At 62.8% G+C, this 56,976-nt stretch carries 51 protein-coding genes and 2 tRNA genes (2 of these 53 running past the window's edge); 29 read left to right on the top strand and 24 right to left on the bottom strand.

What is annotated here, in order from left to right; translation table 11 throughout:
- Nucleotides 1-1,683: the 3' portion of a signal peptide peptidase SppA gene (gene sppA, locus JM946_RS20425; protein WP_203169211.1), read on the top strand. Its footprint begins 156 nt before the window's first position; 1,683 of the gene's 1,839 nt are visible here — the last part of the coding sequence; its start codon lies beyond the left edge, outside the window; it ends in the stop codon at nucleotides 1,681-1,683.
- Between the two features lie 519 nt (nucleotides 1,684-2,202).
- On the opposite strand, the gene tdh is transcribed toward sppA, so the two are convergent.
- Nucleotides 2,203-3,234 carry an L-threonine 3-dehydrogenase gene (tdh, locus tag JM946_RS20420; protein ID WP_203169210.1) on the bottom strand — a complete coding sequence of 344 codons (1,032 nt, stop codon included), beginning with the start codon at nucleotides 3,232-3,234 and terminating at the stop codon, nucleotides 2,203-2,205.
- Between the two features lie 57 nt (nucleotides 3,235-3,291).
- Nucleotides 3,292-4,482: a glycine C-acetyltransferase gene (locus JM946_RS20415; protein ID WP_203169209.1), complete on the bottom strand. Its 1,191-nt coding sequence runs from the start codon at nucleotides 4,480-4,482 to the stop codon at nucleotides 3,292-3,294.
- 246 nt (nucleotides 4,483-4,728) lie between these two features.
- Here JM946_RS20415 and JM946_RS20410 point away from each other — a divergent pair, with 246 nt between their 5' ends.
- Both JM946_RS20410 and JM946_RS20405 read left to right on the top strand, forming a co-directional pair.
- A complete protein-coding gene (locus JM946_RS20410; protein WP_203169208.1) occupies nucleotides 4,729-7,146 on the top strand; it encodes a TonB-dependent receptor in 2,418 nt (805 codons plus the stop codon).
- A 182-nt stretch (nucleotides 7,147-7,328) separates the two neighbouring features.
- A complete protein-coding gene (locus JM946_RS20405) occupies nucleotides 7,329-9,977 on the top strand; it encodes a TonB-dependent receptor (RefSeq protein WP_203169207.1) in 2,649 nt (882 codons plus the stop codon).
- Between the two features lie 48 nt (nucleotides 9,978-10,025).
- Here JM946_RS20405 and glpD read toward each other — a convergent pair whose 3' ends face one another.
- Nucleotides 10,026-11,537: a glycerol-3-phosphate dehydrogenase gene (gene glpD / locus JM946_RS20400; protein ID WP_203169206.1), complete on the bottom strand. Its 1,512-nt coding sequence runs from the start codon at nucleotides 11,535-11,537 to the stop codon at nucleotides 10,026-10,028.
- 135 nt (nucleotides 11,538-11,672) lie between these two features.
- Between glpD and JM946_RS20395 the strand changes: the two genes are divergently transcribed.
- Nucleotides 11,673-12,053, top strand: a complete 381-nt coding sequence (locus JM946_RS20395) for an RNA-binding S4 domain-containing protein (protein ID WP_203169205.1) — start codon at nucleotides 11,673-11,675, stop codon at nucleotides 12,051-12,053.
- A 12-nt stretch (nucleotides 12,054-12,065) separates the two neighbouring features.
- Here the strand turns inward: JM946_RS20395 and JM946_RS20390 are convergent, their stop codons facing one another.
- Complete coding sequence (locus JM946_RS20390) at nucleotides 12,066-13,154, bottom strand: XdhC family protein (RefSeq protein ID WP_203169204.1); 1,089 nt, start codon at nucleotides 13,152-13,154, stop codon at nucleotides 12,066-12,068.
- Between the two features lie 182 nt (nucleotides 13,155-13,336).
- On the opposite strand from JM946_RS20390, the gene JM946_RS20385 reads away from it, so the two are divergent.
- From JM946_RS20385 to JM946_RS20365, 5 genes are all read left to right on the top strand, one after another.
- Nucleotides 13,337-13,777 carry a hypothetical protein gene (locus JM946_RS20385; RefSeq protein WP_203169203.1) on the top strand — a complete coding sequence of 147 codons (441 nt, stop codon included), beginning with the start codon at nucleotides 13,337-13,339 and terminating at the stop codon, nucleotides 13,775-13,777.
- A 141-nt stretch (nucleotides 13,778-13,918) separates the two neighbouring features.
- On the top strand, nucleotides 13,919-15,022 hold the full coding sequence (locus JM946_RS20380; protein ID WP_203169202.1) for a phosphotransferase: 1,104 nt from the start codon (nucleotides 13,919-13,921) through the stop codon (nucleotides 15,020-15,022).
- Nucleotides 15,023-15,045: 23 nt separating this feature from the next.
- Complete coding sequence (locus tag JM946_RS20375) at nucleotides 15,046-16,242, top strand: acyl-CoA dehydrogenase family protein (protein ID WP_203169201.1); 1,197 nt, start codon at nucleotides 15,046-15,048, stop codon at nucleotides 16,240-16,242.
- Between the two features lie 15 nt (nucleotides 16,243-16,257).
- A complete protein-coding gene (locus tag JM946_RS20370; protein ID WP_203169200.1) occupies nucleotides 16,258-17,388 on the top strand; it encodes an acyl-CoA dehydrogenase family protein in 1,131 nt (376 codons plus the stop codon).
- Between the two features lie 186 nt (nucleotides 17,389-17,574).
- Nucleotides 17,575-17,844 (top strand): hypothetical protein, encoded by a 270-nt coding sequence (locus tag JM946_RS20365; protein WP_203169199.1) that lies wholly within the window; start codon nucleotides 17,575-17,577, stop codon nucleotides 17,842-17,844.
- Nucleotides 17,845-17,894: 50 nt separating this feature from the next.
- Here JM946_RS20365 and JM946_RS20360 read toward each other — a convergent pair whose 3' ends face one another.
- Entirely contained in the window at nucleotides 17,895-18,728 is an 834-nt protein-coding gene (locus JM946_RS20360) for an MOSC domain-containing protein (protein WP_218043008.1), read from the bottom strand.
- A gap of 100 nt (nucleotides 18,729-18,828) precedes the next feature.
- On the opposite strand from JM946_RS20360, the gene JM946_RS20355 reads away from it, so the two are divergent.
- A complete protein-coding gene (locus JM946_RS20355; protein ID WP_203169197.1) occupies nucleotides 18,829-19,683 on the top strand; it encodes a queuosine precursor transporter in 855 nt (284 codons plus the stop codon).
- A gap of 9 nt (nucleotides 19,684-19,692) precedes the next feature.
- Here the strand turns inward: JM946_RS20355 and trxA are convergent, their stop codons facing one another.
- A complete protein-coding gene (gene trxA / locus JM946_RS20350) occupies nucleotides 19,693-20,550 on the bottom strand; it encodes a thioredoxin (RefSeq protein ID WP_203169196.1) in 858 nt (285 codons plus the stop codon).
- Between the two features lie 200 nt (nucleotides 20,551-20,750).
- Between trxA and putA the strand changes: the two genes are divergently transcribed.
- Entirely contained in the window at nucleotides 20,751-23,867 is a 3,117-nt protein-coding gene (putA, locus tag JM946_RS20345) for a bifunctional proline dehydrogenase/L-glutamate gamma-semialdehyde dehydrogenase PutA (protein WP_203169195.1), read from the top strand.
- 410 nt (nucleotides 23,868-24,277) lie between these two features.
- Here putA and JM946_RS20340 read toward each other — a convergent pair whose 3' ends face one another.
- From JM946_RS20340 to JM946_RS20295, 10 genes are read right to left on the bottom strand one after another with little or no spacing between them, the layout of a single operon-like run.
- Entirely contained in the window at nucleotides 24,278-24,985 is a 708-nt protein-coding gene (locus JM946_RS20340) for a YkgJ family cysteine cluster protein (RefSeq protein WP_203169194.1), read from the bottom strand.
- Between the two features lie 44 nt (nucleotides 24,986-25,029).
- Nucleotides 25,030-25,533, bottom strand: coding sequence for a SixA phosphatase family protein (locus JM946_RS20335; RefSeq protein ID WP_203169193.1), 504 nt, complete (start codon nucleotides 25,531-25,533; stop codon nucleotides 25,030-25,032).
- 8 nt (nucleotides 25,534-25,541) lie between these two features.
- A complete protein-coding gene (locus tag JM946_RS20330) occupies nucleotides 25,542-25,856 on the bottom strand; it encodes a Rieske (2Fe-2S) protein (RefSeq protein WP_203169192.1) in 315 nt (104 codons plus the stop codon).
- Nucleotides 25,856-26,407, bottom strand: coding sequence for a putative Fe-S cluster assembly protein SufT (gene sufT / locus JM946_RS20325; RefSeq protein ID WP_203169191.1), 552 nt, complete (start codon nucleotides 26,405-26,407; stop codon nucleotides 25,856-25,858). Before sufT ends, JM946_RS20330 begins: the two co-directional genes overlap by 1 nt.
- Nucleotides 26,408-26,419: 12 nt before the next feature.
- Nucleotides 26,420-26,866 (bottom strand): Fe-S cluster assembly sulfur transfer protein SufU, encoded by a 447-nt coding sequence (gene sufU / locus JM946_RS20320; protein ID WP_203169190.1) that lies wholly within the window; start codon nucleotides 26,864-26,866, stop codon nucleotides 26,420-26,422.
- A gap of 16 nt (nucleotides 26,867-26,882) precedes the next feature.
- Nucleotides 26,883-28,136: a cysteine desulfurase gene (locus tag JM946_RS20315; protein WP_203169189.1), complete on the bottom strand. Its 1,254-nt coding sequence runs from the start codon at nucleotides 28,134-28,136 to the stop codon at nucleotides 26,883-26,885.
- Nucleotides 28,133-29,455: a Fe-S cluster assembly protein SufD gene (gene sufD, locus JM946_RS20310; protein WP_203169188.1), complete on the bottom strand. Its 1,323-nt coding sequence runs from the start codon at nucleotides 29,453-29,455 to the stop codon at nucleotides 28,133-28,135. The genes JM946_RS20315 and sufD overlap by 4 nt, the downstream gene beginning before the upstream one ends.
- A complete protein-coding gene (gene sufC / locus JM946_RS20305) occupies nucleotides 29,452-30,204 on the bottom strand; it encodes a Fe-S cluster assembly ATPase SufC (RefSeq protein ID WP_203169187.1) in 753 nt (250 codons plus the stop codon). The genes sufD and sufC overlap by 4 nt, the downstream gene beginning before the upstream one ends.
- Nucleotides 30,205-30,247: 43 nt before the next feature.
- Entirely contained in the window at nucleotides 30,248-31,705 is a 1,458-nt protein-coding gene (sufB, locus tag JM946_RS20300; RefSeq protein ID WP_203169186.1) for a Fe-S cluster assembly protein SufB, read from the bottom strand.
- 20 nt (nucleotides 31,706-31,725) lie between these two features.
- A complete protein-coding gene (locus JM946_RS20295) occupies nucleotides 31,726-32,184 on the bottom strand; it encodes an SUF system Fe-S cluster assembly regulator (RefSeq protein WP_203169185.1) in 459 nt (152 codons plus the stop codon).
- A gap of 287 nt (nucleotides 32,185-32,471) precedes the next feature.
- Between JM946_RS20295 and JM946_RS20290 the strand changes: the two genes are divergently transcribed.
- From JM946_RS20290 to JM946_RS20260, 7 genes are all read left to right on the top strand, one after another.
- A complete protein-coding gene (locus JM946_RS20290; protein WP_203169184.1) occupies nucleotides 32,472-33,491 on the top strand; it encodes a class I fructose-bisphosphate aldolase in 1,020 nt (339 codons plus the stop codon).
- A gap of 56 nt (nucleotides 33,492-33,547) precedes the next feature.
- A complete protein-coding gene (locus tag JM946_RS20285; protein ID WP_203169183.1) occupies nucleotides 33,548-34,399 on the top strand; it encodes an ABC transporter ATP-binding protein in 852 nt (283 codons plus the stop codon).
- On the top strand, nucleotides 34,396-35,163 hold the full coding sequence (mlaE, locus tag JM946_RS20280) for a lipid asymmetry maintenance ABC transporter permease subunit MlaE (protein ID WP_203169182.1): 768 nt from the start codon (nucleotides 34,396-34,398) through the stop codon (nucleotides 35,161-35,163). The genes JM946_RS20285 and mlaE overlap by 4 nt, the downstream gene beginning before the upstream one ends.
- Nucleotides 35,164-35,176: 13 nt before the next feature.
- A complete protein-coding gene (gene mlaD / locus JM946_RS20275; RefSeq protein ID WP_203169181.1) occupies nucleotides 35,177-35,728 on the top strand; it encodes an outer membrane lipid asymmetry maintenance protein MlaD in 552 nt (183 codons plus the stop codon).
- Complete coding sequence (locus tag JM946_RS20270; protein ID WP_203169180.1) at nucleotides 35,725-36,396, top strand: MlaC/ttg2D family ABC transporter substrate-binding protein; 672 nt, start codon at nucleotides 35,725-35,727, stop codon at nucleotides 36,394-36,396. The genes mlaD and JM946_RS20270 overlap by 4 nt, the downstream gene beginning before the upstream one ends.
- A gap of 12 nt (nucleotides 36,397-36,408) precedes the next feature.
- Complete coding sequence (locus JM946_RS20265; protein WP_218043005.1) at nucleotides 36,409-36,759, top strand: STAS domain-containing protein; 351 nt, start codon at nucleotides 36,409-36,411, stop codon at nucleotides 36,757-36,759.
- A 79-nt stretch (nucleotides 36,760-36,838) separates the two neighbouring features.
- Nucleotides 36,839-37,969: a pyridoxal phosphate-dependent aminotransferase gene (locus JM946_RS20260; protein ID WP_203169178.1), complete on the top strand. Its 1,131-nt coding sequence runs from the start codon at nucleotides 36,839-36,841 to the stop codon at nucleotides 37,967-37,969.
- A 4-nt stretch (nucleotides 37,970-37,973) separates the two neighbouring features.
- On the opposite strand, the gene JM946_RS20255 is transcribed toward JM946_RS20260, so the two are convergent.
- Nucleotides 37,974-38,726 (bottom strand): MlaA family lipoprotein, encoded by a 753-nt coding sequence (locus JM946_RS20255; protein ID WP_203169177.1) that lies wholly within the window; start codon nucleotides 38,724-38,726, stop codon nucleotides 37,974-37,976.
- A 106-nt stretch (nucleotides 38,727-38,832) separates the two neighbouring features.
- The gene (locus JM946_RS20250) at nucleotides 38,833-40,338 is read right to left on the bottom strand and encodes a M48 family metalloprotease (protein WP_203169176.1); all 1,506 of its coding nucleotides are present in this window, start codon (nucleotides 40,336-40,338) and stop codon (nucleotides 38,833-38,835) included.
- A gap of 375 nt (nucleotides 40,339-40,713) precedes the next feature.
- Here JM946_RS20250 and JM946_RS20245 point away from each other — a divergent pair, with 375 nt between their 5' ends.
- Nucleotides 40,714-41,118, top strand: coding sequence for a cupin domain-containing protein (locus tag JM946_RS20245; RefSeq protein ID WP_407700586.1), 405 nt, complete (start codon nucleotides 40,714-40,716; stop codon nucleotides 41,116-41,118).
- An 89-nt stretch (nucleotides 41,119-41,207) separates the two neighbouring features.
- Nucleotides 41,208-41,300: transfer RNA gene (locus tag JM946_RS20240), tRNA-Ser, on the top strand.
- Between the two features lie 50 nt (nucleotides 41,301-41,350).
- Here the strand turns inward: JM946_RS20240 and JM946_RS20235 are convergent.
- Nucleotides 41,351-42,229: an aminoglycoside 6-adenylyltransferase gene (locus tag JM946_RS20235; RefSeq protein WP_203169174.1), complete on the bottom strand. Its 879-nt coding sequence runs from the start codon at nucleotides 42,227-42,229 to the stop codon at nucleotides 41,351-41,353.
- 268 nt (nucleotides 42,230-42,497) lie between these two features.
- Between JM946_RS20235 and JM946_RS20230 the strand changes: the two genes are divergently transcribed.
- Both JM946_RS20230 and JM946_RS20225 read left to right on the top strand, forming a co-directional pair.
- Nucleotides 42,498-42,588, top strand: a tRNA-Pro gene (locus JM946_RS20230).
- Nucleotides 42,589-42,790: 202 nt separating this feature from the next.
- On the top strand, nucleotides 42,791-43,237 hold the full coding sequence (locus tag JM946_RS20225; protein WP_203169173.1) for a Rid family hydrolase: 447 nt from the start codon (nucleotides 42,791-42,793) through the stop codon (nucleotides 43,235-43,237).
- On the opposite strand, the gene JM946_RS20220 is transcribed toward JM946_RS20225, so the two are convergent.
- Nucleotides 43,221-43,379 (bottom strand): hypothetical protein, encoded by a 159-nt coding sequence (locus JM946_RS20220; RefSeq protein ID WP_203169172.1) that lies wholly within the window; start codon nucleotides 43,377-43,379, stop codon nucleotides 43,221-43,223. The two genes, JM946_RS20225 and JM946_RS20220, sit on opposite strands and share 17 nt — an antisense overlap.
- A gap of 157 nt (nucleotides 43,380-43,536) precedes the next feature.
- Between JM946_RS20220 and JM946_RS20215 the strand changes: the two genes are divergently transcribed.
- From JM946_RS20215 to JM946_RS20205, 3 genes are all read left to right on the top strand, one after another.
- A complete protein-coding gene (locus JM946_RS20215) occupies nucleotides 43,537-46,419 on the top strand; it encodes an ATP-binding protein (protein ID WP_203169171.1) in 2,883 nt (960 codons plus the stop codon).
- Between the two features lie 120 nt (nucleotides 46,420-46,539).
- Entirely contained in the window at nucleotides 46,540-46,944 is a 405-nt protein-coding gene (locus JM946_RS20210; protein ID WP_203169170.1) for a nuclear transport factor 2 family protein, read from the top strand.
- A gap of 212 nt (nucleotides 46,945-47,156) precedes the next feature.
- A complete protein-coding gene (locus JM946_RS20205; protein ID WP_203169169.1) occupies nucleotides 47,157-47,744 on the top strand; it encodes a helix-turn-helix domain-containing protein in 588 nt (195 codons plus the stop codon).
- Here JM946_RS20205 and JM946_RS20200 read toward each other — a convergent pair whose 3' ends face one another.
- Nucleotides 47,745-48,881 (bottom strand): DSD1 family PLP-dependent enzyme, encoded by a 1,137-nt coding sequence (locus JM946_RS20200; RefSeq protein WP_203169168.1) that lies wholly within the window; start codon nucleotides 48,879-48,881, stop codon nucleotides 47,745-47,747. It abuts the gene before it with no gap.
- A 114-nt stretch (nucleotides 48,882-48,995) separates the two neighbouring features.
- Here JM946_RS20200 and JM946_RS20195 point away from each other — a divergent pair, with 114 nt between their 5' ends.
- Nucleotides 48,996-50,009: an alpha/beta fold hydrolase gene (locus tag JM946_RS20195; protein WP_203169167.1), complete on the top strand. Its 1,014-nt coding sequence runs from the start codon at nucleotides 48,996-48,998 to the stop codon at nucleotides 50,007-50,009.
- Between the two features lie 59 nt (nucleotides 50,010-50,068).
- Here the strand turns inward: JM946_RS20195 and JM946_RS20190 are convergent, their stop codons facing one another.
- Both JM946_RS20190 and JM946_RS20185 read right to left on the bottom strand, forming a co-directional pair.
- Nucleotides 50,069-51,241: a DJ-1/PfpI family protein gene (locus tag JM946_RS20190; RefSeq protein WP_203169166.1), complete on the bottom strand. Its 1,173-nt coding sequence runs from the start codon at nucleotides 51,239-51,241 to the stop codon at nucleotides 50,069-50,071.
- 163 nt (nucleotides 51,242-51,404) lie between these two features.
- Complete coding sequence (locus JM946_RS20185) at nucleotides 51,405-52,754, bottom strand: amidase (RefSeq protein ID WP_203169165.1); 1,350 nt, start codon at nucleotides 52,752-52,754, stop codon at nucleotides 51,405-51,407.
- Nucleotides 52,755-52,883: 129 nt separating this feature from the next.
- Here JM946_RS20185 and mltF point away from each other — a divergent pair, with 129 nt between their 5' ends.
- Complete coding sequence (gene mltF / locus JM946_RS20180; protein ID WP_203169164.1) at nucleotides 52,884-54,347, top strand: membrane-bound lytic murein transglycosylase MltF; 1,464 nt, start codon at nucleotides 52,884-52,886, stop codon at nucleotides 54,345-54,347.
- Here mltF and tagH read toward each other — a convergent pair whose 3' ends face one another.
- Nucleotides 54,348-55,814, bottom strand: coding sequence for a type VI secretion system-associated FHA domain protein TagH (gene tagH, locus JM946_RS20175; RefSeq protein ID WP_203169163.1), 1,467 nt, complete (start codon nucleotides 55,812-55,814; stop codon nucleotides 54,348-54,350). It abuts the gene before it with no gap.
- 143 nt (nucleotides 55,815-55,957) lie between these two features.
- Here tagH and JM946_RS20170 point away from each other — a divergent pair, with 143 nt between their 5' ends.
- Together JM946_RS20170 and purL are read left to right on the top strand one after the other, a co-directional pair.
- On the top strand, nucleotides 55,958-56,287 hold the full coding sequence (locus JM946_RS20170; protein WP_203169162.1) for a DUF1820 family protein: 330 nt from the start codon (nucleotides 55,958-55,960) through the stop codon (nucleotides 56,285-56,287).
- Nucleotides 56,288-56,372: 85 nt separating this feature from the next.
- Nucleotides 56,373-56,976: the 5' end (the start) of a phosphoribosylformylglycinamidine synthase gene (gene purL / locus JM946_RS20165; RefSeq protein ID WP_203169161.1), read on the top strand. It continues 3,311 nt past the right edge of the window; 604 of the gene's 3,915 nt are visible here — the first part of the coding sequence; the start codon lies at nucleotides 56,373-56,375; its stop codon lies off the right edge, out of view.

Below are 56,976 nucleotides of genomic sequence, written 5' to 3'. Positions count from 1 at the left end.
CTGGCCCCGCAAGGCGCGCTGGTCGAACAATTGGCGGGCGATCCCTTCGAGCGCGCGGTCGCCGAGGCCTACGGCACCAATCGGCCGGAGACGCTGCTGCGCGATCTGATCGACGTGGTCGACAAAGCGGCCGAAGACAATCGGATCCAATTGATGGTGCTCGATCTGAGCAGCATGACCGGCGGCGGCATCGCCAAGCTGGAAGAGCTGGCGCAGGCCCTGCAGCGCTTTCGCGCCGCTGGCAAGAAGATCTACGCGTTCGGCGAGAGCTACGACCAGGCGCAGTACTACCTCGCCGCGCACGCCGATGAGATCTATCTCGATCCGCACGGCCTGGTGCTGATCGAAGGCTTCGGTTACTACCGGACCTTCCTGAAGGGCGCGATCGACAAGCTCGAAGTCGACGTGCACGTGTTCCGCGCCGGCAAGTTCAAATCGTTCACCGATCAGTTCAGCCGCAGCGACATGTCCGAGCAGGAAGAGCAGGAAAGCATGGCGTGGCTGAATGCGCTCTGGGGCATCTATCAGTCCGGCGTCAGCAAGGCGCGCGGCCTCGATGACGGCGCCCTCGCGGCTTATTCGAACGAATATGCGGAGATCGCCAAGACGCATCGGGGCGATCTGGCGACCGCGGCCTTGGAAAGAAATCTGGTGACCGAGCTGAAGTCGCGCCGCGAGTTCGAAGAGCAGATCAAAGCGCTGGTCGGCGAAGACGAGGACAACCACACGTTCAAGGGCGTGATGCATTGGGATTATTTCGCCGCGACCCGCTCCTCCGAAGCGCTCGAGATCGACGGCGATCACGTCGGCGTGGTGGTGGCCTCGGGTGAAATCCTCGACGGGCCGCAGCCGCCGGGCACCATCGGTTCGGACTCGACAGTGCGCTTGTTGCGCGAGGCGCTGCACGATGAGGACGTGAAAGCCGTGGTGCTGCGAATCGACAGCCCTGGCGGCAGCATGCTCGCATCGGAAGTCATTCGTCGCGAGATCGACGCGCTACGCGATGCCGGTAAACCCGTGATCGCCTCGATGAGCAGCATGGCGGCCTCGGGCGGTTATTACATCGCCATGGATGCCGACGAGATCTGGGCGAGCCCGGCGACCCTCACCGGCTCGATCGGCGTGTTCGCCGTGTTCCCGACCCTCGAGCGTACGCTGCAGAAGTTCGGCGTCACCATCGACGGCGTGGGCACGACGCCGTACGCCGGCTCGCTGCGGCTCGATCGCACCTTGAACGACGGCGCCAAGGAGATCCTCCAGAACTCCATCGACCACGCCTACAGCGTGTTCGTGAACAACGTGGCCTCGGCGCGCGAAAAATCGTTCGACGATATCGACGCCGTTGCGCAGGGCAGAGTGTGGGCCGGCGTGGATGCTGCTCAGAACGGTCTGGTCGACAAGCTCGGTTCGTACAAGGATGCTTTGAATGCCGCCGCAGAACGCGCGGGCTTGGGCAAGGACTATAAAGTGCACTACATCGAGCCGCCGATGGGCTGGCGTCAGGCTATCGCCATGCGCTCGCAGGCGCTCGCCGCTCGCGTCACGCGCGCGCTGGTGCCGGAACACGAGTTGTTCGCCAACGCCCGCCGCATGCTCGAGCCGTTCGAGATGGAGCTGAAGCGTCTGGCGAAGTTCAACGATCCTCGGCAGGTTTATTACTACTGCCCCTGCTCGGCGCCGTAAATGTCACGGGCAGTCTCCCCAAAAGGGGAGACCGCCGAAGGTTGTGCTCGGCGCCGTAAATGTCACAGGCAGTCTCCCCAAAAGGGGAGATCGCCGAAGGTTGTGCTCGGCGCCGTAAATGTCACGGGCCGTTTCCCCAAAAGGGGAGACGGCCGAAGGTTGTGCTCGGCGCCATAAAATGTCACGGGCAGTCTCCCCAAAAGGGGAGACCGCCGAAGGTTGTGCTCGGTGCCGTAAATGTCACGGGCAGTCTCCCCAAAAGGGGAGATCGCCGAAGGTTGTGCTCGGCGCCGTAAATGTCACAGGCCGTTTCCCCAAAAGGGGAGACCGCCGAAGGTTGTGCTCGGTGCCGTAAATGTCACCGGCCGTTTCCCCAAAAGGGGAGACGGCCGAAGTTGTGCTCCGCGCCGTAAATCACAGGCCGCCTCCCCAGTGCGGAGACTTGCTGAAGGGTGTGCTCGGTGCTGTAAAACTCGCAGCCGGTCTCCCCCAAATGGGAGACCGCCGAATGTCACGTCGTTACGCCGTCTCCCAGTTCATCACCACTTTGCCCGACTGTCCGGCGCCCATGATTTCGAAGGCGCGCTGGTATTCCGTGAACGGCAGGCGATGCGTGATGATGGGGCGGATGTCGAGGCCGCTTTGGAGCAGGGCGGCCATCTTGTACCAGGTCTCGAACATCTGGCGGCCGTAGATGCCTTTGAGGGTCAGGCCCTTCAGGATGACGTCGTTCCAGTCGATGGCGACTTCGGTGGAGGGAATGCCGAGCATCGCGACGCTGCCGCCGTGATGCATGGTTCGTAGCATGTCGCGCAAGGCGGAGGCGTTGCCCGACATCTCCAGGCCGACGTCGAAACCTTCCTGCATGCCCAGTTGTTTTATCGCATCGTCCAGCGACTCGCGTGAAACGTTGAGCGCGAGCGTCGCGCCCATCTTGCGGGCCAGCTCCAGTCGATAGTCGTTCACGTCGGTGATCACCACATTGCGAGCGCCGATGAAGCGCACGATGGCGGCGGCCATGATGCCGATCGGGCCTGCCCCGGTGATCAGCACGTCCTCGCCGACCACGTCGAAGGACAGCGCGGTGTGTACCGCGTTGCCGAGCGGATCCAGAATCGAGGCGATCTCATCATCGATGGCCGGGGGCAGCTTGAATGCGTTGAACGCCGGAATCACCAGGTATTCCGCGAACGAGCCCTGACGATTCACGCCGACCCCGAACGTGTTGCGACACAGGTGACGACGGCCGGCCCGACAGTTGCGGCAGTAACCGCAGGTAATGTGACCTTCGCCCGAGACGCGATCGCCCGGCGCAAAGCCGCTGACTTCGCTGCCGACCTCGACGATCTCGCCGCTGTATTCGTGGCCGACCGCCATGGGCACGGGAATGGTCCGTTGCGCCCATTGATCCCAGTTGTAGATGTGCATATCGGTGCCGCAGATGGCGGTCCGCTTGATGCGGATCATCACATCGTTCGGACCGACCGTCGGCTTGGGAATGTCCTGCAGCTCGATACCGGCGGCAGCACGGGCTTTGACTAATGCACGCATGATTGTTGGTTGAGTTGCGTTGAAGAGAGGGGCACAGGCGCAGCACGAAGGCTGCGATCATCGAATGACGCCGAGTTCCCTGCCGACCGTGACGAATGCGGCCACGGCTTTGTCCAGCTGCTGCGGCGTGTGAGCCGCCGACATTTGCGTGCGAATGCGCGCCTTGCCGTGCGGCACCACTGGGAATGAGAAGCCGATGACATAGACGCCGTGCTCGAGCAGTCGCTGTGCGAAATCCGCGGCGACCTTCGCATCGCCGAGCATGACGGGAATGATGGGATGTTCGCCCGGCACCAGATTGAATCCGGCGGCGCTCATCTGTTGCCGGAAATGCGCGGCGTTATCCCACAGGCGCGAGCGCAGCTTGTCGTCCGCCTCGAGCAGATCGAGCACGCGCAGGCTCGCCGCCGCGATGAACGGTGGAATGCTGTTGGAAAACAGGTAAGGCCGCGAGCGTTGGCGCAGCCAGGTGATGATTTCCTTGCGACCGGAGGTGTAGCCGCCGGCGGCGCCCCCGAGCGCCTTGCCGAGCGTGCCGGTGATGATGTCGACTCGATCCATCACGCCGCGAAGCTCATGCGTGCCGCGCCCACGCTCGCCTACGAAACCGACCGCGTGCGAATCGTCCACCATGACCAGCGCGTCGTAACGATCCGCCAGGTCGCAGATCTCCTTCAAGCGCGCGATCACGCCGTCCATCGAGAACACGCCGTCGGTCGCGATCAGTCGCACGCGGCAATGCGCAGCTTCCTTCAGGCGGGTTTCCAACTCATCGAGATCGTTGTTGGCGTAACGAAAGCGCTGCGCTTTGCACAGCCGGATGCCGTCGATGATGCTGGCATGATTCAAGGCATCGCTGATGACCGCGTCCTGTTCGTCCAGCAGGGTTTCGAACAAGCCGCCGTTGGCGTCGAAGCACGAGGAATAAAGAATGGTGTCCTCGGTGCCCAGAAAACGGCTCAGACGCTCTTCCAGGTCTTTGTGAATCTGATGGGTGCCGCAGATGAAGCGCACCGAAGCCATGCCGTAGCCGTAGCGATCCAGCGCCAGCCGCGCCGCCTCTCGCACCGAAGCATGGTTCGCCAGGCCGAGATAGTTGTTCGCGCAGAGGTTCAGCACTTCTTCGCCGCCCACCACTCGCACCGAGGAGCTCTGCGGCGAGCTCAGCACTCGTTCCGGCTTGAACAGGCCTTGCGTGCGCAGCTGTTCAGTTTCCGCTGTCAGCCGCTGAAAAAAGTCTCGCTTCACAACAAACAACCCCTGTCAGAGCCAAGTGCGCGATTGTGCCACTGTGCGGATGACGGCTGACGGGTCAGCTAGGTTCCGGCGCGTGGAGTACAGCTTTCTAGAATCTTGAGTACAGTTCCATGCTGCGGGATCTCAGCTGTCTATTGCGGGCCGGGGACCAAATTTCTATTCTCGGTATGTCTGCAGAACGACCTTTGATTCCAAGGACTCATCGGACCGCACCGGTTCGAGGTGCGAGGGGGATTCATGAAGGCGACCGGACGAGCGTGGCTGTCCATCGGCAGCCTGTTGAGTTTTTCTGCGACTCCGCTACTGGCTCAGGATTCGGCGACGCTTCTGGAAGAGGTCGTGGTGACCGCGCAGAAGCGCAGCGAGAGCATCCAGGATGTGCCCATCGCGGTGACTGCCATCACCTCGGAAATGAAAGATGTGATGGGCGTGCTCACCGTCGACGATCTCGCCGACTTCACGCCCGGCCTGTCGTACGCGGCCACGCTCGACCGCATGAGCTTGCGTGGCGTGGGAAGACTGACCAACAACTACGGCTCCGATCCTGGCGTCGCCACGTACTCCGACGGCTTCTATACGGCCAGCAATACCGAAGGAAACAAACGGCCCATCATCGTCGATCGCGTCGAAGTGCTGCGCGGCCCGCAGGGCACGCTGTATGGGCGCAACTCGATCGGCGGCGCGCTGAACATCATCTCCAAACGTCCAACCGAGGATTTGCGCGGCGAAGTGCGCGCCACCGCCGGCAACTACGAGACGCGGATCTTCGAAGGCTCGCTATCCGGGCCCATCACCGACTGGTTACGCTTTCGCTCGGCGGGCACCAAGAGCGAGCAGGGGCGAGGCTACTTTCGGGACATTGACAGCGCCGAGACCGAAGGCAACGTCAGCGACGATCTGTATGTGGAGCAGCAGTTGGAATTCAACATCGGCGACAAGCTCGATGGCTGGATTCGCTATGCGCATTCCGAGTGGAATCAGTCGCGCCGCTCCTCGGTCACCGTGACGCCCTACAGCATCGCGCCCACCTATTTTGGAGGCTTGTTTCCAAACTCCACCTTCAACGGGACCCCCACCCAACCGGTGTCGGCGCAGTTCACGGGCGTCAATCCGAGCATCGACAATCACCGGCTGTACAACAACGACACACCGGCCCGCGCCAATCTCGACGGACATCACTCCTATGTCACGGAATTGATCGGTCATCTGGGTTGGGCGGATCTGAAGTACGTCGGTGGCTACGCCGCCTCGACGTACTCGCAAGTGACCGATTACGACACCATCCAGCGTGGTCCGTACTCGACGGTGGCGGGCGGCGTGCCGTTCACCATCTATCCCCAGGTCGAGGCGTTCTACATGGAGGACAAAGAGTATTACAGCAACGAACTGAATCTGATCTCCACCGGCGACGGCCCGCTGCAATGGATCGTCGGGTTGTACCAGTATCACGAGCAAGTGAATCAGCATTCGGGCATCAGGGCCCCATTGCAACGGGAGCTGGCGACGCCTCGCATCGCCACCAGCCGACAAAGCCCGCTGGGACCGGCCAATCCGGATCACAACCTGCAGATCTCGGGCGCGTTCCTCGACGCCGACGCACACGCGGTGTTCGGTCAGATCGACTACAGCTTCTCGCCGACCTGGAAGACCACCGTCGGTCTGCGCTACACCGAGGACAACAAGGACGCGGAGGAATTTCGCACCCGGGTGCTGTTTGGCTTTCCGGGCGTGCCGCATGCGTTCTACGCCACCGGTGAGATCGATCGTCGCGGCCTGTTGAGCGGCAAATGGCACGCAACCACGGGCACCGCGGGGCTGCAATGGACGCCCAGCGATGATTCGCTGGTTTTCGTGAAATACACACGTGGCTACAAGAGCGGCGGCTTCAACGCCGGCGCCTTCGCACCCGATCGCACCGGATACACCGAGCCGGAATACATCAATGCCTACGAGTTCGGCGTGAAGCAGACATTCTTGCGACGGCTGACCGCCAATCTGTCCGTGTTCCGTTACGACTACAAGGATGCACAGTACCCCTCCACCGTGCGTGACCCGGTATCGAACATCAACGAGTCGCGCTTCTTCAATCTCGAGAACGCGGTCTCACAGGGCGTGGAGCTCGAGGCGCTCTGGGCGGTGACCGACGCCTTGCAGATGAACCTGAGCTACAGCTTCCTGGATACCGAGATCCAGGATCGGCGATGTTTCATCGACGGCGACGATACGTTTGCGGTTGCGCCCGATGCGCGGCCTTGCGGCACGCCAGGTCAGCAGACCGGCCAGAGCATCGACGGCGGTCGGCTGCCGAGCTCGCCGGAGAACAAGATCGCATTCAACGCCAACTACACCTGGCAGATGCCGCGCGGGGCGCTGACTTTCTCCGGCACCTGGACATATCGCGACGAGACTTACTTCTCGGTGTTCTCGCGTGATTACAACCTTGCGCCGTCCTATGACGAAACCGATCTGCGCGTGTTGTGGAGCGATGCGCAGGATCGCTACACACTGATCGGTTTCGTGCGCAACGTGTTCGATCAGGAAGGTTATGAAGCGGTGGGCGCCACGCAGACGGCTTGGGGTTCTCGTTCCTTCAGTGTTTCGCCAACGGCGCCGCGCGTGTATGGCGTCGAGGCGCAGTTCCGTTTCGGCGAATAGATCCCGCTGTTTTTCTGCCCAAACAGAGCGGTGTGCCCGGGCTTGTATATTCCGGCCTGCAGGCTTGATCGGGCTTATTGCTGTGGAAGGAGCGAGTTCATACCATCGATGCGACCGCAGAGCGATTGTCGGTTCCACACATAATCAATGTCGGATGCCGCTCGATCCGAACGGGGGTTCTCATGAAGATGCAACAGCAAGGGATGCTGTCCGTCATGGGCAGCCTGTTGTGCGTGAGTGGGATGTCGAACGCACAGGACGCAAGAAACATTCAAGATAATAGAACACTGGAAGAAATCGTGGTCACGGCCGAGAAGCGCGAACAAAACATTCAAGACGTGCCCGTGGCCGTGACCGCCTACACCAGCGCTCGCCGGGATCTGATCGGCGTCAACACCATCGAAGATGTGGCGCGCATCACGCCGAGCCTCAGTTACACCAACAACGATCGACTCTCGATTCGCGGCTTCGGTCGCCTGACCAATAACATCGGCACCGATCCGTCGGTGGCGCTGTACTCGGACGGAATCTTTTCCACCTCGATGGCCGACACGTCGACGCCGTCGTTATTCATCGATCGCACCGAAATCCTGCGCGGTCCGCAGGGCACCTTGTACGGCCGCAACTCCATTGGCGGCACGCTCAACGTGATCGCCAAGCGACCGACCAAGGAATTCAACGGAGAGGTGCGTGGGACTGTCGGCGACTACGGCAGCTGGCGCACGGATGCGTTGCTGCGCGGCCCGATCACCAATTCAGTGCGGTTTTTGATCGGAGGATCGAAGGACCGACGCGAGCAGGGCTTCATCAACAACATCGGCCAGGGGGGCGACACCGCAGACAGCGATCGCTGGTTTGTAGAGGCGCAGATTGAGGCCGACCTGGGCGATCGGGTCGTCGCGCGGCTGCGCTATTCAAAGTTCGAGTGGCAGGACAGCTACGGCGTCGGCAACACGCTGGCCACTGTCATTTCGCCACACAACAACGTCACAGTGACCGGGACGGGAACGGCGGCGCTGTACTACAACCCGGTCTTCGGATATTCCGAGCCCAATCCAAGCATCGCGCACCCTTACACCATCGATACCAACGCACCCGCGGCGGGCACGCTGGAGGATCAGCATCGCATCCACCTGGACGTCACGGCGGACTTCGCTGGCGCCACCTTGAAGTTGTTGTCCGGGTATCAGCAGTACACGTACTTCACTTCCTCCGACAGTGACGGAACGCCGCGCACCGCGTCGTTCAATATTGGAGTGCCGGAAGGCGGTTCTCTGTCCATCGATCTCGATGGGCCGGCGGGGCCGTTACCAAGCCAGAGCGTGCCGCGACCGGCGTTCGATGCGCTGAATGTGACGCCGGATGTGCGCACCTACTATCACGAGCGGCAGCAGTGGCAATCCAACGAGCTGAATCTCACGTCCAGCGGCGACGGCGATTTGCAATGGATCCTCGGTTTGTATCAATACAGCCAGAAGTGGGATCAGCCACAAGGCCTCGCCGTGGTGGGTGACGATGCGATTGTCAACCCGTTTGGGGCGCCACCCAATCCGAGTGGCGCGTTTCTCGCGGTGGATGGGCACCTCGAGACGGATTCCTACGCGGGCTTCGGGCAGATGGATTGGAGCTTCTCCGATGCGTGGACCTTCACGCTGGGCCTGCGCTACACCAAGGATGAGAAAAAGGGCATGGACATGGCGCGTTACGTGGCGCGCAGCAACGGTACGGCGGTCGCCGTCGCCGATGCTCAAGGCGTTCTCGAGAACGCCATCATCGGATTGTTTCCTCCTGGGACGCCGCTCGCCTTCATACAAACGCAGCTCCAGGCTATCGCGCCGATGCTGGTGCCCGCAGTGCTGGCCGAAACCCAGGCGCTTGCCTTGGATGTTACGCAGAGCCAGGTGTGTGGAGCGTCGGCTTGCGCGCCGGATTTGATGCAGAATCCGGGAGGCGGCCTGCGACGCAATCTGGCGGGCGAATGGGATGCGGTGACCGGCACCACTGGCTTGCAGTGGGAGGCCAACGACGACACGAATGTGTATCTGCGTTACAGCCGCGGTTACAAGTCGGGCGGTTGGCTCGGCTCGAACGGGTTGACTCCGAACCCTTACGCCGATCCGGAGTATGTCGACTCTTACGAGCTCGGCGTGAAGACCATCCTGGCCGGTCGGGTGTCGCTGAACACGGCTGTGTTCTACAGCGACTACGATGGCTTCCAGACGCCGTTGACCGTCTCGCTCGGCACCATCACCGCGAGTCGTTTCCTGAATTTACAGGCGCGCGTGCAGGGCGTGGAGCTGGAGGCAAGCTGGTCGCCGACCGATCGATTGCAGTTGCTCGCGAGTTACTCGTATCTCGATACGGAGATCACTCGCGGCTGCTGTTTCGTCGATACGGTCGATTCAAGCGCACGCAGCCCGGGCGCGCAGCCGGTGAGTACGCTGCCGAACGGGGATGTCGCTCAGTCGCTGGTGGGCAACCGGTTGCCGCTGTCGCCCGAACACAAGTGGACGGTGGGTGCGAACTACACCTGGAGTTTTGCGCCGGGCTCGCTCACCGCCAGCGGCATGTATAGCGACATCGGCGCTCAACAGTCGACCATCTGGTCGAATCCGATCTATACCGCGCCGTCGTTCGAGATTGCCGACCTTCGTTTGTTATGGAACGACGCGGACAACCGCTACACCCTGATCGGGTTCGTCAAGAATGCGTTCGATGAGATTGGCTACGGCAGCTCCACCGCCGATCGGCCGAGCCCCGTCGGTCCGCGCCATACGGTGTCGCTCACGTATCCGCGAATGTATGGGATGGAGTTGCAGTATCGGTTCTGAGTGGCCTCAGCGGACCGCGCCCGGCGTCATGCGAGCGCGGTCTCGAGATCATGTGGGTTGCGACTTGAACCACTCGGCCACCCGGCCGCGCTCCTGCTCGCTCAGGTGCAACCCCAGCTTGCTCCGACGCCACAGCACGTCATCGGCGCTGCGCGCCCATTCATTAGCGACCAGGTAGTCGAGCTCGGCTTGCGTGAGCCCACCGCCATAATGTTCGCCGAGGTCCAGCATGGCTTGGGCCTTGCCGAGAATCTTTTCCACTCGAGTGCCATACGCCTGCGCGAGTCGATGCGCCATCGCGGCGGACAGAAAGGGCCAGCGCTTTTGCACGCCATCGGCAAAGGTGGCGAAATCGGCGCGCGGCAGGTCGCCGCCCGGCAGCGCCGCTCGGTCGGTCCACTCGCGATCGTTGCCTCTCAGTTGCAGTTTGCTCAGCGCGCTTTCGGCGAGCCGCCGATAAGTCGTGATCTTGCCGCCGAACACGGATAACAGCGGCGGCGCATCGTTGTCGGTTTCGGTCAGTTCGAGCCGATAGTCGCGCGTCACCTTCGATGCATTCTCGGTTTCATCATCGGACAGCGGCCGCACGCCGGCGTAGCTCCATTTCACGTCGGCCGGCGCGATGTGCTTGCGGAAATAGCTGTTCACCGTGCTGCACAGGTAGAGCACCTCGTCGTTGGAGATGCTCACCTGGGTAGCGTCGCCGTCGAAAGGGACATCGGTGGTGCCCACCAAAGTGAACTGTTGCTGATAGGGGATGGCGAACACGATGCGGCCGTCCGGATTTTGCAGCATGAAGGCATGCTCGCCATCGAACAGTCGCGGCACCACGATGTGACTTCCTTTCACCAGGCGGACCTGCGCGTCCACGTCCATTTCAGGAAAGCTCTGCAACACCCTTTGAACCCATGGGCCAGCGGCGTTGACGATCGCGCGGGCGCGGACTTGCGTGATCTCGCTACTGGGCAGATCCTGGATGCTCGCGAGCCACTGCGAGCCTTCGACTCGCGCAGACACAAAGCGCGTGCGAGTGCGAATCGATGCGCCGCGAAGCGCGGCGTCGAGGGCATTGAGAACGACCAGGCGGCTGTCGTCGACCCAGCAATCCGAATACGCGAAGCCGTGGTCCAGGCCGGCCCGCAGCGGTCCGTAGGCGCCGTTGGCGAGCCGCACGTTGCGAGAGGCGGGTAGGATTTCGCGGCCGCCGATGTGATCGTAAAAGAACAGCCCCAGACGCATCAGCCAGCGCGGCCGCAACTCGGGCACGTGCGGCAGAATGAATTCCATGGGCCGGATGATGTGGGGCGCGATGCGCAACAGCCGCTCGCGCTCGAGCAGTGCTTCGCGCACCAGCCGGAATTCGAAGAACTCGAGGTAGCGCAGCCCGCCGTGGATCAATTTGGTGCTGGCGGAGGAGGTGGCCGAAGCGAGGTCGGCTTGCTCCACCAGCATGACCTTCAGGCCGCGACCGGCCGCGTCGCGAGCGATGCCCGCACCATTGATGCCACCGCCGACGATAAGCAGATCGACGCTCGGCCCATCCGCGCGCGCGGCCGTCATATGCTCACCGTCGACCATGCCTCAACAGCTTCCACCCAAAAGTACGGACAAGGGCACCGAGAATACTCACAGGGCGTTGGGAAATGAAATGGACAGAATGTGCATCGGCGTCGGCGGGGCGCGTAGACTTGGCCCATGAGTGACGAGAGTGCCGGGTTACGCATCGACAAATGGCTGTGGTTCGTGCGGCTGTTCAAGAGCCGCTCGCAGGCGACCGAAGCGGTGGCAGGCGGGCTCGTGCATGTGAACGGCGATCGGGTGAAGCCCTCGCGCGTGGTGCACGTCGATGACCGGCTGCACATCACCAAGGACGAGACGCGTCTGGAAGTGATCGTGCGTGGCATGCCAGTTCGGCGCGGCCCGGCGCCGGAAGCGCGGCTTCACTACACCGAGACGGAAGACAGCATCGCCGCGCGAGAGAAACAGCGCGAGCGCCGGCTCGCCGTGGCTCCGGCGCCCGAAGGCCGCCCGGACAAACATGCTCGACGCGTGTTGCGCGATTTGCGTCGCGGATAAAGGGAGGCGGGCCTACGCCGTCGGCACCACCTTGCTGAACGAGCCGCCTTCGCGACCCGCCATGGCGGCCTGAATCTCCGCTACGATCGCGAGCGCAATCGTTTCTGGCGAGCGCGCACCGATATCCAGTCCGATCGGCCCATACAAGCGACCGCTCAGTCGCGCCGCCTTGTCGCCGATCTCGTGCAATAGACGAATGCGTCGCGGCGCCGGGCCGAGCAGCCCGACGTAAGGTATCGAGCTGTCTGCGAGCGCCGCGAGATACGCCTGATCCGACAGCAGGTGATGGCTCATCACCACCGCAGCGTCGTACTGTCCGGCCTGCAATTCCCGCGGCAACTCGGCCGCCGCTTTGAGCTCGACACGTCGGGCTCGCGGAAAGCGATCGGCGATCGCATACGCCGCACGATGATCGAACACCGTGACCTGCCAGTTCATCAAGCCCGCGATCTCCACCAGCGGCATGGCGTCCGGTCCCCCGCCCAACAACAACAGTCGCGGCGGCAACTCGATGGGCACGATCAGGAAGGTCGCATCGCCTGCTTCGATGACCTGGCTCGAAGGCCCGGCGCCACGCGGGGTCGATACATCCATTGCGGTCGCCACTGACGCCGGCAACAAATGTTTGTTCTGGCTCCAGAACGCGGCTCCCAGCGGAACCTTGGGATTGCGCGACTCAGTGACGAGCGCGAATCGAGCATCGACCTGATCGAACCGGCAGCGCGAGGCGAATTTGAACGGCTGGTAATCGTTGGCGCGATCCAGCCGGCTCAGCAGAATCGTCATGGCGCCTTCGCAACCCAGGCCGATGCCCCAGATCACATCGTCGGAGCTGCGCGTGTCGTAATGAACCGTCGCCGGCTCGCCGGTCTCGAGGACCCGGCGGGCGCGCTCCATCAGGTCCGCCTCCAGGCAGCCGCCGCTCAACAGCCCGGCGACCCGGCCGTCGCCGGCGATCAGCATCTGCGCACCGGCCTTGCGATAGGTCGAGCCGAGGGTTTGCGCCACGGTTGCGAGCACCAATGGCTCGCCGCGGTCCAGGTAGTACCGGAAGAATTCGTCCGCGGCGACGCCGCTGTGGATCAAGCCTGGCTGAGTCATAGATGGATGAGTGCCCTCGCCCCGGATTGTCCCAGCTTCGGCGCGCTGCTGCATGCAAAACCGTGCGCGATACTTGCCTGATTCAGCAATTCAGCGACGGCGGAGGCGAGCGGGCCGCTGCCGGGAACTTTTCGACCCCGGCGCCACCGTAAGATGAGGTACCGGTCACCGAGGGAGGACCCATGCTTCGCAGGATCGTGCTCGGCTCGTTGCTGGCGGTGTGTCTGTTCGGCGCCGGGCCGTCCCAGTCGGCGGCTGCCGCCGGCATCCGCTGCACCATGAAGTTCAGCATGCAGGGCTGGTCGGCGTTCTATAAAACCGCCGAGGGCGACGGCGCCATCACCTGCAGCAACGGCCAGTCGATGAAGGTCAAGCTGTCGGCCAAGGGCGGCGGCCTGACCATCGGCAAGTCGTCCATCGAAAACGGCCGCGGCAAGTTTTCGGCGGTCTCGAGCGTCGACGAGCTGCTGGGCACTTATGTCGCCGCCGAAGCGCATGCCGGCGCGGTGAAATCTTCCGGCGCGCAGGTGATGACCAAAGGCGAGGTGTCTCTGGCATTGAGCGGCACCGGCCGTGGCTTCGATCTCGGCGTGGCGCTGGGCGCGATGACCATCTCTCGTTGATCGCCCGTCCTCAAATTTCACAGAGTGGGACAGCGCGACTGTGATAGGGAGGTCGCTGTCAATTCTGCACTCGCGCGCAGTTCCGGCATGCACCCCGGCCGCATACAATGGCCAGCCGACATCAGGGGGAGACGACGAGCAATGCCCGGGCCCGAGACGCAACCGACTGGATCCTCCGCAGCCTCGAGTTCAGCCTCGGATGTTTCCATCATCGACGTTCTGCCACAGCATCGCATCGACGAAGCGTCGCTGTGGCGTTACCTGCAACAGCACCTGGATGATTTTTCGGGGCCGGCGAGCCTGCGTCAGTTTCAGGGCGGACAGTCCAATCCCACCTATCTGATCCAGACGCCCGGCAAGAAATTCGTATTGCGGAAAAAGCCGCCGGGCAAGCTGCTGCCGTCGGCGCATTTGATCGAGCGCGAATATCGGATTCTGCGGGCGCTGCCCGATACTGAAGTGCCGGTGCCGTGCGCGCGGGTGCTTTGCGAAGACGCCAGCATCATCGGCACACCGTTCTATGTGATGGATCACGTCGACGGTCGCGTCATCACGAATGTGACATTGCCGAATCTCGAGCCGACGGATCGACGTGCGATCTACACCGACTACGCGCGGGTCGCAGCGAAGCTGCATTCGGTGGATTACAAGGCCTGCGGGCTGGGCGACTTCGGCAAGCCGGAAGGTTACGTCGCGCGGCAGCTGGATCGCTGGAGCAAACAATATCTGGCGTCCAAGACCGAAGAGAACGCCGACATGAATGAGCTCATGACCTGGCTTGCGGCCCACTTGCCGGCGAACGACGAGACGGCCATCGTCCACGGCGACTATCGTATCGGCAACACCATTCTGCATCCCACTGAGCCGCGCATCATCGCCGTGCTGGACTGGGAGCTGGCGACGCTCGGCCACCCATTGAGCGATCTGGCGTACGCCTGCATGTTCTATCGGATCGCGCCCAGCGAGATGGGCAGCGGCGGACTGGCGGATGTGGACATTGCCGCGCTGGGCATTCCCGAGGAGCAGGAGTTCCTGCAGCTGTACTGCCAGTTCTCCGGTCGCGAGCGCATCGCCGACTGGCCGTTCTTTTTGTCGTTTGCATATTTCCGCATGGCTGCGATCACACAGGGTGTGTACGCGCGCGCGTTACAAGGCAACGCTGCCGATCGACGCGCGATTCAATATGGAGAGCACGCCAAGGGCTTCGCCGCCGCCGGTCGCGCGATGACGCGACGTGGCAGCTGACGAGCCGCTTTCAGGAGACGAACATGTCCGCACAGCCGAACTCAGAAGAAGCATTGGAAGCGTTCCGCCGCGACACCCGCGCGTGGCTGGAAGCGAATTGTCCGCAGGAGATGCGTGAGCCTGTGGTGGACGAATATGACATCTGCTGGGGCGGCCGGCATTTCAAGTTCAAAAGCGACGCGCAGCGCGTGTGGCTGCAGAAGATGGCGGAGCGTGGCTGGACGGTGCCGGAATGGCCGAAGCAGTATGGCGGCGGAGGTCTGAGCAAGGACGAGGCGCGCGTGCTGCGCGAGGAAATGGCCGCGATGAAGTGCCGATCGCCGCTGACCTCGTTCGGCATTTCCATGCTCGGTCCGGCGCTGCTCAAGTTCGGCAACGAGCAACAAAAGGGCGAGCACCTTCCCAGGATCGCACGCGGCGAGATCCGCTGGTGCCAGGGCTATTCGGAGCCGGGCGCGGGCTCGGATCTCGCCTCGCTCAAGACACGGGCCGACGATCACGGCGATCACTTCGTGGTCAATGGTTCGAAGATCTGGACCAGCTACGGCGACAAGGCAGATTGGATCTTCTGTCTGGTTCGCACCAGCACCACCGGCAAGAAGCAGGAGGGCATCAGCTTCCTGTTGTTCGACATGGAGACGCCGGGCATCAGCACGCGGCCGATTCGGCTGATCTCGGGTTACTCGCCGTTTACGCAGACCTTTTTCGACAATGTGAAAGTGCCCAAGCAGAACCTGCTGGGCGAGCTCAACAAGGGCTGGACCATCGCCAAGTATCTGCTCACCCACGAGCGCAACATGATCGGCGGCATGGGCACGCAACGGGTCACGCCGGTGAGCCAGCTCGCCATCAAACACATCGGGCTGGCGTCGGGGCGTCTCGCCGAACCCGCGCTGCGCACCGATATCGCGCGCTTCGAAATGGATGCGATGGCGTTCGCGCTCACCATGAATCGCGTCACCGACGAGGCCAAGGCAGGCAACGAAACCGGCGCCATGTCTTCGATGCTCAAGTACTACGGCACCGAGCTCAACAAACGTCGCGCCGAGCTGACCATGTCGGTCTCGGGCAGCGAAGGTTTGAAGTTCGGCGATGCAAACAGCGAAGAGCAGCTGGCTGCGATGTGGCTTCGGACCAAGGCCAACTCCATCGAGGGCGGCACGTCCGAGATTCAGCTCAACATCATCGCCAAGAACGTGCTGCGTCTGCCCGGCGCCTGACGCGGAGGATTGCTCATGACTCTGACTCTCACCGAAGATCAACTGATGTTTCGTGACGCCGCGAAGCGCTTTGCCGCCGAGCGGGCGCCGGTTTCGCAACTGCGCAAGCTGCGCGATGAGCTCGATCCGGTCGGTTTCGATCGGGCGCTATGGAAGGAAATGGCCGAGATGGGCTGGGCCGGCGTGCTGGTGCCGGAGGAATACGGCGGGGTGGGTTTTGGCTTCGTGGGCGCCGGGCTGCTTGCGACGGAGATTGGCCGCAATCTGAGCGCGAGCCCCTTGTTGTCGAGCGCAGTGCTCGGAGTGACTGCGCTGTTGCGTGGTGGCACACCGGCGCAAAAAGAAACATTGCTGCCGGCGATCGCGGGCGGTGATCTGCTGGTCGCGTTCGCGACCGATGAGGCCGTGCGCCACGCGCCTTATGACATCTCCACGCGCTGCACGGGGAAGTACAAGCTCAGCGGCCGAAAGTTACATGTGCTCGACGGTCATGTGGCGGATCGCCTGATTGTCACAGCGCGCACTTCGGGTGACACCTGCTCCCGCGATGGCATCAGCTTGTTCCTGGTCGATCCGAAGGCGAGTGGCGTGACCATCACGCGTTCTTCAATGGTCGACAGTCGTAACAGCGCGGTGGTCGAGCTGCGTGATGTGGTGGTGAGCGACGCCGACGTCATCGGCACTTTCGACAAGGGCGCGATTGTGTTGGATGCAGTGCTCGACGCAGGGCGCGCCGTGCTTGCGGCGGAGCTGCTCGGTGTCGCCGAGGAGGCATTCGAGCGCACCTTGAATTATCTGCGTGAGCGCGAGCAGTTCGGCGTCAAGATCGGCTCGTTCCAGGCGCTCCAACATCGCGCAGCACACCTGTTCTGTGAGATAGAGTTGGTGCGCTCGGTCGTGCTGAGGACCCTGCAAGCCCTCGATGCTCAGGAGCCGACCGCGTCTTCGCTGGTGTGCCTGGCCAAAGCCAAGGCCAGCGACGTGGCTCGCATCGCAACCAACGAAGCGGTGCAAATGCATGGCGGCATTGGCATGACCGATGAATTCGACATCGGTTTTTTCATGAAGCGCGCTCGCGCTGCCGCGGAAACCTTCGGCGATCAGTACTATCACACCGATCGATTCGCTCAGTTGGCAGGGTATTAGCATATAACCCCCTTGTAACTCGTACAGTGGAACCCGGGCGGGTTACCACGCATTCGTCACAAAGCGTGCGCGGAGCCACTGTCTGCGTGTGCAGGACCACTGAAGTATCGACCTTGTGATCCGTCGCTCACGGCCGACACGGGCTAACGGGTAGGGTGGCGGGGTCGTGGAGCCGAGCAGAAGATTATGACAATCGAGCGCGAATTCGATCCTGATGCGACCCTGGAAATGCCCCGTCCGGTGCTGATCGATCCTGAACTCGAAGAAGAGGATCCGGAGAAGACACTGGTGCGCGAGGACTGGGAGTCCAAGGTGATCCGTCGCGTCGCGCCGCATGTCGCAGCCGTGCAGAGCACGGTCGCCGAGGACGCAGCCATCGAATCCCGCTTCGGTTGGGAAACCGAAACGCTTCGACTGCTGTCGCGAGTCGTGGCTCGCGAGCAGGGCGAAGAATAAGAAGAATAAACATGAACGCGGGCCAGCCCTGTGAGGCCAGCCCCGCCATTTCAGCTGATGCTGGCTTTACTGGTTCCTGCAGTCACTTCGAACTGCTGACCGACTTTCAATTGCTCGCCCAGCCCGCCGGTCAAGATCAGGTTCTGACCGAACAGCACGCCGCGTAGATTGCGATCGAAGCGAAAGGTCTTCAACGCCTTGAGCGGCTCGTCACCTGTGCGCTCGCCGGTGACCTGATCGGTGGTGGTGATCACGCAGCGATCGCAGGGCTTCACCACTTTGAGTCGCACCGCGCCGGCGACGAACTCATCCACACTGTCTTCTCCGAACGGCGGCAAGCCGTCGACCACGATGTTGGGCCGGAAACGGTTCATGGGCAGCGGCTGCTCCAGACGACGGTTCAATTCACCCAGCGAGCCCTGCGAGTTCAGCAGATACGGATACGCATCCGAGAACTGATTGAGCGCTTCGGCGCCGCCGGTCCACTCCAGGTTACTGGCTCGTTTGTGACGCTTGTCGAAACGCACCAGGCGCGCCGGTTTGCCCAGGTGCTCGGTGAGCCAGGTGGCGGCTTGCTCGCCGGCATCGAAAGCGGCAGCTTTGTCGCGCCAGATGGTGACTTCGACTTCCGGTCCGGTCAGCTCCAGCGGCAGCGCCAGATCGCCGCCGTTGGGCTTGCGCAGGATCAGCTGGTCGGTGGTGAGGGCGGTTTCGATCTGCGCCAGCTGCGGGCGCTCGCGCTGCGTGAGGAAACGATACTCGGGCGTGACCACCAGCCATTCGCGATCGTGGGCAAATCCGGTTTCGGTGATGCGAGCCTGCGTCAGCGCGATGCCGCGGCAGGATTTGACCGGATAGATATTGAGCCCCGTGATCTGAACCATGGCCTGCGAACCGTCAGGAGAAAGGAGTCGAAGCATAACCGGTTCGTTCAAGGACAGCATCGAAACCGGTGGTGCATACTAGGGCGCAAAAGGAACGCCAATGACACCTGTTGACGAGCGCCCCGGCTTGGCCGCCACCGGCCCGAATTCATCGATTGCTGGCCCCAACCCGACATCCGCGGCGGATCATCCCGTCGCCAGCCGCAGTGCCCGGCTGTTCGTCGTGCTGGCGGCTTTTCTGGTGAGCAACGCGCTGATCGCGGAGTTCGTCGGCGTGAAGATTTTCGCGCTGGAGCCGACGCTCGGCGTATCGCCGCTGAACTGGAATCTGTTCGGGCAGAGCGGGTCGCTGTCGTTCACCAGCGGCGTGTTGCTGTGGCCGTTCGTTTTTCTGATGACCGACATCATCAACGAGTATTTCGGCCGGCGCGGCGTGCGCTTCATCTCCTGGCTGACGGTGCTGCTGATCGTTTACGGTTTTCTAGCGGCCTACGCGGCGATCTCGCTGACGCCGGCCGGCTTCTGGGTCGCCGTCAACAACGATCGCGGCGTGCCGGACATGCAGGCGGCGTTCGCCAACATCTTCGGCCAGGGCATGTGGACGATCGCGGGCTCCGTGACTGCGTTCCTGATCGGACAGCTGATCGACGTCGCCGTGTTTCACCGCATTCGTTTGCTGACGGGCGAGCGTTGGATCTGGCTGCGCGCTACCGGGTCGACGGCGGTGTCGCAGCTGGTCGATAGCTTCGTGGTCTTGTATATCGCTTTCGTGCTTGGGCCACAGCAGTGGCCGATGTCGTTGTTCCTTGCCGTGGCAACCGTGAATTATGGATATAAGTTGCTGATGGCGTTCCTGCTCATTCCCTTGATCTATCTGACGCGGCGCCTGATTCGCGGCTATCTCGGTTCCGACGTTTCCGAGCGGTTGCAAGCCGCCGCTCGCGCGTCCGGCTGACGCGGCGAGTCAAAACAGCAGCCGAGCCATTTCCTTGCGTGTGCGCGATACGATGGGATCGGCGTCTCCGATGAGCTCGAAGGCTTGCAGCAGGCTACGCCGAGCGAGGTCGTCTTTGTAGCCGCGGTGGTGGCGCATCATGTCGAGCCAGGTTTGTATCGCCGGTTCGACATCGCCGCCCAACAGCTGATGAACGGCCAGGGCATGTTGGAGATCCAGATCGCTTTCATTGCTGGCCGCCCGCTCACGCAATGCCATCACATCCGGGTTGGCTGCGATGACGTCGCTAAAGGCGAGTAACGCGGCGAGTCGCTTGACTGCGGCGTGGTTTGGCTCCACGCCTTGCAGCCGCGCCAATTCGGTGCGCGCACCTTCCAGGTCGCCGTCCAATGCGCGCAATTCGGCAAGCTCGGTCTGATAGGTGATGTTCTGCGGATCGGTCGCGAGCGCGCCTTCGATCAACGAGCGCGCACCGGAAAAATCGCCGCTGGCCTTCAATGCCTGCGCGCGCTCCAGCGGACCGTCCGAGCTGGCGGGCAGGTGCTTGTCCAGCAGACGTCGGATCTGGGCTTCCGGGATCACGCCGACGAAATGATCGACGGACGTGCGGTCCTTGAACAGCACCACGGTCGGCAGGCTGCGGATGCCGAGCTGTTGGGCCAGCTCCTGCTGTTCGTCGGTATTGACCTTGGCGAGCTGAAAGCGGCCCCCATATTCCTGCGCCAGCCGGTCCAGGATGGGCATCAGTTGTTTGCACGGCCCGCACCAGGGCGCCCAGAAATCCACCAGCACTGGCACGCGCGCCGAGGCTTCGACCACGTCCGTCATGAAGGTATCGGCAGTGACGACGTTTGCTGGCTGACTCACGCAGTTCTCCCCGCTCGAGCGGCGATGCAACCTATCCGTCCCTAGTGGAGTTTCCCAATCGGATTTCAAGCGCTGCTGGTGGCCGGGCTGTCGCAATCTACGTACAGCCCCTATCGCGCTGCGTTGTGTATACCGTCCTTCATTTCGGATCGCAATTACAAAACATCATGTGCGCCGCTCGCTCGCTGACTGATCGGCCGATGGCCGACGCCATCAATCGCCACTATCTCGGCGACGAACAGCCTATCGTTCGCGCTCTGGCGGATGCAGCCCGGGTTTCCGATGCACAGCGCGTCAGGATCGCCCTGCGCGCTCGGGCGCTGGTGGAGGGCGTGCGGAATTTCCAGGCGCGTCGCAGTGGTCTCGATGCGTTCCTGCGCAAGTACGATCTGTCCTCGCAGGAGGGCGTGATCCTGATGTGTCTCGCCGAAGCGTTGTTGCGCATTCCCGACGACGCGACCGCCGATCGCCTGATTGCCGACAAGATCGCTGGCGGTGATTGGGCTGCGCACCTGAGCGACAACGAATCGCTGTTCGTCAATGCCTCCACCTGGGGATTGATGCTCACCGGGCGCATCGTTCGGCCCAGCGATGCGGACATGCACGATCCGCGCGGCGTGCTGGCGCGTATCGCGGGGCGCATCGGCGAGCCGGTGCTGCGGGCGGCGTTTCGTCACGCCATGCGCATCATGGGGCACCAGTTCGTCATGGGGCGCACCATCGATGAAGCGCTGGAGCGCTCGATCAGCGATGAGAATCGACTGTTTCGTCATTCGTTCGACATGCTGGGTGAAGCCGCGCTGACCGATCGGGATGCGCAGCGTTATCTCGAGTCTTATCACCATGCCATTCGCAAGATCGGTGCGCACTCGAGCCGAGGCACAGCGATCGACGCGGCGCCCAGCATTTCAGTGAAGTTGTCGGCGCTGTTTCCGCGATATGAGTTTACGCAGCGGGATCGTGTGCTCGCCGAGCTTGCGCCCAGGCTGCATGAGTTGGCTGTCGCGGCCCGCACCGTGGGAATTCCTCTGACTGTGGATGCAGAAGAGGCCGAGCGACTGGAGTTGTCGCTGGAGCTGATTGAGTACGTCGCGCGCTCCAAGGCGCTGGCGGGGTGGGATGGCTTCGGCCTGGCGGTGCAGGCGTATCAGAAGCGGGCGCTCGATGTGATTCGCTGGTTGAAGGAACTGGCGGCTTCGAGCGGTTGCCGCTTGAACGTGCGACTCGTGAAGGGCGCGTATTGGGACAGCGAGGTCAAGCGTGCACAGGAGCGCGGGCTCGCCGGCTATCCCGTGTTCACGCGCAAGGTCAATACTGATGTTTCTTATATCGCCTGCGCTCGCGAGCTGATCGCAGCGGGCCCGTCCATCTATCCGCAGTTCGCGACTCACAACGCGCAGACGGTGGCGACCATCATCGAGCTGGCCGGCGAAGTCGGCCGAAAGTTCGAGTTTCAGCGCCTGCACGGCATGGGTGAAGAGCTGTACGCGCAGATCGTCGGTGCGGACAAGCTCGGCATTCCGTGTCGCGTGTATGCGCCGGTCGGTTCGCATGAAGACCTGTTGCCTTATCTGGTGCGGCGTTTGCTCGAGAACGGCGCGAACACGTCGTTCGTCAATCGCAGCGTCGATGAGGAGCATGCGGTCGCCGATATCATTCGGGATCCCGTGGTCGAGCTCGATGGTCTGCAACAAATCTCGCACCCGCGTATCCCGCTGCCGAGATATCTGTATGGCTCGTCGCGATTGAATTCATTGGGCGTCAATCTCGCCGATCCGGCGGAACGCGAACCGTTGCTCGCCAAGATGGCGCTGGCGGCGCAGCGGCGTTGGGTGGGAGGCGCGATCGTCAATGGCGACTTGCATGAAGCTCGCGGCCGCGAGGTGCGCAATCCCTCCAATCTCGATCAGATCATTGGCGTAGTCAGCGAAGCGGACGAGACGCTCGTCGAGAAAGCCCTCGCGGCAGCGGTGCCGGCGCAAGTGACCTGGGACGCGACGCCCGCGAGCGAACGCGCCGAGATCCTCGAGTGTGCCGCCGATCTTTATGAAGAGCGCATGGCCGAGTTGATTGCGTACTGCGTGCGAGAGGGCGGTCGCACCATTCCGGACAGCATTTCAGAGGTGCGTGAGGCCGTCGATTTCCTGCGGTACTACGCAGACCGAGCGCGGAATGAATTTGGCGGCGGCGTTCGCATGCCTGGACCCACTGGCGAAAGCAACGAGTTGAAGCTGCGTGGACGTGGGGTGTTTTGTTGTATCAGCCCGTGGAATTTTCCTCTGGCGATCTTTACCGGGCAGATCGCTGCGGCGCTGGCCGCTGGCAATTCGGTGCTCGCCAAGCCAGCCGAGCAGACGCCGCTCATCGCGACCCGCGCGGTTCAGATGTTGCTGGAGGCTGGTGTGCCGCCGGATGTTCTGCATCTGTTGCCTGGCGACGGAGCGACGGTCGGCGCCAGGATCGTGGCCGATCCGAGGGTGGCCGGCGTTGCGTTCACGGGCTCTACGGAAACGGCAAAGTCGATTCATCGCTCCCTGGCGAATCGGGAGGGTGCGATTCCGGTATTGATCGCGGAGACGGGCGGGCAGAATGCGATGATCGTGGATAGCTCGGCGTTGCCGGAGCAGGTGGTGCTCGATGTGGTGCAGTCGAGTTACAACAGCGCGGGTCAGCGGTGTTCGGCACTGCGCGCTCTGTATGTGCAAGACGAGATTGCAGATCGTGTCGCCGAGTTGCTGGCGGGTTACATGGAGGAACTGAGCATTGGCGATCCCATGTTGCTGACCACCGACGTCGGGCCGGTCATCGACAAGCCGTCACGAGATATGCTGCGAGCTCATGCGGAGAAGATCGGGCGCAAGGCGCGGTGGAGTCATGCGTGCAAGCTGCGGCCCGAGCATGAGCGGGGGACGTTCTTTGCTCCCATGGCGGTTGAGATCGAGTCGCTGTCGCTGCTTGCGGGCGAGGTGTTCGGGCCGATCGTGCATTTGATCCGGTATGGGGCGCATCAGATCGACAAGGTGATCGATGCGGTCAACGCGACGGGCTTCGGGTTGACGCTCGGTGTGCACACCCGCGTCGATGCCACGGCTCGTTACATTGCTTCTCGCGTGCGGGCGGGAAATGTTTACGTCAACCGGAACATGATCGGTGCGGTGGTTGGGGTTCAACCTTTCGGTGGTCGCGGCCTTTCTGGGACTGGGCCCAAGGCGGGCGGGCCTTATTACTTGCATCGGTTTGCTACTGAGCAGACCGTGACGGTCAATACCGCGGCGGTCGGAGGTAATGCGAGTTTGCTGACCATGGCGGGCGAGTAGTGCGCCCGGCTGCTGCCGTCGCTGTGGCTTGAAGAGTGTGCTTCGACGCGGCTGCTGCCGTCGATGTGGGTTGAAGAGTGTGCTTTGACGCGGCAGTTCTTGCGCAGTCGTCGGAGGGAGGTTTGTCCTCCCGGCACCGCTGCACCCGCCGCGCCTGCGCCGTCGCGCGGCGCGTTGCTTGTACATCCTTGTAGCGCTAATGGGCCGACATCCCTGTCGGTCCCATTTGCCGGGAGAACAAACCTCCCTCCGACGCCTGCGCCGAAACGTCGCGGCGGATGCCTCGTTCCTTGATGCCTGCGCGATTGGGAGCGCAGGGCTGTCTTCCGAGCCGGCGCAGGCGCTGAGAAAAATTCAGCGGCGGCGTTATGAGATTACGGGGCGGAGCGAGCGGGGCTGGCGCTCAGGTGTCATAGATCTTCGAACTCGCCGGGGACGTCGTCGCCGTTTAGCTTTGCGAACGGCGGTGATCTAGCTTCGAGGCGATCGAGCGCGTGAGGGTCGGAGAGGGCGGCGGCCAGGGCGCTGTTCAGTTCGTACACATCGGTGTCGTAGCCTGCTTCACGCATGGCGCGAGAAAAAGCATCCACATGCGCGCCGCCGGCTTGATACACCATGGGCGCGAACTCCGGATCGATATCCAGATTATCGGGATCCTCGAAGGACGCCTGACAGCCAGCCACGGCTGTTGCGTGATAATTGCGGCAGGTCTGCGGGCGAGCGGCGTAGATGGAGCAGCGGCCGCTGAGCAGGAAAGGGCACTTCACGTTGTGACGCATGCGCTCGAAGTCGTCCATCCCTTCCAGCTTCAAAGCATTCGCACGTACCTCCGAGAACACACGCGCTTTCTCCTCAGAAGACAACGTGCGTTCAACGAATTCGAGAATGCTGAACACCTCAACCGCCCGCACGTCAACGCTGAAGTGACAGCACCACGTGCACCCGGCCCGGCAGGCGAGCGTGCCTACATCCGGCGCGGCGGCGATCCGTGCGTCGTGGCGGTCGCGAGAATTCTCGTACGCGCGCACAACGCCGAGATCGCGAATCTCGCGTAACGCGAGTTCGCGTTCTTCGGCAAGCACGCCGAGAACGAAAGGGACGTCGAGCGAAATCTCCATGTGAAAACCAACCGGGCGCGAAACGCGCTAATTCGAAAGCGACGCTAACAAGTGCTGCAATTCTTCGGATAGTCCAGCTCGGCGTTCACGCCGCTATCCCAGTCCAGCTCGCTCCAGGACGCCAGATCGAACTCGAGCGTATAAATCGCGCAGGTCGGCATGTTGTCGATCTCGCGCTCCGCCGAAATGCGATCGGCGAACTCGGTGAGTCCCGGATTGTGACCCACGATCATCAAGTGATTCACATGACCGCCGAGCTCGCGAATCACTTCCTTCAGCACCTTGGGCGAGGCGAGATATAGCCGCTCATCCTGTAGCAACTTCGAAGCCGGCAGGTGCAACTCGCGAGCGAAAATCTGCGCGGTAGAAAGCGCCCGCACCGCCGGGCTGGTGATCACCAGGTCCGGTTTGAGCTTGCGCTCACGGAGCCGGCGCGCCATTTCCGGCGCGTCCTTCTGGCCCCGCGGTTCGAGCACGCGATCCCAATCTTCCTGGCCGGAATGTTGAGTTTCGGTCTTGGCGTGGCGAAGCAGAGTCAGGCGCCGCATAACATTCCTTAGACGTCGGCGAGGATTTCGACCATGCCTTCGTCGTTGACGCGAGTCTGGTAAGTGCGCACGGGTTCATAGGCGGGCGGCGTCAATGCCGCGCCGGTGCGCAAACAGAAGCGAGCGCCGTGCCGCGGGCAGATGACGACATCGTCTTCCACCGCGCCACCGGCCAGCTCACCGCCATCGTGTGTGCACAGATCGTCGATGGCGTAGAACTTCCCGCCGATATTGAACACGGCGATGAGTTGAGCGTCGATCTCGGTCTGCGCGTAGTCGCCCGGCGCGATCGAGGCCGCCGGAGCCACGGGATGCCACGTCATCACATCATCCCGGTCTGCAGCCGCGCCGCTTCCGACATCATGGTCTGATTCCAGGGCGGATCGAACACCAGCTCGACATCGGCGCGCGTCACGGTCGGCACCATCTCGACTTTGTCCTTCACGTCCTGCACCAGCACTTCGCCCATGCCACAGCCCGGTGCGGTCAATGTCATTTTGATGTCCGCCACGCGATCGCCCTCGGGCGTGCGCGTGATGTCGCAGGTGTACACCAGGCCGAGCTCGACGATGTTGATGGGAATCTCCGGGTCGTAGCAGGTGCGCATCTGATCCCACACCAGCTGCTTCACGTCCTCGTCGGTGGCGTTGGGTGGCAGCTCGGGCGCGAGACTGGGCTCCTTGCCGAGCGCGTCCGCGTCCTTGCCGGCGATGCGGAACAGGTTGCCTTCCACGTATACGGTGAAGCTGCCGCCGAGGGCCTGGGTGATGAATCCCGTTTTGCCTTCTCGCAGGGTCACCGGGATGCCGGCGGGAACCATGATGGCTTCGACGTCGCGCTGTAGGGTGACAGGTTCGTTGTCGTGGCTGTGCATGAAAAGAACAAACTACTCAGTACTCACCGGCTCGGCGGCGCGGTCCAGCGCCGCGTTCAGCGTATGCCAACACAAGCTCGCGCATTTCACGCGAGCGGGAAATTCACGAACGCCGGACAGCGCGGCGAGCTTGCCGAGCCGGGCGGGATCGACGGCAGCGTCGTGCTGGGTCAGCAGCGCATGCACGTCGTCGAACAGCTCTTTGACTTCCGACTTCGACTTGCCTTTCACGGCCTCGGTCAGCAGCGAAGCGGAGGCGACCGAGATCGCGCAGCCGCTGCCTTCGAATTTCACATCCTTGATGTGCTCGCCTTCGAGGTTGGCGTACATCGTCAACCGGTCGCCGCACAACGGATTGTGACCGTCGGCATGCACGTCGGCGGGCTCCAGCTTCCCGAAATTCCTCGGGTGGCGGTTGTGGTCGACGATCACGTCGCGATACAGATCTTTCAAGTCCATGTCGTGTTCCGGGACTTCAGCCCAACACCTTTCGAGTATGTTCGAGGGCGGCCGCCAGCCGATCGATCTCCTCGCGAGTATTGTAGAACGACATCGACGCGCGCGCCGTCGCCGGGATATTGAAGAACTCCATCACCGGCATGGCGCAATGATGGCCGGTGCGGATCGCGACGCCTTCTGTGTCCAGAATGGTGCCGATGTCGTGCGGATGAATGCCTTCCAGCGTGAACGACACCACAGCGGCCTTGTTCGCCGCGGTGCCGACGATGCGCAGGCCAGGCACCCTGCTCAGCCGATCGGTCGCGTACTCGAGCAGCTCATGCTCATAAGCGGCGATGCGCTCCATGCCGATCGTTTCCAGATAATCGATGGCCGCGGCAAGCCCGATAGCGCCGGCGATGTGCGGCGTGCCCGCTTCGAACTTCCACGGCAGCTGATTGAACGTGGTCTTCTCGAACGACACCGACAGGATCATGTCGCCGCCGCCCTGCCAGGGCGGCATGGCTTCGAGCAGCTCCTTCCTGCCATAGAGCACGCCCATGCCAGTGGGTCCAAGCATCTTGTGGCTGGAGAAGCAGTAGAAGTCGCAGCCCAGGGCCTGCACGTCGACGGGCGTGTGCGGGATGGCTTGCGCGCCGTCCAGCAACACCGGCACGCCATGTTGTTTGGCGACCTTGATGAACTTCTCGACCGGCACGATGGTGCCGAGCGCGTTCGAGACGTGGGCCAGCGCGAGCAAGCGTGTGCGCGGGCCGATGAGCTTTTCGAACTCGACGAAATCGACTTCGCCCTGCTCGCTGATCGGAATGACCTTCAACACGGCGCCAACCTGCTCACGCAGCAGCTGCCATGGAACGATGTTGGCGTGATGTTCGAGCGCCGAGATCAGGATCTCATCGCCGGGCTGAAAGCCCGGGCGCGCGAAGCTCTGCGCCACCAGGTTCACCGCTTCGGTCGTGCCGCGAGTAAAGACGATTTCCTTGGTGTCGCGGGCATTGATGAAACGGCGGATGGTTTCGCGAGCGCCTTCATACGCGTCGGTGGCGCGCTGGCTGAGCGTATGAACGCCACGATGCACGTTGGCGTGGTCGTGCTCGTAATAGCGGGACACCGCTTCGATGACCGACTTCGGACGCTGGCTGGACGCCGCGTTGTCCAGATAGACCAGCGGCTTGCCGTTCACGCTCTGGTGAAGAATGGGAAAGTCGCGCCGGATGGCGGCGATGTCGAGCGCAGTCGCGCCTCGCGTGGCAGTCACAGCTGCGTTCATGCCTTGGCCTCGTTGACGAGCTTGAACCGCTCATCGATCTGTTTCTCCAGCGCCGCATGCACCGGCTCCAGATCGATGGTGGCGAGAATGGATTCGGCGAATGCGCGGATCAGCGCGGCTCGAGCGTCGGATTCCGACAGACCGCGCGAGCGCAGATAGAAGAGGGCGGTGGCGTCCAGCTGCCCCGTCGTGGCGCCGTGGCTGCATTTCACGTCGTTGGCGTAAATTTCCAGCTCGGGCTTGGTGTCGATCTCGGCCGTCGGCGAGAGCAGCAGATTGCGGCTCGACTGGCGTGCATCGATCTTCTGCGCATCCGGGCGGACGATGACCTTGCCATTGAACACGCCGCGCGCGCGTCCGCCGGCGATGCCCCGATAATCTTCCTCGCTGGTGGTGTGAGCAGCGATGTGATCCAGGCGCGTGTGCGCATCCAGATGCTGATTGCCCATCGGCGCGAACAATCCAAACAGTGCGGCGTGGGCTCCCGTGCCTTCGAGCAGGGCGGTGATGCCGCTACGGCCCAGGCTTGCGCCGAGCGCGATGTCATGAATGGAGAAGCGGGCGTCCTTCGCCAGCTTGGTCTGCACGTGACCGATATGGAAAGCGCGTGGCGACTCTTGCTGCACGCGGAAATGTTTCACCGCACCGCCGGCTGCGATGTCGAAGCGAGTGACGGCGTTCGTGAAATACTCGGCGTCGTTGGCGCCCAAGTAGTGCTCGATGATGGTGGCGCGAGCGTTCCGACCTGCCCGGACCACGATCCTCGGATGGCTCATTCGCTGAGCGGCCGAGCTGGTTGACTGGTGCACGATGTACACCGGCTCGTCGAGAATCGTATTGTCGGCAAGGTTGACCACCACGCCATCCTCGAAGAAAGCGAGGTTCAACTGCTCCAGCGCATTGCCGGTGAGCTGGTCCTGCTCCTTCAGATAGGCCGCCACGGCGGCAGGCTCGTGCTCGATCCACTGCTTGAAAGTCAGCACGGTTACGCCCGGGGGCTGCGCTACCTGCGAGGAGAGCGCAGGCAGGCAATGGCCATTCACGAGCACGATGCGTGTGCCGGCGGTGGCCAGCCACTCGGGCTGATGAGCATCGAGCGCGGAAGTCTCCGCAGGTGTAAACGAACGAGATTCGAGACGGCGGAGGTTGGTGTACTTCCAAGCCTCGTCGCGCTGCGTTGGAAAGCCTGCGGACAGAAACTGCTCCAACGCCGCATGCCGCAACGCTGTCAGCTCGTCATTGCCTTGCCAGCGAGACTCGAACGCCATCTTGTAGCGCTCGAGTGGCGACACGGTGTTCTTGGCGGCCACAGTGCTCACGCCGCGGCCTCCTGCTTGACCCAGTCATAGCCGCGCTTCTCCAGCTCCAGCGCCAGCGACTTGTCACCGCTCTTGATGATCCTGCCGCCGGAGAGCACGTGAACATGATCCGGTTCGATGTAGTCGAGCAGGCGTTGATAGTGCGTCACCAGCACGATCGCGCGCTCCGGGCTGCGCAGGCTGTTCACGCCGGCGGCGACGACGCGCAGCGCGTCGATGTCCAGGCCCGAGTCGGTTTCGTCGAGCAGCGCGAGCGAGGGCTCGAGCACCGACATCTGCAGAATCTCGTTGCGCTTCTTCTCGCCGCCGGAGAAGCCTTCGTTGACGCCGCGATTCAGAAAGCTCTCGTCCATTTGCATGAGCTTCATTTTCTCGCGAATCAAGGTGAGGAACTCGAACGCGTCCATCTCGGACTCGCCGCGATGCTTGCGGATCGCGTTCAAGCCCGCCTTCAACAAGTACACGTTGTTGACGCCTGGGATTTCCACCGGGTACTGGAACGCGAGGAACACGCCTTCGCGGGCGCGATCTTCGGGCGACAGCTCCAGCAGGTTCTTACCTTTATATGTCACGGTGCCGCCGGTGACGGTGTAGCCCTCGCGGCCGGCGAGCACCTGCGCAAGCGTGCTCTTGCCCGAGCCGTTCGGGCCCATGATGGCGTGCACTTCGCCTGCGCCGACCTCGAGGTCGAGGCCGTTCAACACCTGCTTTTCGCCGGCGAGTGCGTGGAGATTCTTGATACTGAGCATGATGAACTTGGTTCCGGGTTGGCGATGGCTACACGTCGGCTTGTCAGCCCACGGATCCCTCTAAGCTGACGGCCAGCAGGTTCTGCGCTTCGACGGCGAACTCCATCGGCAGCTCCTTGAACACGGCCTTGCAGAAGCCGTTGACGATCATGTTCACCGCGTCCTCTTCGGAAATGCCGCGGGACAGGCAATAGAACAACTGGTCGTCACCGATTTTCGAGGTGGTGGCTTCGTGTTCGACGCTGGCGATCGGCGTGCGGACTTCCATATAAGGGAAGGTGTGCGCGCCGCACTTGTCGCCCATGAGCAGCGAGTCGCATTGAGTGAAGTTGCGCGCATTGATGGCGCTCGGCAGAACCTTGACCAGGCCGCGATAGGCATTCTGGCCATGGCCGGCCGAGATGCCCTTGCTCACGATCGTGCTGCGCGTGTTCTTGCCGATGTGAATCATCTTGGTGCCGGTGTCGGCCTGCTGATAATTGTTGGCCACGGCCACCGAGTAGAACTCGCCCACGGAGTTGTCGCCGGTCAGGATGCAGCTCGGATATTTCCAGGTGATGGCCGAGCCGGTCTCCACCTGCGTCCAGCTGATTTTCGAGTTCGCGCCACGGCACTCGCCACGCTTGGTGACGAAGTTATAGATGCCGCCACGACCTTGCTCGTCGCCGGGATACCAGTTCTGCACGGTCGAGTATTTGATCTGCGCGCCTTCCAGCGCGATCAGCTCGACAACCGCGGCGTGCAGCTGATTCTCATCGCGCATCGGCGCGGTGCAGCCTTCGAGATAGCTCACATGCGAGCCTTCCTCGGCCACGATCAGCGTGCGCTCGAACTGTCCGGTTTTCGCCGCGTTGATGCGGAAGTAGGTGGACAGCTCCATCGGGCAACGCACGCCCTTGGGCACGAACACGAACGAACCGTCGGTGAACACCGCCGAGTTCAAGGTCGCGAAGTAGTTGTCGGTATAGGGCACCACGCTGCCGAGATACTTCTCGACCAGCTCGGGATATTTCTGCACGGCCTCGGAGAAGGAGCAGAAGATCACGCCGGCCTTATGCAGCCGCTCCTTGAACGTGGTGGCCACCGACACGCTGTCGAACACCGCATCGACCGCGACGCCGGCGAGCCGGGCGCGCTCGTGCAGGGGGATGCCGAGCTTGTCGTAGGTCTCGAGCAGCTTCGGATCGACCTCTTCCAGACTCTTGGGCGCATCCGCCTTTGGCTTGGGCGCCGAATAGTAGGAAATCGATTGGTAGTCGATGGGCTGGATGCGCAGGTGTGCCCAATGCGGCTCCTTCATGGTGAGCCAGTGGCGATACGAGCGCAGCCGCCAGTCGAGCATGAATTGAGGCTCGCCCTTTTTGCGCGAGATGAGACGAATGACGTCTTCATCCAGGCCGGGCGGCACGGTGTCGGACTCGATGTCGGTGACGAAGCCGTGCCGATATTTCTGGGCAACCAGGGCTTCGAGAGTGGGGTCGGTTTGCGGATTGCTTGCCATTGGAACGTTCAACCCAAAAATTAATCGTGCGAGGCGCGCAGCCGGGTCAGCGGCACGGCGGTGGTCGTCACCCCGCGCGGCGTGCCGGCCAGCTCGGCCAGCGACACGTCGGTGAGCGCCCGGCGGATGGCGGCGTTGACCTTCTGCCAGGTATGGCCGACCGCGCACTGCGACTCGAGGCCACAGGTGCTGTGCGAGCCGCTGCATTCGGTGATGGCGACCGGGCCTTCGAGCGCATCGAGGATGCGCGCCGCGGTGATTTCAGCGGGCGGCTGCGCCAGCTGATAGCCGCCGTGGCTGCCGCGCGCGGAGATGACCAAGCCGCTTCGTTGCAACTTTTTCAGCAGTTTGCTGACGGTGGGCAGGCCGATGTGCGTGGCCTCGGCGACTTCCGCCGCCGTCCACAGCCGGTCCGGCTGACCCGCGAGGCGGGCCAGGATCACCGTACCGTAATCGGTCAGCTTGCTGATGCGCAGCATGGTCCCGGTCTCATGGAGGTAGTCGAACTCAGGGAAGAAGGAAATGGGACCATTCTAGTCCCAATACAACCCCCCTGCCACCCCATGAGCCAGCCGCTGACCCCCGGGTCATCCAGGGCTTCGAGCCACGCCGTCCACCGTTGTCGTTCGGCTACAACACGGCCGGCCGCAGTGAAGGGAAACGATTTGCTATCCTACGCGCCCCATAACTTGAGGCTTGCCCGGTCGCCCGACGCTGAAGGGAGCGAAGACCGCGCGCAAGCTCACCCCTGCAGGCGGAGGATCGTATGAATCGCACTGAGCTCGAATCGATTGCGCGCGCCATGGTTGCCAAAGGCAAAGGCATCCTGGCGGCCGATGAATCCAGCGGCACCATCAAGAAGCGCTTCGACACCATTCAGCTCGAGTCGACCGAGGAAGCGCGCCGTTCGTATCGCGAGCTGTTGTTCACCGCGCCGGATGTGGCCAACTACATCAGCGGCGTGATCCTGTACGACGAGACCATCCGCCAGAAAACCAAGAGCGGCACGCCGTTTCCGGAGCACCTGGCCAAGCTCGGCATCGTGCCGGGCATCAAGGTCGACATGGGCGCGAAGCCGCTGGCCGGCTTCCCCGGCGAGACCATCACCGAAGGTCTCGATGGGCTGCGCGAGCGCCTCGCCGAGTATCACAAGCTGGGCGCCCGCTTCGCCAAGTGGCGCGCGGTGATCGATATCGGCAAGGACATTCCGAGCCAGTTCGCCATCGACGCGAATGCGCATGCGCTGGCCCGTTATGGCGCGCTCTGCCAGGAAGCCAACATCGTGCCGATCATCGAGCCGGAAGTGCTGATGGACGGCGATCATTCCATCGAGCGCTGTGAAGAAGTCACCAGCGCCACGCTCAAGGCGGTGTTCGAACAGTTGCATTCACACCGCATTCATCTCGAAGGCATGATCCTGAAGCCCAACATGGTCATCTCGGGCAAGAAGAACACCAACCGCGCCGGACGCCAGCAGGTTGCGGAAGCCACCGTGCGTACGCTCAAGCGCTATGTGCCGAGCTCGGTGCCGGGCATCGCGTTCCTGTCCGGCGGCCAGAGCGCAGCCGAAGCCACCGAGCACCTGAGCCTGATGAATCAGATCGGCAACCTGCCCTGGGAACTGACCTTCTCGTACGGCCGCGCGCTGCAGGATGAAGCGCTGAAGGCGTGGGGCGGCAAGCAGGATTCGTTCGCTGCCGGCCAGAAGGCGTTTGCCCGTCGCGCCAGGTTGAACGGCATGGCGCGCAACGGCAGCTACACCGCTCAATCCGAGCAGGCTGCCTAAGCGGGAGCTAAGAATGGGCGGCGACAATGCATCGTGTGGTTACTTCGGGGTCATGAATGGTCTCTGCCGTTAGCACCCATGCGTCGCCCGCCCAACCTGCCGCCGACTCCGAATCGCTCATCGAGATTCGGGACATGTCGTATTCGGTCGGCGGCAGGAGCATCTTTTCCGGCCTGAATCTGTCGATTCCGCGGGGGCGCATCACTGCGCTCATGGGGCCGAGCGGCACGGGCAAGACCACGCTGCTGCGTTTGATGACCGGTCAGCTCAAGCCCACCAGCGGACAGATCCTGTTCGACGGCATCGATGTGTCGGCGCTCAAGACGCGCGAGCTCTATGCGCTGCGCCGTCGCATGGGCATGTTGTTTCAGAACGGCGCGCTGCTCACCGACATGGACGTATTCGAGAACGTCGCGTTCCCGTTGCGCGAGCACACCGACCTTCCCGAACCTTTGATTCGAAACATCGTGCTCACCAAGCTGCAGGCCGTGGGCTTGCGGGGCGCCGCGCGTTTGATGCCCTCGGAGCTCTCGGGCGGCATGAATCGTCGCGTGGCGTTGGCGCGCACAATGGCGACCGATCCGGAAGTGCTGATCTACGACGAGCCGTTCACCGGCCTCGATCCCATTTCGATGGGCATGATCGTGCGCCTGGTGCGTCATATGAACAACGCGCTGGGCATCACTAGCATCGTGGTGTCGCACGATGTGAAGGAGCTCTCCGAGCTTTCCGACACCAGCTACATCATCGCCGGCGGCAAGGTGGCGGCCTCGGGCGAGCTCAAGGACCTCAAAGGTCATCAATCCGATATCGTCAATCAGTTCGTCAACGGGCTGCCCGACGGTCCGGTGCCCTTTCATTATCCGGCGGCTGACTACTACCAGCAGCTGCTGGGGACCGAAGCATGAAATTACTGCGAGAGGTGACCGGCAACGCGGGCGATTTCGCGGCGACCGTTGGCGGCGTGACTTTGTTTCTTGGCCGCATCCTGGGCCAGACGCCGCGCGCGCTGCTGCGTCCGTCGCTGATCATCGAGCAGGTTCACAACACCGGCGCGCTGTCGCTGGTCATCATCATGACTTGCGGCCTGTTCGTCGGCGCCGTGCTCGGCCTGCAGGGCTACAACCTGCTGTTGCGCTTCGGATCGGAAGATGCGCTGGGCACCGCCGCGGCGCTCGCCCTGATCAGAGAGCTGGGGCCCGTGGTGACGGCGCTGCTGTTCTCCGGGCGCGCAGGTACGGCGCTCGCTTCGGAGATTGGCCTGATGCGCGCTACCGATCAGCTGACGGCGATGGAAATGATGGCGGTCGATCCGATCCGCCGCGTGGTGGCACCGCGCTTCATCGGTGGTGTGATCGCGATGCCGTTGCTCACGTTGATCTTCATCGCGATCGGCATCTTCGGCGTGCAGGTGGTGGGCGTGCAGATGTTCGGGGTGGACTCGGCCAATTTCTGGTCGCAGATGCGCTCCAGCGTCGCGCTCGACGACATCGCCGAAGGCGCGATCAAGGGCGTCGTGTTTGGTTTTGCATGCAGCCTGATCGCTGTTTACGAAGGTTATACGGCCGTGCCGACCGCCGAAGGCGTGGGCCGTGCGACAACCCGGACCGTGGTGATCTCCGCGGTGCTCACATTGATGCTGGATTACATGCTCACAGCTGTGATGCTGTGATTGCGGAGCAAGTATGCGTTCGACACGCACTGTAGAACTTTCGACCGGTCTGTTCGTGCTGCTGGGCTTCGCGGCCCTGTTTTTCATGGTGACGCAAATCACCAACCGGGAGCTATCGGTCAACGGCGGCAGCTACGAGGTGACTGCGATGTTCGAGAACATCGGCAGCCTGAGGCCCGGGGCCGCGGTCTCCATGGCCGGCGTGACGGTGGGGCGGGTCGATACCATTACCTTCGACCAGAATGTCTACAAGGCCGTTGTGAAGATGCGGATCGCCTCCAACTACAACCGCATTCCGAACGACAGCGACGCCGCCATCATGACGTCGGGCCTGTTGGGCGGTCAGTACGTCGGCATCACCGCGGGCGGCTCGGAGGAGTACCTGAAGAGCGGCGATCGCATCGAACTGGTGCAGGACGCCCTGGTGCTGGAGAACCTGATCAATCAGCTCGTGGCCAGCTTCATGGGGCGTCGGGACGAGCAGAACGATTCGGGTGCGGAAACGTCTGACGATAATCAGAGTGGCGAAGGCGCCCAGAGCAAGACGGAGGAAGCGAAGCAATGAACATCTTCGTGAAGCAGACGCGTAGGAACATTCTTTCGGCCGGTTTGGCGCTGGCCGCCACCTTCGGGCTGTTCGCCGGCGGCGTGCAGGCCGCCGACGACGTATCCAAGCTCGGCCCGCAGGAGCTGGTGTCCAAGGTCGCGAACGACACCCTCAAGGATCTCGACGCCAATCGCGCCGAGTACGCCAAGAACAAGGGCAAGGTGCGCGAGCTGGTCGACAAGAACATGCTGCCGTACTTCGACACCGCCTATTCCGCGCAGCTGGTGCTGGCCAAGCACTGGCGCACGGCGACGCCGGAACAGCGCAAGCGCTTTGTCGAGGCGTTCTATCAATCGCTGTTGCAGAACTACGGCGAGGCGCTGCTGGAGTTCACGCCGGATCGTTTGCGAATCCTGCCGTTCCAGGGCAATCCGGACGACAAGGTGGCGACGGTGCGCACCGAAATCCGCCGCGACAACGGCAGCCGTGTGCCGGTGAACTACTCGCTGCGTAAGACCGACACCGGCTGGAAGGCATACGACGTGCAGATCGAAGGCGTGTCGTATGTGAAATCGTTCCGCACCGACTTTGGCGCGGAGATCCAGCAGAAGGGTCTGGAAGCGGTGATCGAGCGGCTCGAATCGCAGGTCGCCAGCGGCACGGTCAAGAAGCCGACGGCTGCCTGATCGTCCCTAGAAATGAACGCCCACAGAAAATTGAATGTGGCCGCAACGACCCCGGGTCCCGCCAAACTTGAAGCGCTCGGCAACGGGCGCTTCAAGGTGTTCGGCGCGCTGAACGCAGACACCGCGACCGATCTGCTCAAGCGCAGCGCCGATGCGTTCAAGAACGCGGGATCGCTCGAGATCGACCTCGCCAATGTGCCGGAAGGCGACAGCTCCGGCCTGGCGCTGCTGATCGAGTGGCTGCGGCTGTGCAAGCAGCGTCAGCAGACCATTCATTTCAAGAACGTCCCCGAGCAGATCGCGGCGCTGGCGCGCATCAGCGAAGTGGCCGATCTGCTCGACTGCGGCGCCACTCCCTGCTGAAGCGCCTCCAGACGTTTCCTACCGCGGTTGCCGCCCGGTGGGTTCATAATGGGGCGGCTCTTGGTTGCCGGGTGCTCCAATGCTCGCTCACGTCGACCCTTTCCACGCCATCGCGATCAGCCGCCTCGCTCACGAGCTGCAGGCGCAGGGCCGGTCGGTCATTCACATGGAATTCGGCCAGCCGTCCACCGGCGCGCCCCGCGCGGCGATTGCGCGAGCTCATCAGGTGCTCGACACCGATCCGATGGGTTATTGGGAGAGCCCCGCGCTCAAGGCGAGACTGGCGCGGCACTATCTCGAAACATATAACGTCAGGGTCGAGCCCGAGCAGTTCGTGCTCATGTGCGGAGCTTCGCCCGCGCTGACGCTGGCGTTGAGCTCGACGTTCAGCGCTGGCGATCGGATCGCGCTGGCTCGGCCGGGGTACGTCGCCTATCGCAACACATTGCGCGCGCTGCATCTCACACCAGTGGAGATTCCGTGCGGACCCGAGTCGCGATTTCAGTTGACCGCGGCTGCATTGGCGGCGCTCGAGCCGGCGCCTCGCGGTGTGATCGTCGCAAGCCCCGCCAATCCCACGGGCACCATCATCGCTGCATCGGAGCTCGCGGCGATCGCGCACGTGTGTCGAGAGCGGAATATCACCATCATCTCGGACGAGATCTATCACGGCCTGAGCTACGTAGGTCCGGCGCATTCCATGCTGGAGTTCGAGCCCAAGGCGCGCATCGTCAACAGCTTCTCGAAATATTTCAGCATGGTGGGCTGGCGGCTCGGCTGGCTGCTCGTGCCGCCGGAACATCAGCTTCGTGCGCGGGCCTTCATGGGAAATTTGTTTCTAACGGCGCCATCTCTGAGTCAGCATGCGGCGCTGGTTGCGCTCGACTGCCGTGCAGAGCTGGAAGGTCATGTTGCGACGTATGCGCGCAATCGGGAGTTGCTGCTCCAAGCGCTGCCACGCCTTGGTTTGACACACATCGCGCCGCCCGACGGCGCGTTCTATATCTACGCCAATGTGGGCCACCTGACCGACAACAGTCTCGAGCTTTGCCAATCCCTGCTGCGAGACAGCGGCGTCGCGTCGGCCCCAGGCATCGACTTCGATCCTGTCGAGGGCCACCGCTACCTGCGCCTGAGCTTTGCCGTCTCCACCGCCGAGGTCGAAGACGCCATCGGTCGCATGACGCCGTGGTTCGCACGGCGTCGCTAGGCGATTACTGCTGCGGCTCTTCCATTTCTTCCGGTTCTTCTTCGAGCACGTCTTCGAGCGTTTCCGGCGGCGGGTTGCCGTCGAAGATGTTGAATTCGCGCTGCTGAACCCAGGCGTCGCGGATGAACACGTACGGGTCGTAAGTGCGCTGTAACGTGTCATCGAGCGGCAGCAGTTCGGAGCGGCCGTGGACGACGTTGATGACGCGATTGCCCCAGTCCGCTTCCCAAGGCAGGTCGGTGTACTGCAACGGGTTGGTGAACCAGTCGAACACGCGGGCTGGCGCGTCGCGCATGGTGGAGGGCCCGAGCAGCGGCAGATTCACGAACGGGCCGGACGACACGCCCCAGACCGCCAGCGTTTGACCGAAATCCTCGTCGTTCTTTTCCAGCCCGAGCGGCGTGGCGACGTCGAAGATGCCGGCGACGCCCAAGGTGCTGTTGATCAGGAAACGACCGGTGTCCTTGAAGCCCAGCGCCCATTTGCCTTGCAGGAACTGATTGATGAACGTGCCCGGGTATTCGATGTTGCTCAGCACGTTGCCGATGCCGGTGCGAACGAACTGCGGCGTGACCTTGCGATAGCCCTTGGCGAGCGGCTTCAACGCCGCGCGATCGAGCGTGTCGTTGAATTTGTAGACGCCGCGATTGAAGCCTTCGTAGCGCTCTTCATTGGTGGTGCGGCCCGGTGCGCTGGCGCAACCGGCGACGGCTAGCGTGGCAAGCAGCAGGGGCGCGGCGCGCAGTAACGTGAACATGCGTCGTGAATCCTTCAATCGTACGACAAGATGACTTGGACGGTGCGAGCGGGCGAAATCAACCGTGCGCCAGGATATCGCACAGCTGGCGGGCGCCAGGATTGTATCAATTTGCGCGGCGGCCGCCGTTGCTTGCTTCGATGGGGCGGCGCGGGGCCCGCTTGGGCAATGCTTGCTGGATTTCGTCGAGTCGGGCTTCGAAGCGGGCGCGCTGCACGTCGGAGATCTTCGGCACTGCCAGCGCCAGTTGCAGCTGATTGACGGCCAGCAACAGGTCGCCGCTCAGGATGTGATATTCGGACATGTAGTAGTACGAGTCCGCCACGTCGCCGGCCGCATTGGCGGCGCGTGCCGTGAGCTTGGCTTGCTCGGGCGTGGGCGGCACGGTGTTGAACAGGTCGAGCAGGATCTCGTGCGCCTTCTTGGCATCGCCCTTTTGCATCAACGTTTCGGCGTAGCGCGTCGTGACGGCGACATTGCGCGGGAACAGCTCCCGGGCGCGCTTCAACGTTTGCAGTGACGCATTGCCGTCGCCGGCCTGCAACTGCGCCTGACCGAGCGCGGTGTGATACTGGAGCATGGTCGGATCCGCCGCTCGCAGCCGCTCGAGAATCGGCACGGCCTGCGCAGCCTGACCCGCCATCATCATCGCGAGCGCCTGTCCATACACCTGCGCGGACGTCGCATCCGGCTCGTTGTTGATGGTCGCGGCGTAGTACGAACGCGGATCCTCGCCCGGCGGTGTCGACAGCACGCGCAAGCGCTCGCGTGTCAGCGCATAACTCAGACTTTGAGGAGCAGGCGTGACATCCAGCTGAGCGGCGCGCTCCTTGGTCTCGGCGATACGGTTGGTGCTCACCGGGTGGGTGCGAAGCATCTCCGGGATGTTGATTTCGCTGCCGCCGGCCAGACGACTCATGGTTTCGAAGAACGTGGGCATGCCATTCGGATCGAAGCCGGAGCGGGCCAGAATCCCCAGGCCGACGCGATCGGCTTCCGACTCGTTGGAGCGCGTGAAGCTGATCTGTTGCTGGATGGCCAGGCTCTGCGCCGCTGCCACGCCGGCCATGGCGGCATCGCCACCGCCAGCCGCCGCGCCGACCAGAATGGCCGCGAGCATCGCCGCTGTGGAAACCAGGCTCGAACGACTTTGCGCGGCGATACTGCGCGCGATATGCCTTTGCGTGACGTGAGCGATTTCGTGCGCCAGCACGCCGGCCAGCTCGCTCTCGTTCTCGGTCTTCAAGAACAGGCCCGTGTTCACGCCGATGAAGCCGCCCGGCAACGCGAAGGCGTTGATGCTGTTGTCCCGGACCATGAAGAAATTGAAGCGCTGCGAGCCGTCGTGCGCCTGGCTGGACAGCTTGTAGCCCAGCGAGCGGATGTACTCGGTGACTTCCGGATCTTCCAGGATCTGATCCTGGTCGCGCAGGCCGCGCACGATCATGCGGCCGATCTGATACTCGTCCTCGAGGGTCAGCATGGCCTGCGCCGGGCTGCCGATATCCGGCAAATCCTCGGGATCGGCCACACTCGTGCCGCCGACCAGGACCAGGGAGGCCAGGGTGGCGCACAGCAGCGCCTTCAGCTTGGGAAACGTGGGGATTTTCACATCGAGCAGTGTGGTGCCGGCCGCGCAGGCTGTAAAGCGTCACTACTTCGACCTGAATCGGCGCTGTACGTTCATCGCCGACGCAAAATTTGCGATTCGTCAGGGAGTTGGCGGCCCGCGACGGCCGCTCATGGCGCTGGTTCGCAGCGCCGGCCCCGAGTCGGGCCGCCGACCAGACTGAGGTTGTTCCGGCTTGCACGAGGCGAATATTCGCCCGGGCTTCGGCCGGCGGATTCCCTTGGCATTGTGCTGTCGCCGAGCAGCGTCAGCCCCTCTCGTCCGGCAAGCTGTCACAACCGGGCTTCGGGCTCCGTCTAGTTCGCATTCACCAACAGCGATCAAGACGAGCACACCATGAACAAGGCACCTTGCTTGATGATTTTGGGCGCCATCGCGGCCAGCGTCCTGCTTGCCCGATGGGCGCCCGCCGCCTCACCCGCCGCTGCTGCGGCCCAGGCGGAAGTGAAGCAGCTCATGACACAGCCGCTGCCGGATCTGCCGGGCAAGGAAGGCATGATGATCACCGTGAGCTACCCGCCGGGCTACGTCGGCGCGATCCACCGGCACGATGCGCATGCCTTCGTGTACGTGCTGGAAGGCTCGATTGTCATGCAAGTCAAAGGCGGCCCGGAGCTGACCCTCGGCCCCGGCGACACCTACTATGAGAATCCCACTGACATCCACGTCGTCGGCCGCAACGCCAGCGACACCCAGCCCGCCAGATTCGTGGTGACGCTGCTCAAGAACCAGGGCGCGCCGGTGACCACCCCGGTTCGCTGACGGTGCGCCCCCGTCGATTTCTTGCCCAGAAGTCGACGCGTACCCCTTTCTCCACGGGAACGACTCCATTAGAATGCCGCGCCCTTGAAGGAGAGGTACCGAAGCGGTCACAACGGCACCGATTCGAAATCGGTTGAGGGCATTACGTCCCTACGAGGGTTCGAATCCCTCCCTCTCCGCCATATAAAAGAAGCCCTCCATCGGAGGGCTTTTTCATTGTCGCCAGATAACCTCATTCCTTCAGACACGAAAGCAGCGGCCGGCAGATGGCCATGATCCCCGTCTCCACAGACGCCGGATAATCCAGTCCTGCAGAACGCGCGACCTCCTGCGCCAGTCGACTATAAAGCGCTACAGTCGCCTCGAACGCTCTAACGCAGTCCGACGCGTCAAAGCGTCCAAACACGTGCTGCAACTCGTCCCAAGTCGGTCCGTCCACCCACTGTTTCATCCGCGTTCCGATGTGCCAAACATCCACCGCTCGCGAGGAGACCGCGTGCCACTCCAGCATCTGAAGCAGCAAGGCTTTCATCGTCTGATCACGTTGTTTCACCAACCATAGTTCGCCCCGTACGAGGTACTTCGGGACGTGAACCGCTTCGAACCAGAACTCTTCGACGGCTGCGCGGAATGCCTCGCTCGAGGGCAAGGGCACGGTGGGGACGCGTCCGCTCGGCCTGGGTAAATTGACTGCTAGCCCTGGCTTATCCAGCAGGATCCGATAGCCGCGCTCATACAGCGGCACCAGTTTTTGCTGGCTTGCCATTTCACGCAAGCGCGTGACGCTGGCGAGTGTGTAATCGACTTTCGTGCCACTCGAGTAAATGGCCAGGCGAGTTGCCCATCGTTGTTCGGCAGAGGGATTCAAGGGCAGTACGGTCACCAGCGGCCCGATCTCACTCAGCCACTCGAAGTCCGCTATCAGCACGTCAGGATGGTCAGCGATCACCTCGATGTCGATATCGGACAGCGCGTCGGCGAGACCGTCACCTCTGGCAAGCGAGCCGGTCAGAATGAGCGTCTGGACCGCCGCGGTTCGGGTCGCCCAAGCAATGATGTTTCGAAGGATCACGTCGCGCTCTGCGCCACTGCAGATATCCGTCGCTGTCATCCTCCATTCCTTTCAGGTTCGGACTTCGCCTTGATTGGCGGGCTCGAGGATATTCGAAAGACGCTTCGCCAGCTTGCGAGATTGTGAAACTCTCGTCGGGGCTCGCTTGAGACGCTCAGGAAGCGCCTACGGCTACGCTCGGATAGAGGCATATCTCTGTCCAGATCTGCTACATCGCTCTCTGACAACACCCACTGACAACGTACAGAGAGTTGATACGTTTCTCTGGGTAAGCGGCTGAAGTATAAAGAAGATTCTTTGATCGAATTGGCAGAGTTCCGAAGCGGTCACAACGGCACCGATTTGGAATCGGTTGGAGGCATTACGTCCCTACGAGGGTTCGAATCCCTCTCCGCCATATGGCGGATCGGAAGTGGCGAGAATCCGTTCGGTTCCTCCCTCGTCACACATTCGGGCGCAAATGTTCGATCGCAGATCGCACTGCTGCGACTCCTGGGACGACAGTCGCGTCCAATATCGATAGCCACGTCCAATACCGAGTGGGCACGAGAGTGCGATGGTGGATACCCATCCGTTGTCACTGCATCGGGAGCGCAGACTATGAGCACACAGAGCGGCGTCGTGGAACAGTTCGCCCAACTCGGGGTACCGTGGGAGGAAGCATACGGTTATGCCCAGGCGGTGAAGGTGGGCAATACCATCTACATCTCGGGACAGCTCAGCCACGACGAGCGCGGCCAACTGGTGGGCCCGGCAGTCGTCGACGATGCGGGCAAGATCATCGACAGCTCGAACATGGCTCTGCAGATGCGCACGACCTACGAGAACGCGGAGCGGGTGCTCGCACAATTCGGCGCGAACCTGGACAACGTGGTGGCAGAGGTGATCTACGCGACGGATTTTCAGGCTGCGTTCGTCGTCGCCGGTCAGGTGCGAAAGGCCGCGTATGGCAAGGATCGGCCCCTTTGCACCAGCACGATTGTGGGAACGACGCGCCTCGCCTTTCCTCAACAACTGGTCGAGATCAGTTTCACAGCGGTGGTGTGAGCGGCGCGGCGGTCGAACCGGTGGATGGCACGATATCGGGGCCTTCCTGGATTTCTTCGCTGCGGCCATCGACGGGCAGCGCCCGCGCATAGCGGGCGTCCGCACGCCGTGGGTGTGCGACCAATGCAATGTCGGGTTGCATTATTATTACAATGGGCGAAGTAGCTAATCGCTGGTAGGGTTAGCCGACCGAGGCGATCGTATTCAACGCGCGAGATCCGAGCATGATGCTGGCGGGATGAGGACTGCGTGGTTGATGGCGGAGACCGGAAAACAAACATTGCAGCGGAAGGTCTGGCGTGCCGGCGAGTGACGAGATTGTCGAATTCGGTCCGTATCGTCTGCACGTGGCGGGGCGGTTGCTACAGCGCAATGGAGTGGTCGTCGAGATCGGCAGCCGCGCGCTCGACCTGCTGATCGCATTGGTCGAGCGGCCCGGGGAGGTGCTGACTCGCCGAGAGTTGATTGCGCGGGCCTGGCCGGGACTGGTGGTCGACGACGCCAATCTGCGTGTCAACGTGGCGAGCCTCCGGAAGTGCCTGGGCGAGCGCACGGGGGGCGCTCGCTACATCGTCAACGTGCCGGGCCGGGGCTACAGTTTCGTTGGTCCGACCAAACGAGTGCGGAGCGACTCGTCCTCGCAAAAATCGTCGCCCCGGCTGCAACAACCGCCGCCAGGCGCCGCTTCGACCGCTCACGAGCACTCGTTGCCCGAGAAGCTCGGGCGGCTCGTCGGACGCGACGATTCGATCGTGGAGCTGGACGAGCTGCTCACGAAGCATCGCTTCGTGAGCATTGTCGGCCCCGGCGGCATGGGCAAGACCACGGTCGCGATCTTCGTGGCGCACAGAATGCTCGATGCGTTCGACGGCGCCGTATATTTCGTCGATCTGGGCTCGCTCACCGACGCATCGCTCATACCCGGAACGATCGCCGGCGTGCTTGGCCTGAAAGTCCCGTCGCAAGATCCCAGGCCGAGCATCCTTGCCTTTCTCGCCTCGCGCCGGACGCTCCTGGTGCTGGACAACTGCGAGCATCTGATCGACAAAGCCGCAGATCTCGCCGAGTGGCTGTACAGATCCGCGCCGCAGACGCATTTGCTCGCGACCAGTCGCGAGTCGCTGCGCGTCGAGGGCGAGCACGTTCACATCCTGCCCCCGTTGGAGGCCCCTCCGCCGGTCGAAGCCTTGACCGCCGCGGATGCCATGTCCTTTCCGGCAGTCCAGTTGTTCATGGACCGCGTGGCAGCCACCGGTGCGGGCGAGCAACTGACGAACGAGATCGCTGCGCTCGCCGGCGAGATCTGCCGAAGAATGGATGGCATTGCGCTCGCCATCGAGTTGGCCGCGGGGCGCGTGCGCTCGCATGGCGTACGCGGCACGGCAGAACTGCTCCACCATCGCTTCAACCTGCTGTGGCAGGGCAGGCGAAGCGCGCTGCCTCGACATCAAACCCTGCAGGCCATGCTCGACTGGAGCTACAACCTGCTCTCCGATACCGACCGCCGTGTCTTGTATCGATTGTCCGTGTTCGTCGGCCCGTTCGATCTGAGCGCCGCGCAACGGATTGCAGCGGACGCAGCACTCGATGAAGCCGCGGTCACCGAGGCGATCGAAAGTCTCATCGACAAATCGTTGCTTTCCTCATCGATGCTGAACGGGGTGTCGTACCTGCGACTTCTGGATACGACGCGTGCCTATGCTTCGGCCAAGCTGGTGGACTCGGGCGAGTTTCCCACTGTGTCGCGCCGGCTCGCCGAGTATTTGATCGCCCGCCTCGGCGACAGCGAGCGTGGTAGAAAGCCGAGCGACGCCGACCGTGCTTTCGTGCAAGTCGGAAGCGTGCGCGCAGCGCTCGACTGGGCATTCGCCGATGCGGGCGACAGCGCGTTGGGTGTTCGGCTGGCGGCGCTGTGCGCGCCACGTTTTCTGGAAAGATCGTTGCTGGAGGATTGCTTTCACTGGTGCGAGCTCGCGCTGCTGCGACTCGGTGCGAAAGCGGGCTCCACCACCCACCTGATCTTGCAGGAAGCGCTCGCGATATCCGCGATGTTTACTCGTGGCAACGGCAACGACGTCCGAGAGTCGATCGAGCATGGCCTGCGGCTCGCCCGATCGCTGGGCGATCAGCAGCGCGAGCTTTCGCTGCTCGCAGGCTTGCACATTTTCATGACCCGTATCGGCGACTTCACCGGCGCGGTCGAGGTCGGCCGGCGTAGCATCGAGCTTGCGCGTCGGATGGATTCTTCCGCCGGCATCGTGATGGCGGAGTGGATGGTGGGGTGCGCCTTTCATTTGATCGGCGATCAGGCAGGCGCCTTGCGACACTCCGAAGAGGCCTTCAAACAGGCCGCCGCGCGCGGCGTCACCAAGATCGATCTGTTTGGATACGGTCATCGCACTCGAGCGCTGATCGTCCTGGCGCGTACGCTCTGGATGACGGGCAGTGTCGATCGTGCGGCCCAGGTTGCCCGCCAGTCGGTGGAAGAAGCCGAGCAAGGCGAGCATCCAGTCAACAAATGCATCGCGCAGATTTATTCCGCGACGGTGTTTCTCTGGAGAGGAGATGTCGACGAAGCCGACGCGCTGGTGAGCCGGCTCATCCAACATGCCAGCCGTTATTCGCTACGTCCGTACCAAGCGGTGGGTATCGCGCTTTCAGGTGAAGTCGCTTTGCTCAAGGGCGATTGCCGGGCTGCGGTGGACCGGCTTCGCGAGGCGCTCGGCATCTTGCATGCGGAGAGACATCACGTGATTACGACTGCGCTGAGTCGATCGATGGCGGAGGCGTTGCTCCATTGCGACGAGATCGTAGAGGCTGAAGCGATGATCACTGCGGCGCTCGAACGCGCCGAGGCGCAGAATGGCGCTTTCGATATGCCAGAGCTGTTGCGCACGCGAGCGGAGATCGGGACTGCGTCTGGTCGGCTGGATGCTCGGGCTGCCGAAGCCATGTGCCGGCGCTCGCTCGAGCTCGCGAGCAGTCAGAGCGCACTCAGCCTGGAGTTGCGTGCTGCGATGGCTCTGGGAAAGCTGCTCGCGCAACAAGGGCGCGTGCAGGAAGCGTACAGCACGCTGCAGGCGATTTACGATCGTTTTACGGAAGGGCAGCTGACGCGCGATCTCAAGATGGCGCGCGAATTGATCGAGGCCTGGAGTTCGCTAACCGAGGCTCGCTCGTAACGATCGACCCGCCCACGATTTACACCGTTTTACACCTTCCTACGCGCGCCACGGCGCGCGATGCCCCACGATAGAGAGCAGTTCAATCGAGGGCGCGCGACCCTCGCAGGAGGCTTTCGCGTGAGCAGTCGCTCAGGTAACTCCATTCTTCCTTTCGAAGTCGCACAATTTTTCGAGGCAACCAATGCCGGTGATCTGACGGGGTTGCTCCGAGTCTTTGCCCCGGATTCCATCGTCAACGATCAATTGCAGGAGTGGCGTGGCTTGGCTGCCATCGGCCGGTGGGCCGAATGCGATGTCCTGGGGCAGCAATTGTCACTTCGTCCGGTGCACTGTATCGAGCACTACGGTCACTGCATCGTCACGGCGCAGGCCGACGGCAACTTCGACAAGCGCGGGCTCCCCGACCCGCTGGAAGTTCATCTCTACTTCACGCTCGCCGAACACAAGATCGTTCAGCTCGTCGTTCTGCGAGACCTGTCGGGCACTTCTCGTTTGGACGACCTGTTGCGCGGCTCGTACTGACAGACGCCAGCTGTTTTACAGCTCCTTGCAACTCGTTACTCGGCGCCCGCGCCCATCGCGGCCATGATGTTTCGCAGAGGTTGACGCGATGAACTGATGGCGGCCGGTGCCGCTGAGCGATCATTTCCGGGGGGATGTCGATGGTCAGTATCTCAGTGCCCAACACGCAGGATAGTGAAGCTCGGGTCGATGCGGCGCCGCTCGCATCTACCTTGCTGGAGCTGCTCACCTTCGCACAAGCCGAGGTCGGTCGCGATCGTCAGGCTGCCCAGAGGTACTTGGCCCGCGCAACTGCCTTGCTCCTGGGCAGCCGCAATCCCGACAGCGCATCGCGCGTTTCCTCGCCGGTGTTGCGCGGGGCCTTTCCGCGCTGGCAGGCCAATCGTGTGGTTCAGTACATCGAGGAGAATCTGAGCCAGTCTATCAGCACCGCTGATCTGCTCGCGCTCACGCAAATCAGCGCTGGTCACTTCTTTCGCTCTTTCAGGGTGACATTCGGGGAGGCTCCATTCGCGTACATCGCGAGGCGGCGCGTCGAGCGCGCGCAGGAACTGATGCTGACGACCAGCGAACCGCTTTGCCAGATCGCGCTCGCCTGCGGCCTGTGCGATCAGTCGCATCTTACGCGCCAGTTTCGCCGCGTAGTCGGAGTGACTCCACACGCATGGCGCCGAGAACAGGCGCGACAAGCGGGCGCTGGAGCTCGGCCAGACAAGCCAGCTGCTCGCACGTTCGCCCAGGAAAACGCCGGCCCCGCGATCCTGCGGCTCATCAAGCATCGCGCCGAACGCGCGAGCTGATCACCAACCGGACGGAATGCGGGGCCAGCGCGCCACCGGCGCGCCATCGCGCAACACGACGTAACCGAGGTGCTGAGCAGCGGTGGCACAAGCGTGATTGGGAAGGATGCGAACACGCGTGCCGATCGGAAGCGCTGGCACGGGCGAGCCAGGCTCGCGCGATTCGATGATGCCGTGCTCCTGATTGGCCTGACTGACCATCAATTCCCCGATGGGGCGACCCGCGATGTCGCACACACGGCCATAACCCCAGTCGACGGCCTGGCTGGCCGTCCCTCGATCGCGCGACAGCGCCATCCAGCCCGCATCGACGAGCAACTGATTTTTGTCTGGGCGGTGGCCGATCACAGCCGCGAGCACGCTGATGGCGATGTCGTCGACAGAGCAGACGCCGATGCCGGCCATCACCAGATCCATGAACACGAACACGCCAGCGCGCACTTCAGTCACGCCATCGAGACGGCGAGCGAAATGAGCCGTCGGCGTGGAGCCAACGCTGACCACAGGCGCAGGCAATCCCGCCGCACGCAGCTCCTCGGCACAGCGCATGACGGCCGCGCGCTCCTGTTCGGCAGCGTTCTCGAGCTCGGCAGCATTTCGGCTGCCGTACGAACCGCCAGCATGGGTCATCACGCCGCGCAAGTCAGCGCCGCCCTCATGTAACACTCGGCCGACTTCGATCAGCAGCGGATCGCCCGGTTGAACACCTGCGCGATGGCCGTCGCTATCGATTTCGATCAGCACCGGAATGCGCATCCTGTGCTCCGAGCAAGCGGCGGCTACCGCGCGAGCCTGGTCGAGACTGTCTAGAATGACGCTGAGATCGACGCCGCGTCGCCGGAGTGCGACCACTCGCGGCAGCTTGCCTGGGGCGATGCCGACCGCATACAGCAGATCGCGCACCCCCGCATCCGCGAACGCTTCGGCCTCTTGCAGCGTTGAGACCGTGGCGGGACCACTGGGGTCTCGCATCAGGCGCTGCGCGATCTCGATCGACTTGGCCGTCTTCAAATGCGGACGCAACGGAACTCGAAGTACGGATAAATGACTTTGCAGGCGACGGATGTTTCGTTCCATGCGCTGCTCGTCCAGCAGCAGGGATGGAGTATCCAGGTCCAGCAAGTCTGACGCGGTCATGGTGGCGCTCCTTGGCGCGCAGCTTCACGCGACATCGAACGGGATGCAGTCGCGCAGGTCTATGGATCGACGATCGCGGCATGGTAATCGAGTTTTCGTGCGTTCGGAGGTTTCATGACCAGGCGGCTGAGTGGGGCGATTTTGTTGGTGCTGAGTTGGGCGGTAGCAGGCGAAGCGGCAGCACCGAGCGGTTATGGCGTGCAGCTGGAAGGATTTACCTACCCGCACCCGATACAGCGCTTTGAGTTCGCCTCGCAGGGCCAGTCGATGTCGATGGCGTTCATGGACATCGCTCCGACCGCGGAGTCAAACGGTCGCAGCGTCGTGCTGCTGCATGGGAAGAACTTCTGTAGCGCGACCTGGGAACGCACGATCGACGTGCTCACTCGCAATGGCTATCGTGTCATCGCGCCGGATCAGATCGGCTTCTGCGCCTCCACCAAGCCTCGCCAGTATCAATTCAGCTTCCATCAGCTGGCGGCCAACACGCATGCGCTGCTCGCATCGCGCGGCATCGACCGGGCGATCGTCATCGGTCATTCGATGGGCGGCATGCTCGCGGCCCGCTTTACGTTGAGTTATCCGCAGGCGGTGGAACAGCTGGTGCTGGTCAATCCCATCGGCCTCGAAGATTGGCAAGCCGAGGGCGTGCCGTATGCAAGCATCGACCAGCTGTATCAGAATGAACAAAAGACCACCTTCGACACCATCAAGGCTTATCAGCTGCGCTATTACTACAGCGGCCAGTGGCGGCCGGAGTATGACCGCTGGGTCGACATGCAGGCGGGCATGTATGCCGGCAGTGGACGCGAGCTCGTCATGCGCAATTCGGCGCAAACGTCGGACATGATATTCACTCAGCCGGTGGTTCATGAGTTCGGGCGCATCGCGGCGCCGACGCTCCTGCTGATCGGCGGCAAGGACCGCACCGCGCCTGGTGCGAATCGCGCGCCGAAACAGATCGCCGCACGACTCGGCAACTATCCCGAGCTGGGCCGGCGTGCGGCGAAGACGATTCCCAACGCGTCCTTGGTGGAATTCCCCGAGCTGGGTCATTCGCCGCAAGTGGAGTCACCGGAGCAGTTTCATCAAGCTCTGCTGCGCGGCTTGAATTCGAACAAGCGTTGACCGACGCAAGGATCAGGCATCGGCTCCGCGCGCCCACAGCCGCGCGCCCATCGATGAGCTCAGCGATCGATCTTGCTCAAACGCTCGACGTCGCAGTCGGGCTGGCCTGGGTACTCGAGCTCCATGCGCACCCATTCGCTGCGCGCAGCGCCGAAGCGTGCGTCGATTTCGCACAAAGTGCGATCGAGCTGCTGCATGGGGTTGAGGTTCGCGGTGAGAGGAAGCACTGCGAGCTCGCCTGTGGCCGGCGAGTCCGGCAGGAGAGTGATGCCGCTGCGAAGCTTCACCGGTGCGGGAGCGGCGGCGTTCACTTCGATGTGTCCGGTGCGGGACCAGGCGTCGGCGGTGAAGGCGAGGGCGATGTCGTCCATGCCCTCCACCACGTCCACGCGCCATTGCTCGTTGCGCCAGAAGGCGAGCTTGTTGAGGATGAAGCTCAGTCCGCGCGAGAAGTTGAGCCCGAACAGTGAGCTGTCATGGACCGGCGTCCACGACTCGACGCCGAACTCGGCAGCCAGGCTCTGTGCTTTGTCGCGTCCGCCGATCGCTTCGATCAGCGCCAGCATGGTCGGCACTGAGGCCGTGATGCCGGTGGTGGTGGCGACGTTGTCATCGACGACGTAGCGCTGATGGGGCACGTACTGCGCGTCCGGATGATTTTCGGTCAGCTCATCGCGGTAGAACCAATGAGTGGTAAAGCGCCGATGATCCAGCAGCCCGGCGTTGGCGACCACCAGTGCGCCCGCGCAGACGCCGATGATCCTGGCGCCGCGCTCGGCTTGTTGTTTGAGCCAGGTCGTGATTGCCGCATTGTTTCTGTCGCTCATGGCCGGAACGATCACGTAGTCCGCGCCCGAGGGATGCGCCAGGTCGAAGCTGGCGAGATCCTGAGTCACTTCGACCTGCAGAGCCGGATATAAAGAGACACGCCCGGCTCGCGGAGCCACGGCCTGCACGTCGGCGATGTCCGCTCTTCGTAACACGGCGTGGGTCAGCAGGAAGTCGGTGATCTCGGTGCCTTCGTTCAGGGCAACGATCGCGATGACCGGACGGTTTTCGTTGCGGGGCTTGATGGCCTCGACGAAAGCCTGTGCCTGCCGCTGGGCGACGGCGGCATCCGCGGGCGGGGCAGGGGGCACATCGGCGCCGCAGCCAGCGAGGGCGCACATGGCGATGGCCGGCAATATCCATTTGCCCGGAGGGGTAGCGAGTCGCGGTAAGAGCTGATGCATGCGCTCTCCAGGTCCGTTGACGAGAAAGCTGCGACATCCGACGACGACATCATACTCGCGCAGTTGCGCTCACCGCGCGAGGCTCGGATATCTCGAGACATGCTCGGTGCGGCCCTTTGTGTCGGTCATCGGCCGAGCCTGCGCGCGATCGCTATCGACGCACTCAGATCCGAGCTCGGTTCAGAACGGCTTCGATCGTCCGCGCGATGGCGAGCAAACGTGCGTCGTGGCCGCGTCGACCGATCAGCATCAAACCTACGGGCGCCGCTCCCTGACGATGCACAGGCAGCGAGATCGCGCAGCCGTCCAGAAAATTCGCGAGCGACGGGTTGCGCAGGACGAGTGCATTGAGCCGCATATAGTCCGCGTCGACTTCGAAGGCGCTCATGGGCGGCGGGATGATCGGCGTCGTCGGTAGCACCAGCGCGTCAACACCCTGCGTCGCTCGTTCGATGGCCTCGATGACCTCAGCGCGGGCATCGTGCATCTCACGCACATCGTTATCTGTGAGATCACGAGCTTTGAGAATTCTGTTGGCGACGCGCGGGTCGTATTGATCGCGATAGCGCTCGAGCAGTGGCCGATGCCACGCGTACGCTTCGGCGGTTGCGATCCCGCCGCGCGAGTTGATTTCAGGAATGCGCAGCAGCTCCCGCAGCGGCTCACGCGAAACCGCGATGTCCGCGCGCGCGAGTTCGCCGATGGCGTGTTCGAACGAGGCCGCCACCTGCTCATCCATGTCATTCAGAACAAGTGAGCTTGGCAGAAGCAAACGAACCTCGCGAATAGAAACATCGGCCAGTGGGCGCGGCGTCACGCCGCGCAGGATCGCATCCAGCGTCGCACAACACGCTACGCTGTTTGCGAGCGGGCCGATCGAATCGAGAGAATGCGCCAGTGGAATCACGCCGTCGCGTGGCACCCGATGCGCAGTGGGTTTGAAACCGACGATGCCACAGAACGCCGCGGGGATGCGGCATGAGCCGCCGGTGTCTGTTCCCAAGCTCGCGGCCGCCATGCCATCGGCGACAGCGACGGCGCCGCCGGAGGTCGATCCGCCTGGAAGGCGTCGAGTCGCGCGATCGAAGGGACTGGCGGGCGTGCCGTAGTGGGGATTCAGGCCGAGGCCGGAGAACGCGAACTCGGTCATCGTGTTGCGCCCGATGAAGATGAAACCGGCGGCGCGCAGGCGAGCGATCACCGGCGCGTCGCGCAGGGCTGGCGGCTCATTTGCCAGAATGCGCGAGCCGGCGCAGGTGACCTCGCCGGCGACGTCGAAAAGATCCTTGATGGCTAGGGGAATGCCTGCAAACGCCGGCAGCGCTTCGCCCGCCGCCCGCATGCGATCGATCTCGTCGGCCTGGGCCCGAGCGGCCGCCGCCGCGACCGTCATGAACGCTCGCGAGCCTTCGCCGTTGGGATCGGCAATACGCTGCAACGCCTGCTCGACCAGCTCGCGCGCCCGCAGCTGGCCAGTGGATAAAGAATGTGAGAGCTTGGCGAGGGATTGCATGGGGGCAGTCTCTCACAGCCGACGTTTCCAGGGGCCACCCCCGGGCACAGGGACGTACCCCGTCGCCACGGGCGACGAGCGAACGACAAAAGTCGCGCCTTTTGGCGTTCGCACGAGGGTCGTGGCAGGATGCCCGATCTCGAGTCAAAGAAATCAGCGTTGAAGATCACCCTCGCCATCATCGCCATGCTGCTGTTGGGGACTTGTTCCCAGCCGCCGAGCGTCATGGAGCAAATTTTGCGCAGCGGAGAGCTGCGGGTGGTGACTCGCAACCTGCCCAGCGCCTATTACCTGGGCGCCGACGGCCCGCAGGGGCCCGAATTCGATCTTGCGGCCCGCTTCGCGGCCGAGTTGGGTGTCAAGCTGTTCATTTACTCCGTGCCCAACGTGGCCGACGCCATGCGCGAGCTCGAATCGCGCCGGGCGCACATCGCGGCCGCCGGCCTGACGCGCGGCTTGCGCCTGCCGCCGCAGACCGGCTTCGGCCCGCCGTATCAGCAGGTTCGGGAGCATTTGATCTTTCGCCAGGGTGATGCTCGCCCGCGACGGCTCGATCAAACCTATGGCGGCCACATCGAAGTCGTGGCCGGCAGCGCCCACGCGGCCACGCTGGAGCAACTGCGCGTTCACTACGCCAATCTCAGCTGGGTGGAGAATCCGGCCGTCGAAACCGAAGAGTTGTTGTATCGATTGTCCCGGCGCGAGTTCGACTACACGGTGGCCGATACCAACGAGTTCGCCATCGGTCGCGCATTTCATCCGGAAATTCGCATCGCTTTCGATCTGTCGGGCGGCAAGGCGCTGGCGTGGGCCGTCGATGCGCGCGATCCGACGTTGCTCAAACGAGTGACTGCGTTTTTCTCGTCGGCGCGCGCGGAAGGCCGACTCGCCTCGATACTCGATACTTACTACGGCGGCACGGACCGTTTCGATTACATCCAGGCGCGCGTGTTCATGGAGCACATCGAAACACGCTTGCCGCAGTATCGGCACTGGTTCAAGGAGGCCGCCGACGAGGTGGGCGTCGACTGGCGTCTGCTCGCGGCGGTCGGCTATCAGGAATCGCATTGGGATCCGAACGCGACTTCTCATACCGGCGTGCGCGGCTTGATGATGCTCACCGAAGAAACGGCGCAATCGCTGAATGTCACCAATCGATTGGATCCGCGCGCGAGCATCTTCGGTGGGGCGCGCTATTTCCAATGGCTGCGTAGCCAGATCCCCAAGCGCATCCTGGAGCCGGATCGCACCTGGTTCACGCTGGCGGCCTACAACGTCGGCGTGGGACATCTAGAAGACGCGCGCATCCTGACGCAGTGGCACGGCAAGAATCCGGACTCATGGAACGACGTGCGCGAGCACCTTCCGTTGTTGACGCAAGCGAAGTGGTACACGCGTGTGAAGCGCGGTTATGCGAGAGGCTGGGAGCCGGTGCGCTTCGTGGAGAACATTCGCGGCTACATCGACATCCTGGATTGGGTTGCGACGGATGCAGGTCCAGCGGCGCAGCGCGATTCGAAGGCCACGCTCAGCACGAGCACGGCGGCTCCATCGCAGCCGCCGGCGAATGGCATGCTCACTCCGCGGCGTTGATCAACGTTTTTTCTGCGCCGCTCTTTCGGCGTAGGTCCGCGCCAGCTCTTCGGCGAACAGCGTCGGCAGGTTCTGCTCGTTGCGCTGATTCAGCACGTGATAGAACTCGGTGTACAGATCCCAGTATTTCATTTTGTTGGCCGCGCCGAGCAGCGCGCCGCGCTTCAATCCGCGGTCGAACTTTTCCTGCAGCTCGCCCGGCTCGATGCGGTTCATCAGTTCGTCGATGGCAGCCTGGATCGCGCCTGACAGCGCGACCTGATGCGTGCGTAAATCGGCGAACGAATCGCGGATCGCTTCTACCGGGCCGAGATAGCGAGTGTTGCTGTGTCCGTCGAGCAGCTTGAGCAACGCTTCATCGACGCTCGCCGAAAACTTCAGCGGATTGTTGTCGGCCGGTTGAATCTGCGTCTGGCTCAGGCGCAAACGGGTTTTCTGATCGGCGCGACCTTTGAGCACGTCCATCAAGCCGAGCACGACTTCGCGCGTCATCTGGCCGGCCAGCTGCAACAGCGCGTGCTGCGTTTCCAGCGGCAGAGACGAGGGATCGATGCCAGCGCCGCGGCAGAAGGCTTCCACGCCATTGGCGGGCTCGAGCGTGCCGCCGTCGGTCGCGCGACGCGCCGGCGTCGCGGCCGGCTTTTCCGCCGGGCGGGCCATCGAACCGGGATTGGTCAGCGCCTGTAACGACTTGCGATCGTACGGCTGGGTCTGCATCTGCCAGTCGTCCGGTTTACGACCAGGCGCGATAGTTCGCTGCTCCGGTTCGTCGGGATTGTCGAGCAGCGAAGTGAAACCGCTGCGCGCGGGGCGACCGGGCACGGTGTTGTTCTGGACGCCGGGCCGCGTGCTCTGCAGATCGATGCCGAGCGCCTTGTTGAGATCGAGCAGGCTGGGGCTCGAGTGGGGAGTCGACTGGGAGCTCGCATTCAGACTCGAGCCGGCACTCGGACTCGCGACCGCGCTCGATGCGCCATTGGCCGCGGGCCTGGGCGCCTCGGCCGCTTTCATCGCCGCGTCGCTCAGCAGGTCGGTGAGGTCCAGCTCTTCGCCCAGGTCGATTTCAGGCTCGGGCGAGCCACGGCGCGGGGCGGCGCGCACGGGCGCGGGCAGCTGGCCACTGGCGTCGGGCGGAAAATCGTTGCGTTCGTCGATGCCGACCAGGATTTCGTAGTCGCCCAATCGCAGCCGATCGCCGTCTTTGAGCGCATAAGCGCCCTCCACCGAGGCGGGCACGTCGGAGCCATTGATGAAGACGCCGTTGGTGCTGGTATCCTCCAGCATCCATTGGCCGGCGCGGAACTCCACCTTGCAGTGGTGGCTGGAGATGTAGCGATCCGGGTCGGGGAGAATCCAGTCGTTGTCCGCGGCGCGACCGATCTTCCCGCCGGTGACGCCGAACAGGCGCGAGCTGCGCTTGCCGAGCGCCTTGTAGTGATCGCTGATGACGCGGAGTTTCAGTGCCATTGCAGGGTCAAGACTGACCGGAAACTTAGGAGATTGCCTTACGCGGCAGCGCCGCTGGACATGCCTTCGACCTGTGCATCTGACATAGGTCGATATGACATAGCCTCAAGCGCGCAGCCTATCAACCAAGGCCCAACAGCAAGATGGCAGCCAGTCACATTTTCAAGGTCGTTTTTGTCAACCAAGGCAAGGTCTACGAAATCTACGCCCGCAAGGTCAGCCACGGCTCGCTGTTCGGCTTCGTGGAAGTCGAAGAGCTGGTGTTTGGCGAGCGCTCGGCGGTGGTGGTCGATCCCACCGAGGAGAAGGTCAAGGCCGAATTCGACGGGGTGAAGCGCACCTATCTGCCGATGCATTCGGTCCTGCGCATCGATGAAGTGCGCCAGCAGGGCGTGAGCAAGATCAGCAACTTCGACGGCTCCAACGTCACGCCGTTCCCGATGCCGGTGTATACGCCGGGGGACAAGAAATAGCCTGCCCGAAAGCGGGCAGCGCGCCGGCAGAACGGGCCGTTTTCCGGTATGATTCGCGCCCGTTCCGCTGCCCCCGTCGCACTCCATGCTGACCCTGTCTGGCGCGCCTGCACTGTCCGATTTCCGTACTGCTCGCCTGCTTGCCGCTCTCCGATCGCGAGTCCCCGCTGTCGAGTCGCTCACCACGCGCTACACGCACTTTGTGCAAGCGCCACGGGCGCTTACAGCGGATGAACGGCGCGTCCTCGACGCGCTGCTGACATATGGGCCGGCGCAGCCGCCAACGCCTCCCGACGCCTCGGCGCAGTTGATCGTGGTGATTCCGCGGCCGGGCACGATTTCGCCCTGGTCGAGCAAGGCCACCGATATCGCGCAGGTGTGCGGATTGCGGGCGATCGAGCGCATCGAACGCGGCATCGCTTATTTCGTGCGGGCTTCATCGCCGCTGTCCGCGGAAGATCTCCAGGCGATGGCGCCAGCGCTCTACGACCGCATGACCGAAGCGGCGGTGTTCTCCTACGAAGATGCCGGTCGGTTGTTCGATCACCAGTCGCCACGTTCGCTGAAAACCGTGCCGCTGCTGGCCCAGGGGCGGGACGCGCTGGTCAAAGCGAACGAATCGCTGGGACTTGCGCTGTCGCCGGACGAGATCGATTACCTCGCCGACAACTTCAACAAGCTGGGCCGCG

It is taken from the genome of Steroidobacter gossypii, assembly GCF_016801985.1.
GTDB lineage: Bacteria > Pseudomonadota > Gammaproteobacteria > Steroidobacterales > Steroidobacteraceae > Steroidobacter > Steroidobacter gossypii.
The sequence above is the reverse complement of the archived record's forward strand: the minus strand, read 5'-3'. Positions and strand labels throughout refer to the sequence as shown.

What these genes read in the sequence shown, in the direction of transcription:
- tdh (WP_203169210.1), bottom strand. Translation starts at nt 3,234, where the DNA reads ATGCGTGCATTAGTCAAAGCCCGTGCTGCCGCCGGTATCGAGCTGCAG.
- JM946_RS20410 (WP_203169208.1), top strand. Translation starts at nt 4,729, where the DNA reads ATGAAGGCGACCGGACGAGCGTGGCTGTCCATCGGCAGCCTGTTGAGT.
- JM946_RS20405 (WP_203169207.1), top strand. Translation starts at nt 7,329, where the DNA reads ATGAAGATGCAACAGCAAGGGATGCTGTCCGTCATGGGCAGCCTGTTG.
- glpD (WP_203169206.1), bottom strand. Translation starts at nt 11,537, where the DNA reads ATGACGGCCGCGCGCGCGGATGGGCCGAGCGTCGATCTGCTTATCGTC.
- JM946_RS20395 (WP_203169205.1), top strand. Translation starts at nt 11,673, where the DNA reads ATGAGTGACGAGAGTGCCGGGTTACGCATCGACAAATGGCTGTGGTTC.
- JM946_RS20390 (WP_203169204.1), bottom strand. Translation starts at nt 13,154, where the DNA reads ATGACTCAGCCAGGCTTGATCCACAGCGGCGTCGCCGCGGACGAATTC.
- JM946_RS20385 (WP_203169203.1), top strand. Translation starts at nt 13,337, where the DNA reads ATGCTTCGCAGGATCGTGCTCGGCTCGTTGCTGGCGGTGTGTCTGTTC.
- JM946_RS20380 (WP_203169202.1), top strand. Translation starts at nt 13,919, where the DNA reads ATGCCCGGGCCCGAGACGCAACCGACTGGATCCTCCGCAGCCTCGAGT.
- JM946_RS20375 (WP_203169201.1), top strand. Translation starts at nt 15,046, where the DNA reads ATGTCCGCACAGCCGAACTCAGAAGAAGCATTGGAAGCGTTCCGCCGC.
- JM946_RS20370 (WP_203169200.1), top strand. Translation starts at nt 16,258, where the DNA reads ATGACTCTGACTCTCACCGAAGATCAACTGATGTTTCGTGACGCCGCG.
- JM946_RS20365 (WP_203169199.1), top strand. Translation starts at nt 17,575, where the DNA reads ATGACAATCGAGCGCGAATTCGATCCTGATGCGACCCTGGAAATGCCC.
- JM946_RS20360 (WP_218043008.1), bottom strand. Translation starts at nt 18,728, where the DNA reads ATGGTTCAGATCACGGGGCTCAATATCTATCCGGTCAAATCCTGCCGC.
- JM946_RS20355 (WP_203169197.1), top strand. Translation starts at nt 18,829, where the DNA reads ATGACACCTGTTGACGAGCGCCCCGGCTTGGCCGCCACCGGCCCGAAT.
- putA (WP_203169195.1), top strand. Translation starts at nt 20,751, where the DNA reads ATGGCCGACGCCATCAATCGCCACTATCTCGGCGACGAACAGCCTATC.
- JM946_RS20340 (WP_203169194.1), bottom strand. Translation starts at nt 24,985, where the DNA reads ATGGAGATTTCGCTCGACGTCCCTTTCGTTCTCGGCGTGCTTGCCGAA.
- JM946_RS20335 (WP_203169193.1), bottom strand. Translation starts at nt 25,533, where the DNA reads ATGCGGCGCCTGACTCTGCTTCGCCACGCCAAGACCGAAACTCAACAT.
- JM946_RS20330 (WP_203169192.1), bottom strand. Translation starts at nt 25,856, where the DNA reads ATGACGTGGCATCCCGTGGCTCCGGCGGCCTCGATCGCGCCGGGCGAC.
- sufT (WP_203169191.1), bottom strand. Translation starts at nt 26,407, where the DNA reads ATGCACAGCCACGACAACGAACCTGTCACCCTACAGCGCGACGTCGAA.
- sufU (WP_203169190.1), bottom strand. Translation starts at nt 26,866, where the DNA reads ATGGACTTGAAAGATCTGTATCGCGACGTGATCGTCGACCACAACCGC.
- JM946_RS20315 (WP_203169189.1), bottom strand. Translation starts at nt 28,136, where the DNA reads ATGAACGCAGCTGTGACTGCCACGCGAGGCGCGACTGCGCTCGACATC.
- sufC (WP_203169187.1), bottom strand. Translation starts at nt 30,204, where the DNA reads ATGCTCAGTATCAAGAATCTCCACGCACTCGCCGGCGAAAAGCAGGTG.
- sufB (WP_203169186.1), bottom strand. Translation starts at nt 31,705, where the DNA reads ATGGCAAGCAATCCGCAAACCGACCCCACTCTCGAAGCCCTGGTTGCC.
- JM946_RS20295 (WP_203169185.1), bottom strand. Translation starts at nt 32,184, where the DNA reads ATGCTGCGCATCAGCAAGCTGACCGATTACGGTACGGTGATCCTGGCC.
- JM946_RS20290 (WP_203169184.1), top strand. Translation starts at nt 32,472, where the DNA reads ATGAATCGCACTGAGCTCGAATCGATTGCGCGCGCCATGGTTGCCAAA.
- JM946_RS20285 (WP_203169183.1), top strand. Translation starts at nt 33,548, where the DNA reads ATGGTCTCTGCCGTTAGCACCCATGCGTCGCCCGCCCAACCTGCCGCC.
- mlaE (WP_203169182.1), top strand. Translation starts at nt 34,396, where the DNA reads ATGAAATTACTGCGAGAGGTGACCGGCAACGCGGGCGATTTCGCGGCG.
- mlaD (WP_203169181.1), top strand. Translation starts at nt 35,177, where the DNA reads ATGCGTTCGACACGCACTGTAGAACTTTCGACCGGTCTGTTCGTGCTG.
- JM946_RS20270 (WP_203169180.1), top strand. Translation starts at nt 35,725, where the DNA reads ATGAACATCTTCGTGAAGCAGACGCGTAGGAACATTCTTTCGGCCGGT.
- JM946_RS20265 (WP_218043005.1), top strand. Translation starts at nt 36,409, where the DNA reads ATGAACGCCCACAGAAAATTGAATGTGGCCGCAACGACCCCGGGTCCC.
- JM946_RS20260 (WP_203169178.1), top strand. Translation starts at nt 36,839, where the DNA reads ATGCTCGCTCACGTCGACCCTTTCCACGCCATCGCGATCAGCCGCCTC.
- JM946_RS20255 (WP_203169177.1), bottom strand. Translation starts at nt 38,726, where the DNA reads ATGTTCACGTTACTGCGCGCCGCGCCCCTGCTGCTTGCCACGCTAGCC.
- JM946_RS20245 (WP_407700586.1), top strand. Translation starts at nt 40,714, where the DNA reads ATGATTTTGGGCGCCATCGCGGCCAGCGTCCTGCTTGCCCGATGGGCG.
- JM946_RS20235 (WP_203169174.1), bottom strand. Translation starts at nt 42,229, where the DNA reads ATGACAGCGACGGATATCTGCAGTGGCGCAGAGCGCGACGTGATCCTT.
- JM946_RS20225 (WP_203169173.1), top strand. Translation starts at nt 42,791, where the DNA reads ATGAGCACACAGAGCGGCGTCGTGGAACAGTTCGCCCAACTCGGGGTA.
- JM946_RS20220 (WP_203169172.1), bottom strand. Translation starts at nt 43,379, where the DNA reads ATGCAACCCGACATTGCATTGGTCGCACACCCACGGCGTGCGGACGCC.
- JM946_RS20200 (WP_203169168.1), bottom strand. Translation starts at nt 48,881, where the DNA reads ATGACCGCGTCAGACTTGCTGGACCTGGATACTCCATCCCTGCTGCTG.
- JM946_RS20195 (WP_203169167.1), top strand. Translation starts at nt 48,996, where the DNA reads ATGACCAGGCGGCTGAGTGGGGCGATTTTGTTGGTGCTGAGTTGGGCG.
- JM946_RS20190 (WP_203169166.1), bottom strand. Translation starts at nt 51,241, where the DNA reads ATGCATCAGCTCTTACCGCGACTCGCTACCCCTCCGGGCAAATGGATA.
- JM946_RS20185 (WP_203169165.1), bottom strand. Translation starts at nt 52,754, where the DNA reads ATGCAATCCCTCGCCAAGCTCTCACATTCTTTATCCACTGGCCAGCTG.
- mltF (WP_203169164.1), top strand. Translation starts at nt 52,884, where the DNA reads ATGCCCGATCTCGAGTCAAAGAAATCAGCGTTGAAGATCACCCTCGCC.
- tagH (WP_203169163.1), bottom strand. Translation starts at nt 55,814, where the DNA reads ATGGCACTGAAACTCCGCGTCATCAGCGATCACTACAAGGCGCTCGGC.
- JM946_RS20170 (WP_203169162.1), top strand. Translation starts at nt 55,958, where the DNA reads ATGGCAGCCAGTCACATTTTCAAGGTCGTTTTTGTCAACCAAGGCAAG.